Annotated in this window: 39 protein-coding genes; 20 read left to right on the top strand and 19 right to left on the bottom strand. The window is 72.4% G+C overall.

All coding sequences use genetic code 11. The features are described 5' to 3' along the window. Window positions 1–1091, top strand: a 1091-nt coding sequence (locus tag AB0912_RS21380) for an ABC transporter substrate-binding protein (RefSeq protein WP_366701991.1), incomplete at its 5' end; no start/stop codon positions are given. Here AB0912_RS21380 and AB0912_RS21375 read toward each other — a convergent pair. Continuing rightward, window positions 1067–2524 carry a LysR family transcriptional regulator gene (locus AB0912_RS21375; protein WP_366701989.1) on the bottom strand — a complete coding sequence of 486 codons (1458 nt, stop codon included), beginning with the start codon at window positions 2522–2524 and terminating at the stop codon, window positions 1067–1069. The two genes, AB0912_RS21380 and AB0912_RS21375, sit on opposite strands and share 25 nt — an antisense overlap. A gap of 307 nt (window positions 2525–2831) precedes the next feature. Then, window positions 2832–3581 (bottom strand): SDR family NAD(P)-dependent oxidoreductase, encoded by a 750-nt coding sequence (locus AB0912_RS21370; protein ID WP_366701987.1) that lies wholly within the window; start codon window positions 3579–3581, stop codon window positions 2832–2834. A gap of 415 nt (window positions 3582–3996) precedes the next feature. Here AB0912_RS21370 and AB0912_RS21365 point away from each other — a divergent pair, with 415 nt between their 5' ends. The 4 genes from AB0912_RS21365 (at window position 3997) to AB0912_RS21350 (ending at window position 8361) form a co-directional block, all read left to right on the top strand. Continuing rightward, the gene (locus tag AB0912_RS21365) at window positions 3997–5223 is read left to right on the top strand and encodes a cytochrome P450 (protein WP_366701985.1); all 1227 of its coding nucleotides are present in this window, start codon (window positions 3997–3999) and stop codon (window positions 5221–5223) included. A gap of 584 nt (window positions 5224–5807) precedes the next feature. Continuing rightward, complete coding sequence (locus tag AB0912_RS21360; RefSeq protein ID WP_366701983.1) at window positions 5808–6005, top strand: ferredoxin; 198 nt, start codon at window positions 5808–5810, stop codon at window positions 6003–6005. Window positions 6006–6016: 11 nt separating this feature from the next. Then, window positions 6017–7315 (top strand): serine hydrolase, encoded by a 1299-nt coding sequence (locus AB0912_RS21355; RefSeq protein ID WP_366701981.1) that lies wholly within the window; start codon window positions 6017–6019, stop codon window positions 7313–7315. Next, a complete protein-coding gene (locus AB0912_RS21350; RefSeq protein WP_366701979.1) occupies window positions 7312–8361 on the top strand; it encodes an EamA family transporter in 1050 nt (349 codons plus the stop codon). Before AB0912_RS21355 ends, AB0912_RS21350 begins: the two co-directional genes overlap by 4 nt. Before the next feature lie 73 nt (window positions 8362–8434). Here AB0912_RS21350 and AB0912_RS21345 read toward each other — a convergent pair whose 3' ends face one another. The 6 genes from AB0912_RS21345 to AB0912_RS21320 all read right to left on the bottom strand — a co-directional run bounded on the left by AB0912_RS21345 (window position 8435) and on the right by AB0912_RS21320 (window position 18866). After that, window positions 8435–9487 carry a GNAT family N-acetyltransferase gene (locus AB0912_RS21345; protein WP_366701977.1) on the bottom strand — a complete coding sequence of 351 codons (1053 nt, stop codon included), beginning with the start codon at window positions 9485–9487 and terminating at the stop codon, window positions 8435–8437. Continuing rightward, complete coding sequence (locus AB0912_RS21340) at window positions 9484–11304, bottom strand: ABC transporter substrate-binding protein (protein WP_366701975.1); 1821 nt, start codon at window positions 11302–11304, stop codon at window positions 9484–9486. Before AB0912_RS21340 ends, AB0912_RS21345 begins: the two co-directional genes overlap by 4 nt. Then, a complete protein-coding gene (locus tag AB0912_RS21335) occupies window positions 11301–12479 on the bottom strand; it encodes a GNAT family N-acetyltransferase (RefSeq protein ID WP_366701973.1) in 1179 nt (392 codons plus the stop codon). The genes AB0912_RS21340 and AB0912_RS21335 overlap by 4 nt, the downstream gene beginning before the upstream one ends. Then, a complete protein-coding gene (locus AB0912_RS21330; protein ID WP_366701971.1) occupies window positions 12476–13891 on the bottom strand; it encodes an ATP-grasp domain-containing protein in 1416 nt (471 codons plus the stop codon). Before AB0912_RS21330 ends, AB0912_RS21335 begins: the two co-directional genes overlap by 4 nt. 353 nt (window positions 13892–14244) lie before the next feature. Next, complete coding sequence (locus AB0912_RS21325; protein WP_366701969.1) at window positions 14245–14646, bottom strand: hypothetical protein; 402 nt, start codon at window positions 14644–14646, stop codon at window positions 14245–14247. Window positions 14647–14723: 77 nt separating this feature from the next. Then, the gene (locus tag AB0912_RS21320; RefSeq protein ID WP_366701967.1) at window positions 14724–18866 is read right to left on the bottom strand and encodes a NocE; all 4143 of its coding nucleotides are present in this window, start codon (window positions 18864–18866) and stop codon (window positions 14724–14726) included. 216 nt (window positions 18867–19082) lie between these two features. Here AB0912_RS21320 and AB0912_RS21315 point away from each other — a divergent pair, with 216 nt between their 5' ends. The 3 genes from AB0912_RS21315 (at window position 19083) to AB0912_RS21305 (ending at window position 24945) form a co-directional block, all read left to right on the top strand. After that, window positions 19083–19676: a hypothetical protein gene (locus AB0912_RS21315; RefSeq protein WP_366701965.1), complete on the top strand. Its 594-nt coding sequence runs from the start codon at window positions 19083–19085 to the stop codon at window positions 19674–19676. Window positions 19677–19768: 92 nt separating this feature from the next. Continuing rightward, entirely contained in the window at window positions 19769–20710 is a 942-nt protein-coding gene (locus AB0912_RS21310; RefSeq protein ID WP_366701963.1) for a glycosyltransferase, read from the top strand. Between the two features lie 401 nt (window positions 20711–21111). Next, entirely contained in the window at window positions 21112–24945 is a 3834-nt protein-coding gene (locus AB0912_RS21305; protein WP_366702006.1) for a BTAD domain-containing putative transcriptional regulator, read from the top strand. 71 nt (window positions 24946–25016) lie between these two features. On the opposite strand, the gene AB0912_RS21300 is transcribed toward AB0912_RS21305, so the two are convergent. Further along, on the bottom strand, window positions 25017–26720 hold the full coding sequence (locus AB0912_RS21300) for a bifunctional 3'-5' exonuclease/DNA polymerase (protein WP_366701961.1): 1704 nt from the start codon (window positions 26718–26720) through the stop codon (window positions 25017–25019). Between the two features lie 211 nt (window positions 26721–26931). Beyond that, on the bottom strand, window positions 26932–27975 hold the full coding sequence (locus AB0912_RS21295) for an NAD(P)-dependent alcohol dehydrogenase (RefSeq protein ID WP_366701959.1): 1044 nt from the start codon (window positions 27973–27975) through the stop codon (window positions 26932–26934). 86 nt (window positions 27976–28061) lie between these two features. Here AB0912_RS21295 and AB0912_RS21290 point away from each other — a divergent pair, with 86 nt between their 5' ends. After that, a complete protein-coding gene (locus tag AB0912_RS21290; protein WP_366701957.1) occupies window positions 28062–28640 on the top strand; it encodes a TetR family transcriptional regulator in 579 nt (192 codons plus the stop codon). A 150-nt stretch (window positions 28641–28790) separates the two neighbouring features. On the opposite strand, the gene AB0912_RS21285 is transcribed toward AB0912_RS21290, so the two are convergent. The 3 genes from AB0912_RS21285 to AB0912_RS21275 all read right to left on the bottom strand — a co-directional run bounded on the left by AB0912_RS21285 (window position 28791) and on the right by AB0912_RS21275 (window position 31523). Next, window positions 28791–29948 carry a DUF2786 domain-containing protein gene (locus tag AB0912_RS21285; RefSeq protein ID WP_366701955.1) on the bottom strand — a complete coding sequence of 386 codons (1158 nt, stop codon included), beginning with the start codon at window positions 29946–29948 and terminating at the stop codon, window positions 28791–28793. Window positions 29949–30117: 169 nt separating this feature from the next. Further along, the gene (locus AB0912_RS21280) at window positions 30118–30678 is read right to left on the bottom strand and encodes a DUF4232 domain-containing protein (RefSeq protein ID WP_366701953.1); all 561 of its coding nucleotides are present in this window, start codon (window positions 30676–30678) and stop codon (window positions 30118–30120) included. Between the two features lie 263 nt (window positions 30679–30941). After that, on the bottom strand, window positions 30942–31523 hold the full coding sequence (locus AB0912_RS21275) for a hypothetical protein (RefSeq protein WP_366701951.1): 582 nt from the start codon (window positions 31521–31523) through the stop codon (window positions 30942–30944). Between the two features lie 412 nt (window positions 31524–31935). Between AB0912_RS21275 and AB0912_RS21270 the strand changes: the two genes are divergently transcribed. Continuing rightward, window positions 31936–32229 carry a DUF397 domain-containing protein gene (locus AB0912_RS21270; protein ID WP_366701949.1) on the top strand — a complete coding sequence of 98 codons (294 nt, stop codon included), beginning with the start codon at window positions 31936–31938 and terminating at the stop codon, window positions 32227–32229. Between the two features lie 98 nt (window positions 32230–32327). Here the strand turns inward: AB0912_RS21270 and AB0912_RS21265 are convergent, their stop codons facing one another. After that, window positions 32328–32846, bottom strand: a complete 519-nt coding sequence (locus AB0912_RS21265) for an ATP-binding protein (RefSeq protein WP_366701947.1) — start codon at window positions 32844–32846, stop codon at window positions 32328–32330. 337 nt (window positions 32847–33183) lie between these two features. Between AB0912_RS21265 and AB0912_RS21260 the strand changes: the two genes are divergently transcribed. The 3 genes from AB0912_RS21260 (at window position 33184) to AB0912_RS21250 (ending at window position 36342) form a co-directional block, all read left to right on the top strand. Beyond that, entirely contained in the window at window positions 33184–34008 is an 825-nt protein-coding gene (locus AB0912_RS21260; protein WP_366702005.1) for a helix-turn-helix transcriptional regulator, read from the top strand. A gap of 178 nt (window positions 34009–34186) precedes the next feature. After that, on the top strand, window positions 34187–35647 hold the full coding sequence (locus tag AB0912_RS21255) for an aldehyde dehydrogenase family protein (RefSeq protein WP_366701945.1): 1461 nt from the start codon (window positions 34187–34189) through the stop codon (window positions 35645–35647). Between the two features lie 146 nt (window positions 35648–35793). Beyond that, window positions 35794–36342, top strand: a complete 549-nt coding sequence (locus AB0912_RS21250; protein WP_366701943.1) for a DinB family protein — start codon at window positions 35794–35796, stop codon at window positions 36340–36342. Window positions 36343–36382: 40 nt separating this feature from the next. Here the strand turns inward: AB0912_RS21250 and AB0912_RS21245 are convergent, their stop codons facing one another. The 3 genes from AB0912_RS21245 to AB0912_RS21235 all read right to left on the bottom strand — a co-directional run bounded on the left by AB0912_RS21245 (window position 36383) and on the right by AB0912_RS21235 (window position 39668). After that, complete coding sequence (locus tag AB0912_RS21245) at window positions 36383–37789, bottom strand: glutamate decarboxylase (protein WP_366701941.1); 1407 nt, start codon at window positions 37787–37789, stop codon at window positions 36383–36385. Window positions 37790–37933: 144 nt separating this feature from the next. After that, entirely contained in the window at window positions 37934–39208 is a 1275-nt protein-coding gene (locus tag AB0912_RS21240) for an ion channel protein (RefSeq protein ID WP_366702003.1), read from the bottom strand. A gap of 94 nt (window positions 39209–39302) precedes the next feature. Continuing rightward, complete coding sequence (locus AB0912_RS21235) at window positions 39303–39668, bottom strand: YbjQ family protein (protein WP_366701938.1); 366 nt, start codon at window positions 39666–39668, stop codon at window positions 39303–39305. Between the two features lie 140 nt (window positions 39669–39808). Between AB0912_RS21235 and AB0912_RS21230 the strand changes: the two genes are divergently transcribed. Then, window positions 39809–40975: a VTT domain-containing protein gene (locus AB0912_RS21230; RefSeq protein WP_366701936.1), complete on the top strand. Its 1167-nt coding sequence runs from the start codon at window positions 39809–39811 to the stop codon at window positions 40973–40975. A 24-nt stretch (window positions 40976–40999) separates the two neighbouring features. On the opposite strand, the gene AB0912_RS21225 is transcribed toward AB0912_RS21230, so the two are convergent. Further along, entirely contained in the window at window positions 41000–42721 is a 1722-nt protein-coding gene (locus AB0912_RS21225; protein ID WP_366701934.1) for a threonine/serine exporter family protein, read from the bottom strand. 154 nt (window positions 42722–42875) lie between these two features. After that, window positions 42876–43367 carry an inorganic diphosphatase gene (locus AB0912_RS21220; RefSeq protein WP_355780971.1) on the bottom strand — a complete coding sequence of 164 codons (492 nt, stop codon included), beginning with the start codon at window positions 43365–43367 and terminating at the stop codon, window positions 42876–42878. Between the two features lie 79 nt (window positions 43368–43446). Here AB0912_RS21220 and dacB point away from each other — a divergent pair, with 79 nt between their 5' ends. The 6 genes from dacB to folE all read left to right on the top strand — a co-directional run bounded on the left by dacB (window position 43447) and on the right by folE (window position 51299). Further along, window positions 43447–45003, top strand: coding sequence for a D-alanyl-D-alanine carboxypeptidase/D-alanyl-D-alanine-endopeptidase (gene dacB / locus AB0912_RS21215; RefSeq protein ID WP_366701932.1), 1557 nt, complete (start codon window positions 43447–43449; stop codon window positions 45001–45003). Between the two features lie 111 nt (window positions 45004–45114). Continuing rightward, a complete protein-coding gene (locus tag AB0912_RS21210; RefSeq protein WP_366701930.1) occupies window positions 45115–46263 on the top strand; it encodes a zinc-dependent metalloprotease in 1149 nt (382 codons plus the stop codon). Between the two features lie 192 nt (window positions 46264–46455). After that, on the top strand, window positions 46456–47649 hold the full coding sequence (gene tilS / locus AB0912_RS21205; protein WP_366701928.1) for a tRNA lysidine(34) synthetase TilS: 1194 nt from the start codon (window positions 46456–46458) through the stop codon (window positions 47647–47649). A gap of 113 nt (window positions 47650–47762) precedes the next feature. Further along, a complete protein-coding gene (gene hpt, locus AB0912_RS21200) occupies window positions 47763–48323 on the top strand; it encodes a hypoxanthine phosphoribosyltransferase (RefSeq protein WP_366701926.1) in 561 nt (186 codons plus the stop codon). A gap of 199 nt (window positions 48324–48522) precedes the next feature. Next, a complete protein-coding gene (ftsH, locus tag AB0912_RS21195; RefSeq protein WP_366701924.1) occupies window positions 48523–50550 on the top strand; it encodes an ATP-dependent zinc metalloprotease FtsH in 2028 nt (675 codons plus the stop codon). Between the two features lie 143 nt (window positions 50551–50693). After that, a complete protein-coding gene (gene folE / locus AB0912_RS21190) occupies window positions 50694–51299 on the top strand; it encodes a GTP cyclohydrolase I FolE (protein WP_366701922.1) in 606 nt (201 codons plus the stop codon). The last annotated feature ends 55 nt before the right edge of the window (window positions 51300–51354 follow it).

The following is a 51354-nucleotide window of genomic DNA, read 5'->3' as shown; positions in this document are numbered from 1 at the left end:
GCCGGCTCGACACCGGCGCCGAGTACCGGCTGCGGCCGGTCGCGACGGGGCCGTACCGCCTCGTCTCGTACACCCGGGGTGAACTCGCCGTGCTGGAGCGCAATCCGCACTGGGACCCGGCGACCGACCCGGTCCGCCGGCAGCGGGTGGAGCGCGTCGAGGTGCACCTCGGCAAGGACCCGCACGACGTGGACCGGATGCTGCTCGCCGGGGAGGCGCACATCGACCTCGCCGGGTTCGGGGTCCAGCCCTCGACGCAGGAGAGAATCCTGGCCGACCCGGCGCTGCGCGCGAACGCCGACAACCCGCTGACCGGGTTCACCTGGATCTACTGCCTGTCGAGCCGGATCGCGCCGTTCGACAACGTGCACGCCCGCCGTGCCGTCCAGTTCGCCACGGACAAGGCCGCGATGCAGGAGGCGTACGGCGGTTCGGTCGGCGGGGACATCGCGACGACCATCCTGCCGCCGACCCTCGACGGTCACCAGGACTTCGACCGCTACCCGGTGGGCCCGGAGGGGCGCGGCGACCTGGAAGCGGCGCGCGCCGAACTCGCCGCCGCCGGGCTGCCCGACGGTTTCCGGACGAAGATCGCGGCCCGCAAGGACCGGCTCAAGGAGTACCGGGCCGCCGAGGCGCTGGCCGCCGGGCTCGCCCGGGTCGGCATCGAGGCCGAGGTCCTGGACTTCCCCTCGGGCGACTACTTCGACATCTACGGCGGCTGCCCGGCCTATCTGCGCGAACACGGCATCGGGATCATCATGTTCGGCTGGGGCGCCGACTTCCCCGACGGTTACGGGTTCCTCCAGCAGATCGTGGACGGCCGGGCCATCAAGGAACGCGGCAACCAGAACATGGGCGAACTCGACGACCCGGAGATCAACGCCCTGCTCGACCGCGGCGCGACCTCCGCCGACCCGGCCGAGCGCGCCGAGATCTGGCACCGCATCGACCGGCTCACCATGGAGCACGCGGTCATCGTGCCCTACCTGTACCCGCGTTCGCTCCTCTACCGGCACCCGGACGCCCGCAACGTCTATGTGACGGGCGCCTTCGGGATGTACGACTACGTGGCGCTCGGCGCGAGTTGAGGCAGCGCGGACGCCGTGTCCTGCCGGTGGGCTCCCGCCGTCACCGGCAGGGCGAGGCTCCGGCAGGACTGTGCCGCCTCCTGGAACTCCGCCTCGAAGCGGCCCAGTTGGTGCAGGAAGCCCCGGGTGGAGCCGGTGAGTTCGGTGCCCCGGGCGCTGCGCAGCAACAACTGCGCGCCCAGGCCCAGTTCGAGGCGGTGGATGCGGCGGGTCAGCGCCGACTGGCTGATGGAGAGCACGGCCGCCGCCCGGTTGATGCTGCCGTGCCGGGCCACCGCCCGCAGGACGTGCAGATCGTCCACGTCGAGCTTCCGCGCCGCCCGCCCGGTGCCGGACACCGGCGGCGCCTCCCGCTCCGTACGGCCGTCCCGGGTGGTGCGGGCGGCCGCGGTGACCGTCCGTTCGCGGTGCCAGCGTGTCCACCACGGGTCGGCGAGCAGGCCGAGGTGGCACTCGGCGAACCGCCGCAGATAGCGGTCGGCGAGCAGGTCGGCCAGGTGTTCGGCGAGCGCGCCGGGGACGACCGTCGGGTCGACCAGGAGGCTGGTGGAGCGGTGCGGGCGCTCCACCAGGGACCGGTGCACCACGGACGGGGCGACGACGGCGGGGCGGGTCGGGGAGCCGAGCCCGATCGCGTCGCCGCGCCGCAGCATGCCCCGCGCGACGGAGGCGCCGGTGACGTGCAGCGCGGCGGGGGCGGGCAGCCCGGCCGCCTGGAACACCCGCGCCACCAGCACCTCCGAGTCGGGGCCGACCTCCGACACCCACGTCTCCTCCCGCAGGTCGGCGAGCGAGAGCGCGCCGCCGCCGGCCAGCCGGTGGCCGTGCGGCAGGGTGACCCACAGCGGGTCGTCCAGGACGGGGTAGGTGCGGACGGCGCGTTCCACGGACCGGCCCGGGGTGTCCTCCAGGCTCCAGGTGTGCGCCGCGTCCACGTGGTAGCCGGCCAGCCTGCGCATCACCTGCTGGGGGGTGTCGTGGTGTACGGACAGCAGGATGTCCAGCGCGGCGGCGGCGTCCTCGACCACGTCCTCCAGGAACGGTTCGGCGGAGGCGATGGCCAGCACGGCGGGCGCGTCGAGGGCCTCGGGACCGTGCCCGAAGATGTTCGTCTGGACGGCGAGGTCGACCTGCCGGAAGAACCGGCGTCCGGCGGCCAGCAGACGCGAGCCCGCCGAGGTGAGCCGCGCGGTGTGCCGGCCGCGCAGGGTCAGCGGCAGCCCCACCGCCTTGTCCAGCCGCTCCAGTTGGCGTTCCACGGCGCCGCCCCGCGACCCGGTCCTGCGGGCGGCCTCGGTGAGGTCACCGCACTGCCCGACCGCGTCCAGCAGGGACAGGTCGGGGCGCGTGAAGGGGAAACCGGCGGGAGCGGTGTCGGGGGGAGAGGTGAGTGCAGGCTTTATCGCAGGCGGTGTTTCTGACCCGGAAGACAATGTCGGTTTCCTTTGTGGTCAAGGACTGTGCCGTGTGATTGTCCGCAGTGAATCGGTGAATTCGGTTGGCGCTCAGTGGGGTTGGCCGAAGGGGGTTCTGGCCGAAGGGGGTGGCCGAATTCCGTGTATGTCGCTGCGGTGATGTTAGGCACGTCCTCTCTCCGGGCTCTCCTCGATCGGGGAGAGGGGCCGGAGACCTTCCGGAGACCGGGGCCGGTGCGGGGCCGGTGCGGGTCCGGTACGCGGCCGGTGGGGGGCCGGGTGGGTCCGGGTGGAGGGTCCGGGTGGAGGGTCCGTCGTGGGGCTTTCAGGCCTGGTCGGTCGGGCGGATGAAGATCTCGTTGACGGTGGCGTGGGCCGGCGCGGTGACGGCGTAGCGGACCGCCTCGGCGATGTCCTCCGCCTGCAACTGGCGGATTTTCGCGACCCGTTGCTCGATCGCGGCCTTGGTCGGCGCGTGCGTGATGTGCTCCCGCAGCTCCGTCTCGACCGTGCCGGGCTCGATCACCACCACCCGCACCCCGCGCTCGGTGACCTCCTGGCGCAGCCCCTCGCTGAAGCCGTTCACCGCGAACTTGCTCGCGTTGTAGCCGGCCGCGCCGCGCCCCGCGATCCGGCCGGCGATGGAGGAGATCTGCACGACCGTGCCCTGGTTCGCGAGCAGGTGGGGGAGGGCCGCGTGGGTCATGTACATCAGCCCGAGGACGTTGGTGTTGATCATGCGGGTCCAGTCGGTGGTGTCGGCGCCCTCGACGGGGCCGAGCAGCATGATCCCGGCGTTGTTCACCAGGATGTCGAGCCGGCCCAGGGTCTCCACCGTGGACCGTACGGCGTCGGCGGCGGCCCGTTCGTCGGTCACGTCCAGCTCGACGACGTGTACGGCGGCTCCCGTCGCGGCGAGTTCGTCGGCGAGGGCGGTGAGCCGGCCGACCCGGCGTGCCGCCACGGCGACGGCCGCGCCCTGTGCGGCGAGCGCTCGCGCGGTGGCCGCGCCGATTCCCGAACTCGCGCCCGTGACGAGCGCGACCTTTCCGTGCAGTGCTGATGTCGACGTCATCATTCCCCCGGGGGGTGGGTGGTGAAAGGACGGGTGGTGGAAAGTGGTGCGTGGGGAGGGGTGGCCAATAGGGGGAGTCAGGGGATACGGGGTAGGGGCGGGAATCGCGGGGTGCCGAATCGACGGGGCGCCCTGCTTGCTTCCGGCCCTTTCCAGCCCTTTCCGGCCCTTTCCGGCTCTTGTGGTCTCGTGGTCAGGGCGCAGGCGGGGTCAATTGGGCGCGGATAAACGGACGTTAGCAGCCCGGCAGGTGGCGGGTGAATGGCCGGCGGAGCCGCAGGTTATGACTGTTTCCGGCCGGTTATGCGTGCCGGGCCCGGGGCCCACCGCGTCGGTGCGCGGGCACGGCAGATTGGGGCGGCGACAGCACGTCGGCGCGACCCCGGGCAACGGCCCGCGCAGCGATAGGCGGTGGATGATGCAGAACGACGCGGCACTCCAGGACGAGACGGCGGCCCCCTCGTACCCGATGCCACGGGTCTGTCCGGTGGACCCGCCGCCGCAGCTCGCCGGACTGCGCGCCGGGCCCGCCGCGAGCAAGGTCACGCTGTGGGACGGCAGCCGGGTCTGGCTGGTCACCTCGCACGCCGGCGTGCGGGCCGTGCTGGGCGATCGCCGGTTCACCGCCGTCACCAGCGCGCCGGGCTTCCCGATGCTGACCCGCACCTCCCAACTGGTGCGCGCCGCACCGCACACGGCCTCCTTCATCCGCATGGACGAACCCGACCACTCCCGGCTCCGCTCGATGCTCACCCGGGACTTCCTGGCCCGCCGGGCGGAGGAGATGCGGCCGGTGCTGCGGGAGCTGCTCGACGGGATGCTGGCCGAGCTGGTCGCCTCCGGTGAGCGGCCCGTCGACCTCGTCACCCGGCTCACGACCCCCGTGCCCTCCAAGGTGATCACGCTGCTCTTCGGCGTGTCCGAGGGGGACTTCATCGAGAGCCGCAGCGCGATCCTCATCGACCGTGGCTACACCCCCGAGCAAGTCGCCGCGGCGCGGGACGAGTTGGACGGGTTCCTGCGTGAGCTGGTCGAGGAGCGGGTGGCCGATCCGGGTACCGACCTAGTGAGCCGGCTGGTGACCGAGCAGGTGCGGCCCGGCCGGCTGAGCGTCGAGGAACTCGTGCCGATGTGCCGGCTGCTGCTGGTCGCCGGGCACGGGACGACCGCCAGCCAGGCCGCGCTCAGTCTGCTCAGCCTCGCCACCGACCCGAACCTGGCCGGTGCGCTCGCCAAGGACGAGACGCTGCTGCCCAAGGCGGTGGACGAGCTGCTGCGCTTCCACTCCATCGTGCAGAACGGGCTGGCCCGCGCCGCCGTCGAGGACGTCCAGCTCGACGACGTGACCATCCGGGCCGGCGAGGGGGTCGTCCTGTCGCTGGCCGCCGGGAACCGGGACGAGCGGGTGTTTCCGTCCCCCGACACCCTCGACCCGCACCGCGACGCCCGCCGCCATCTCGCCTTCGGGCACGGCATCCACCAGTGCCTCGGCCAGTGGCTCGCCAAGGTCGAGATCGAGGAGATGCTCGCCGCCGTCCTGCGCTGGATGCCGGGCGTGCGCCTCGCGATCCCCTTCGAGGAACTGGACTTCCGCCACGAGGTGTCGAGCTACGGCCTCGGCGCGCTGCCGGTGACTTGGTGAGGGGGCCGGACGGGGCACCGGGCGTGAGCGACGGGGGCGGCCCGCGTAACCCCGGCGGCACCGGGGGACGCCGGGACTCAGGGGACGCCCGCGACCCCGGGAGCTTGGGTGACCCCGGTGACCGCAGGGGTCTTCGCGACTCCAGCGGTCCCGGCGCCCTCGCCGACCCCGGGCGCGCCCGCACCTCCGAGGGCACCCGCGACCCTGGCGAGGCCCGCGACCCCGGTGATGCCCGCAACCTCGGCGAGGCCCCCGGCCCCGGCGATGCCCGCGACCCCGGCGATGCCCGCGACCCCGGCAGCCCGGGTGACCCCGGCAGCCCGGGTGACCCCGGCAGCCCGGGTGACCCCGGCAGCCCGGGTGACACCGGCGGTGCGGGTGCCCCCGACAGCCCGGGTGCCCCCGGCCGCGCGAGTCCGGACCACTCGGCTACGCCCCCGTCCGGCCCGGCAGCGCCCCCATCCGGCCCGGCGGCACCCCCGTCCGGCCCGGCGGCAGCCCCAGAAGGCCCGGCGGCAGGCCCCGAGGCCGCGCAGGCGGGCCCGGAGAGCGCCGGCCCCGACGTCGGGGACCAAGGCGCCGGGATGACGGTTGCCGTCGTCCCCGACGCCTGCTGTGCCATGGGCCGGTGCGCCGCGACCGAACCCCGTCTCTTCGCGCAGGACCCCGACACCGGCACCGTCGTGCTGCTCGACCCCACCCCCGCACCCGCCCTGCGCGAGTCGGCCCGGCTCTGTGCCGAGCTGTGTCCGTGCGGCGCCATCACGGTCACCGAGAGCTGAGTGGAGCGATGATGATCCAAGCCCCTGGTTCCCCGTCCGTTGCCCCCGAGGCGGCGCTCGCGGCCGACGGCTCCCCGATGGGGGAGGCGGCGCGCTGGGCGGTCGGCCTGCTGACGGCACCGGACCTCACGGCGGACGACGTCACCCTCGACCGCTTCGTCCCCACCACCGCGCCCGGGCGCGCCCGCAGCTTCCCCGCGAGGGTGGGGGAGTGGCGCGAGAAGGGGCCGTTCACCGTCCTCGACTACCAGCCGATCGCCCACAAGGGCTGGGTCACCCTGGCCGGCCCGGGCGGCGCGCGGCACACCCTGTCGCTCACCCTGGACTCCTCCGGGCTGATCCGCATCCTCACCTTCCTGCCCGAGATCCGGATTCCCGAGATCGACGACTGGGCCGCGCTGGAGGACGCGCTGCGCGTGCCCGGCGTCGAGCACTCGGTCCTCGCCGCGCGGCTGACGCCCGACGGGATCGAGGTGCTGCACGCCTCGGACGCGGACCGCCCGATGCCGGCCGGATCGGCGTACAAGCTGTACGTGATGCGGGCCCTCGTGCGGGCGGTAGAGGACGGCGAGCTGGGCTGGGACGACGAGGTCACCGTCCGGCCCGAACTGCGCAGCCTGCCCACCGGCGACATGCAGGACCTGCCGGACGGCACGCGGGTCTCCGTGCGCGAGACGGCGTACAAGATGATCGCGATGAGCGACAACACCGGCGCCGACCTGATCGCCGACCGGCTCGGCCGGGAGGCCGTCGAGCGGGCCGTCGCCGCGTCCGGGCACCACGACCCGGCACTGCTGCGGCCCTTCCTGACCAGTCACGAGGTCTTCGAACTCGGCTGGGGCAAGCCGGAGTCGCGGGCCGCGTGGGCGGAGCGGGACGAGGCGGGGCGGCGCGAGCTGCTGCGGGCGATCGCCGGCCCGATCACGGTCCGCGGCTCCGACCTCGGCGAGACCGTCCACCGGCTCGGCCTCGACTGGCACATGAACGCCTACGACGCCGTACGCGTCCTCGACGGGCTGCGCCGGGACAGCGCGCGCGACACGACCGGGACCGTCGAGCACATCCTGACCGCCTACCCCGGCGTCGCCTTCGACCCCGAGCGCTGGAACAGGGTCTACTTCAAGGCCGGTTCCTGCCCCGGCGTCATGATGTTCTGCTGGCTCCTGGAGGACGCCGAGGGCACCGCGCACGTACTGGTGCTGCGCCAGTGCGCGGACGAGCAGAAGCCCATCGGGGACGGCCTGTTCCTGCGCGGCCTCGGCTCCCGGGTCGTCAACTCCCCGCTCCTGACGGCGAAAGCCGTCCGGTGAGCGTCCGGGACCGGCTTCTCGCCGTCCTCGTCGCCGTGCTGTGGGGGCTGAACTTCCTCGCGGTGCGGGTCGGGCTCGACCACTACCCGCCGTTCTTCCTCTCCGCGCTGCGCTTCGTCGTCCTCGCGATCCCGGTGATCGTCTTCGTGCCCCGCCCGAAGGTCCCGCTGCGCTGGCTGGTGATCTACGGACTCGGCTTCGGCGCCATGCAGTTCGGGCTGCTCTTCCTCGCCATCGACCAGGGCATGCCCTCCGGCCAGGCCTCCGTCGTGGTGCAGGCGTCGGCGCCGTTCACCATGCTGCTCGGCGCGCTGCTGCTGGGCGAACGGATCTCCCGTCGCCAGCTCGCCGGGGTCGCCGTGGCCGTCGCCGGCATGACCCTGATCGCCGTCGAACGGGCCCGCAGCGCGGCCCTGTTGCCGCTGCTGCTCACCCTGCTCGCGGCGCTCGGCTGGGCGTTCGGCAACATCGCCAGCCGGCGTGCGCGGCCCGACCATCCGCTGCGGTTCGCCCTGTGGATGTCGGTCGTGCCGCCCCTGCCGCTGCTGGCCCTCTCGGCGGTGATGGAGGGGCCCGGCACGGGCTGGCGCGACTTCGGCGCCTCGTTCTCCGCGGACGGCTGGCCCGGCCTGGTCGCCCTCGTCTACACCGCGCTGGCCGGCTCGGTGGTCGGCTCCGGCATCTGGACCACGCTCCTGAAGCGGTACGAGGCGGGCAAGGTGGCGCCGTTCTCCATGCTGGTACCGGTCGTCGCGGTCCTGGCCGCCTGGCTGGCCCTCGGCGAACAGCCGACCCTCTGGTCCGCGCTCGGCGGCGCGGCGGTCGTCACCGGCGTCCTGCTCGGCACGGGCTGGACCCCCTTCGGCCGTCGCCGCACCCCAGTCGGCCGCCCCGCCCCGGCCGGTCGCGCCGCGCCCCCGCCCCCGCCGCCGGTGGAGGGCGCCGCCGCGGTCCCGCCACAACCGGCGCGACCGTTACAACCACCGCGACCGGCGCGGCCGGCGCCCCCCACCGCCCGGAGCCGGCCCGGAGACGTCCGGCGCTGACCTGTGGCTGTGCCCGCTCACCCGGTGAGCGGGCACAGCCACAGGTGACCGAAAGCCTCCAACGACGCCCGGATCAGGGCGCGTTGGACGATCCGACCAGCCCGGTCCAGGTCGTCCAGCGGTCGGTCGGGGTGAAGCCGAGGGAGGCGTTGACCCCGATCATCGGGGTGTTGTCCTCGGCGTTCGTCGTTTCGATCAGACGGACGGCGGGCTCGTGGCGCAGCACGTACTCCAGGTTCGCGAGCTTCAGCAGCCGGCCCAGCCGGTGGCCCCGGTGGGCGCGGTGGACGACCGTCATGCCCTGGAGCGCGTACGCGGGGTTGCCGGTGGTCTTGGAGACGCTGGTGTACCCGGCGAGCCGGCCGCTCTCCTCGTGCAGCACACCGGTGTGGTACGCCTTCCGGCCGCGCCCGACCCGCATGGTCTCGAACTCCCGCGCGTAACTGGTCCCGATCTCCTGCTCCTCGCCCAGGTCTCCGCTTTCGTTCTCCGACGACTCGTCGCCCAGGGACTGTTCGAGGACGGAGACGCGTACCGCGTACTCGTCCGGCGTGATGGTTCCCCAGGTCACCAGGGTGTAGCCGGGAGGGGTGTCGGGGACTCCGGAGGCCAGCGGGTCGTGGGCGCCGAGGTCCAGCCACTGGTGCACCCCGGCCGGGGCGGCGGCCCGGCGCGCGCCGACCGCCGCGGCGAAGTCCGCCGGCGCGGGGTCCCGTCCGGGCCCGCCGGGAAGCGGCTCCACGACGGTCCCGGACAGCACGGAACGGCCGTGCCCGGCGGCGAGTTCGCCCGCCCGCCCGTACAGCGCGCGCCCGATGCCCCGGCGCCGCAGCTCCGGGTGGACGAGGAGCTGGTCGACCCGGGCGAGGTCCGCGCCGTCGGGCAGCGCGAGCCGCAGCGCGCCGACGACGCGGTCCCCCTGGCCCTCGTGGCGGACCACCCAGTCCTCCAGCTTGGTCGCGGGCGGCGGGAAGCGCAGCGAGCCCGTCATGTCGGCGGCGCAGGGCGGCGCGGCCCCCGGCACGTCCCCGGCCGCGTCCTCCAGCAGCGTCAGCCACTGCCGCACGGTGGTCTCGTCGTCGGCGGCCAGCGGGCTGAACCGCATGCCCCGGGTGCTGTCGTTCACGGTGTGGTCTCCCGGTCGGGGTCGGCACGGTCGGTGTGGTGGGTGCGGGCTGCGCGGGCGGTGCGGTCGGCGGGGTCGGCGGGGTCGGTGCTCTCGGCGAGATCGAGATCGAGATCGAGGTCGAGGTCGAGATCAATGCGGTCGGGGGCGACGCCCATCGCCTGGACGTCGTAGAGGCCGAAGGCGGGATGGACGTAGACGTTGGTGACCCACGGGTTGCGGAAGTGCAGGGTCTTGTCGTGGACCAGCGGCAGGATCACGGCGTGTTCCATCACCAGGCGTTCGATCTCCCGCCAGTGGCGGGCGCGTTCGGCCGGGTCCGTGGTGTGCAGGCTGCGGTCCACGAGGTCGTTGACGCGCGGGTCGTCGAGTTCGGAGATGTTCCAGTTGCCGCCGTTGCGGCGGATCTGCCGGCCGTCGACCAGCGGTGCGAGGAAGCCGTACTCGGTGGGGAAGTCGGCGCCCCAGTCGGTGACGACGAGCCCGAGCGCGTGCTTCCGTATCGTCTCCGGGTGCCCGGCGCCCAGGCTGAAGTAGCTGGCGACGTCCAGCTCCTTGACGGTCAGCCGGATGCCGACGCGGGCCACCGACTCCGCGACCGCGTCCGCGACGAGCCGGAACTTGCCGCGCTGGGTGCCGATCACCGCCTCGAACCCGTCCGGCAGCCCCGCCGCGGCGAGTTCGGCGCGCGCCGCGTCGAGATCGCCGCGCAGGTCGGGCCCGGTCGGATAGAGGTCGAGACGCTGGTGGGCGGGGAGCCGGGGCGGGAAGAGGGCGGTGGTCAGGTCGCCGCCCACGACCGGTCCGCCACGCGCCTGCTGGAGCAGGATCTTGTCGGCGGCGTAGTGCACGGCCCGCCGCGCGTGCACATCGCCGAACGGCGGGACGTGCGGCTGGAGCGAGACGAAGTGCAGGAAACTGGTGCGCGGGTTGTCGGTGCGCGAGCGCAGCACGCCGTCCGCCGTGACCCGGTGCTGCGCCGCGTGCTGGAGTCCCCGGCCTTCGAGGTTGATGTCGAACTCGCCCGCGATCAGCCGCCGGTCGAGTTCGTCCACGTCCACACCGATGGTCAGCTCGACCCGGTCGGGCAGCGCCGGACGGACCGGGTCGGTGGCCCGGTCCCAGAACGGGTTGCGTTCCAGGTGCAGGAAGCGGCCGGGCCGGTGCGCGGCGATCCGGTACGGGCCGCTGGAGCGCGGGTTCTCCCCGTACTCGGCGCCGAGGTCCGCGCGGCGCGGCACCGGGGCGGCGGCGGGCTGTGCCATCAGGTGGTCGAAGTCGGAGAAGGGCCGGCGCAGGTGGAAGACGATCGTGCGGTCGTCGGGCGTGCGCACCGACTCCAGGGGTTCGTCGGTGCGGTACGGGCCCGGGTAGGGCCGCGCCGGATCGTCCAGCAGCGGGATCAGATAGGTGGGCCCGCCGGGCAGCACGTCCTGCGCGAACACCCGCTGTACGGCGTTGCGTACGTCGTCGGAGGTGAGCGGCGAACCGTCGTCGTAGCGCAGGTTCGGGCGCAGCCGGTAGGTCCAGGTGCGGCCCCCGTCGGCGACCTGTCCGGGGCCCTCGGCGAGGTCGGGGACGGGCACCAGCCCGGCGGGGCCCGCGTCGGCGGGGTACGCCATGAGGGTGCGGTTGAGCATCCGCTGGAGCAGCCAGACCCAGACGTAGTAGGTGCGGGCCGGGTCGAGGGAGTCCACGTCGGCCGAGGACACCAGCCGCAGGGTGCCGCCGCGCGCGGCCGAGGGGTTGACCACCGCCCCGACGCCGGCGTTCCAGCCGGCGCCCGCGAGGGGGAGCCGTTCCGTTCCGGTACTCATCGTGTGCTCGCCTCCGTACGGCGCTCCCGGCCCCTCCTGTCCCCGGCCCGCCCGCGGGGCAGCCGGAGCAGGAAGGCGTGTTCCTCGCTCGCCAGGCAGCCCCGGGCGAGCTTGGCCTCGATGCTGCCGATCCCGGCGTGCAGGACGGCCACGCCCTCGCGGGCCGCCGCTTCGAGGACGCGGTAGTACAGGACGTCGTAGTAGAGCGGCAGCTTGCCCTGGGCGTCGTAGTCGAAGCCGGCGCGGTGGCCGAACCACTGTTCCTCGCCGCGCGCCCGCGACCGCAGCACCATCCCGAAGCCGATGATGATCCCGTCCTGGCGCGCCACCGACACCATCGCGTCCTCGCCCATGACCTCGGAGATCCAGCTCAGCAGGGACGCCGAGTGCTCGGGGCTGGCCGGGTTGCCGTACTTGCGCAGCAGGTTGCAGTCGAGTTCGCCGAGGCGCGGGGCGAGTGCCTTGGTGAGGGGTTCGAGGTGCACCTCGACCTTCGCCTCGGCCAGGGCCCGGCGCTCCAGGCGCACCCGGCGGCGCCGGTGTTTGCTCATGTTCGCCAGGAACTCGTCCCAGCCGCCGGGCGGGATGGGCAGCCAGGCGTAGTGCGCCGAGAGGTGCGAGCGGTAGCCGCGCGCGTGCAGCAGGCCGGTCAACCCGGCGTCCCGGACGTCGACATGGGGGAAGCAGACGCTGGCCGCACCGCGTTCCTCGGCGAGTTCCTCGGCGCGCTCCACCAGCGCCTCGACGTCACCGGGCCCGGCGTCGGGTCCGGCGAGGGCGCGGGTGCGGCCCAGGTGCCGGCCGCCGCACACCAGGGACGGCAGCAGGGCGGCCGGATCACCGTCGGCGACCTCCCGCAGGACCTCCCGTGCCCCGGGCGTGCCGCCGTCCTCCAGGGCGTGCGCGAGCATCGCGTCCGGGCGGGCCAGCAGCCAGGGCACGGAGTCGTCGGCCCAGGCGGCGACCAGCCCGGCGACGGGCTCGCCGCCGCGCCGCCGGACCAGGAAGTCCATCGTGGTACCGGAGTTGCGCTCCTGCACCGCGAGCCAGCGCGGGGTCTGGAAGAAGTCCTCCGGGCCGAGCAGACCGTCCCAGCCGGCGTCCGGCAGGGCGGCGGCGTCCGCGACCGGCCGGACGTCGCCGTGACCGGCCGGATACGGACCGGCGCCGGTCACAGCCCCTTCTTCCCGGCCGAGGCCGCCCGGTCCCCGGCGGCCAGGTCTTCGGTGGCCTGGTCTTCGGTGGCCTGGTCTTGGGCGGCCTGGTCTTGGGAGGCGAGGTCCCCGGTCCCGGACCCGGGCTCCTCGTCCTCGACCACGAAGTCGAGGTGCGCGGCGGCCTTGTCGGCGAGGGCCTGGGCCTCCAGGCGGTCGGGGCCGTTGCAGTAGGTGAAGCCGACGCAGGAGGAGTTGTCCATCCGCTGGAGCAGATGGTCGCCCTTCTCCACGTGCAGCAGCACCTGCACACCGGGCACCGAGGCGGCGGCCTCCACCCCGTCGACGCGCCGCAGGACACCGCGCCGGGTCGGGTAGATCATGCGGACGGCCGCGCCGCCCGAGTGCCGGACCGGCTCGATCGCCGGGACCTCGCCGATCGCCAGCAGCCAGGCGTCCAGGATGGGGCTGCGCCCGGTCACGTCGGTGACCAGCATCGTCATACAGCTCGACGGGGTGCGCGGGTTGGCCTCGATGATCCGCCAGCCCGACTCGGTGCGCCGCACCTCGGTGTGGCAGGGGCCGTGGTCGTAGCCGATGGCCTCCAGGGTGGCGATGACGGCCCCGTAGAGCTGTTCGCGCTCGTCGTCGGGCAGCGACACCGGGAAGGTGTGGCCGCACTCGATGTACGCCGGGTCGCCGAAGAGGTCTTTCGAGGTGACGCCGTAGACGTGGGTGTGCCCGTTCACGGTCATGGTCTCGACGCTGACCTCGACGCCCTCGACGTACGTCTCCAGCAGGACGTCCCCGGAGCGGGGCTGGCCGCGCAGGCTCCGCCGGATGCCGGACAGTTCCCGCCAGGCCTCGACGAGCTGGTCCATGTCGTCGACCCGGCGCACCCCGTAACTGATCGCCTCGGCGGGGGGTTTGGCGATCATCGGGAAGCCGAGCCGGCGGGCCGCCTCGGGAAGCTGCCCGGCGTCGCCGACCAGCACGTGCGGGATGTTGTACGGCACGTCGCCGAGGGCCACCCGCAGCCGGTCCTTGGTGTTGGCCTTCTCCACGGCGGCCGGGTCGGGACCGGGCAGGCCGAGCCGGCGGGCCGCCTGCGCGGCGAGCACCGTGTGGTAGTCGGAGAACGAGGTCAGCCCGTCCACGAGCGGTGCGCCGTCCTCGCCGGTCACCACGGCGAGCACGGCTTCGAGGTCGGTGGTGTCGACGTCCAAAACCCGGTCGACCGCGCCGGCCAGCGGGTGGGAGTCCCAGTCGTGCCCGTGGGTGTACCAGGACCGGTCGCCGGTCAGCAGCCACACCTCCAGACCGTGCTCGCGGGCCTGGTACAGACCGAGGACGAACGGGTGGTTCTGCATGTGCTCGACGATCGCGACGCGCTTGCCGGCGAACATCGCGTAGTCGGCCAGGGGTGTTGTCATGGGAACCGCCTCCATGGTCCCGCCCGCCGATCAGGTCGGGGGCGGCGCAGTCGACTGGCGTTGCCCACCAGTTGACCGCGCGGCCCCGCCGCTGGCCACGAATCGGGTGGTCACACGCATAGGCGGTCGGCGAGGCGCATAGGAACCCCGGACGCGCAGGCGGCACACGGCACGCCGGTCCCGTACGGAGGAGTCGCCCACCCGGGGCCCGTACGGACGAGTCGCCCACTCGGGGCCCGTACGCCCGACATCGCTCAGGCCGCCCCGTACGGACGACATCGCTCAAGCGGCCCCTTATGGACGACTCCGTGCCGCCGGAGCTGCTCAAGCGGCTTGCTTACAGGGCGAGTTGCCTACTCCGGCCGTGGCTGTGTCAGGGCCGCGAGGCCGCCGAGTACGGCGAACAGGGCCAGGAACGCGGCCGTCGCGGCGTCCCCGACCGCGTCCTCCACGACGTGCCCGCCGATGAGGAACCACCCCACCGTGCCCACCAGCAGCAGGAGATGGTTGCCGCGCTCGCCCAGCAGGCGCATCCCCGCCCACAGCAGCAGCGGCATCGACAGGACGCCGGCGGCCCCGGCGAGCAGCGATTCGAGGGAACCGGTGAGGAAGGCGTCCTCGCTCGCCTCGCGCACGCCCTGCGCCCAGGAGCGGCAGGACGTCCAGACGCCGTAGCAGACGACGGCGGACACCGCCGCGACGGCGGTGCCCTTGGCCCAGCGGGTGGTCCGTCCCGCGATGGTGCGGTTGGTCATGGTGGCAGCCTTCCATGGCACGGGGACGGGGGCCCGGGTACGCGACCCGGACCCCCGCCCCGCTGTGTCTCAAGCGGTCACAGCGAGTGCTGCAGGCTGTCGGCGTAGAGCCGGGCGCCCGCGATCTTCGGGTGGAACGACTTCATGGACGGTGCCACGTTGCCCGGCAGCCAGTCCCAGTCGCGGTTGTCGGCCTTCGAGTGACCGGACAGGACGATGCCGTTCACGTCCTCCGGGTCACCGCAGATCGCCTTGCCGGCGAACTCGTCGCGCGGGTCGGAGAACACCGCCTTGGCGTTGTAGAGGCTGTTGGCGTCGTTGACCGCGCCCTGCATCTCGGCGGCGAGCGTGTCCGCCATGCCGTTCAGCCACGGAGCCTCCTCCGTACCGATGCCGATGACACAACTCCCCTCCTTCTCCAGGAGCTTCGGGTATCCCATCAGTACGATCTTGGCGTTCGGCGCCTTCTGGTGCAGCGAGTTGAGCATGCTCGCCAGACGTGGCCTGATCTGCTCGTGCAGCCACTTGGGCGCCCACTCCTCCAGCGAACCGGTCTTCTGGCCGTTCTTCTGGCCGGTGTCCGGGTCGACCGCGTCGATGGAGTTGTTGTTGCACACGGTCAGGGCCGTGATGCACTCCTGGACGATGTCGGCGAACCGGGCGTCGTTGCCGCCGATGGACAGGGTCACCAGCGTGGTGTTCTGGTCGAGGTAACCCTGCTGGATCTGCGGGAGTTCACTGCTCTGGCCCTGGTTGAGGATGTTGAAGTGGCGGGCGCCGGAGCAGGCGATGAAGTGGTAGTCCATGTTCGCGTCGCGGTCGTCGGCCATCGCGCCGATCGACTTGCTGTAGCCGGGCAGGGTGGCCTGCCGCGACCAGGCGTACTTGGACCGGTGGCACTTGTCCTCGGTGTCGGGCTGCGTCGAGTCGTAGTAGTCGGACTCGGGGTAGTAGTCGTCGCCGCCGTTCGCCGAGGCGCCCTCGCCGGAGGAGTAGGAGTCGCCCATCGCGACGACCTGGTTGGCGGGCTTGGCGCTCATCGGCTGGAAGCCGACCGAGTCCCAGGCCACGTCCTCGCTGCCCTTGCCGTCCTGGGTGACGTTCGACAGCGAGACGGTGGGCGTGCCGGTGAAGTTGAAGACCCCGAGGGAGACCCACTGGTTCTTCATCACCCGCTGGAGCAGGGTGCGGTTGGGGCTGGTCGAGTTGGAGCCGCCGACCTTGTAGAGCGCCTGGCGGGTGTGCGCGCCGTGGTCCGGGAGATGGATCCACACGCGCATCCAGCCGCGGTCCGGCTTGTTCAGCGTCCAGGTGCCGGTGGTCTGGAGCTTGGTCGCGTCGGCCGTCCCGGACTTGTTGGTGTGCGAGAACCAGAAGTGGTTCCCGTACGCGGCGCCGATCTGGTGCAGGTCGATCCGGCCGGAGGCGGTCCCGAAGCCGAAGCCGAAGGTGCCCGCCGAGGAGACCGCCCCGCACGATCTGCCGCTGGACCCGGCCGGTACGACGCCGTTGTCCACGTCGTCCACGACATACGTGCCGGACGGCAGCCCGGAGGCGCAGTCGGGCGGGTAGGAGTTGGCGTCCGGCTGCTCGGGATAGGTGTCGTCGAACCGGTGGATCGCGTTGCCGCACTGCGCGGCCGAGGTGCAGTTCTTCCAGGTCGAGGCCTTGGTGAACCAGCACTTCAGATACAGCGGGTCCGAGGTGCTCGGGTCGCCGGGCAGCAGGCAGGGGCCGCCGCCGGTGTTGTTGGTGGCGCCGTCGCTGATCTTCGACGGGTCGCAGTTGTTGCTGCTGTCGCAGAACAGCGAGATGGGCGGCTTGGCCGCGGTGCGCGCGGCGGTGGTGGTCCACCAGGCGGCGCGGTAGCCGGGCTGGAAGTCACCGGGGGCGAACATCGCCGAGATGGGGCGGGCCGCCCAGCCGACGACCTTCTCCTCGTAGGGCCAGTCCTGCGGGTGCGCCGCGTGGCTGTAGTCGTCGCCGCCGGCCGAGTTCTCCAGGAACGGCGTGCGGTTCTCCTTCCACAGCGGGTTGGCCGGGTTGTTGGTCCAGCCGAGGCCCCACTTGCCGGCGTTGCTGCCCGCGTCCGCCTTCAGGTGGTAGCCCGTGTTGTAGGCCCACAGGGCGGCGAACCAGTTCTCGATGTACTGGGGGCTGCCGTCGTTGATGGTGATCCCGTCGGCGCGGGTCTGGTTCCACTTCTCGACCAGGATGTTCACCCCGGCCGCGATGTTCGCCGCGTAGTCGAGGGCGATGGCCTCCTGCTGCGCGGGCGTCTTCGTCGGCTGGCCCTTGCCGGGCAGCCGCATGCCGTCGGTGACCTGGGTGACGCCGTAACCGCAGTCGGACTTGCTCCAGTTGATGGACCACGGGTCGGTCTGGCTGCCGTCGGAGGTGTAGGAGACGCCGTAGAAGTTGCCGACGAGCGGGTTGGCGGTGACGCCGGGGACGGCGTACCGGGTGGCCTGCCACATGTTGGACTCCTGCGCGGTGACGCCGAGCATCACCTGCGCCGGGATGTGCCAGTTGGCCCCGCTGCCGCCGCTCAGCGCCTGGAGCGGGAACATGGTCTGCGGGGCGTAGGCGCCCATGCCGGTGTTCTTCCAGTTCGCCGCGCGGGTCGCGCCCTTGTTGAGCGCGCCGACGACCGCCTGGTCCACGGCCCACTCGATCTGCCGCGGGGTCGGCTGGAACGCCTGCTTCTTCGGGTCGTTGCGCGGCACCGAGCACGTACGGTCGGTGTCGACGGGCGCGGCCATGGGGCTCGCCTGGGCGGACTTTCCGGAGACCGCCGACTTGCCGGTGACGGAGCTTCCGGGGGCCGCCGGCTTGCCGTTGACGGAGCTTCCGGAGGCCGCCGACTTGCCCGTGACGGACTTCCTGGCCGGGGCTTTCCCGGGGGCGGACCCGGCGGGCGCGGCCAGGGCCGGGCTCATCGCGGTTCCGGCGCGCTGGGCCGCCGCGTCACCGATCCGGTTGCCCGGCGCGGCGTCCAGGACCGTGGTCTTCCCGGTGTCCAGGGCCTTCAGCGTGATCCGCGCGGCCCGCGCCGAGAAGGAGTCCTTCTGGGAGATGCGGGAGTCCTTGCCGTCCGCCCACGCGGTGGTCACCGCGGCACCGCCTCGGCTGGAGATCCGGGCGTCCTTCGCGATGCCGCCCGGGTTGCGGACGGCCGAGGGCAGCGAAGCGTCCGTCTTCGCGGTGCCGGTGACGTACACCGTGCCGGCCGGGGTGCGCGCCAGGTCGAACGCGGTGAGCGAGCCCTGACCGAGCTGGGCGGCCCGCCCCTTCGCGTCCGGCTTCGCGAGCGCGCCCGCGGTGACCCGGGAGACGGCGGCCTGGTCGTCGGCCGCGGACTTCTTCGCGCCGCCGGGCAGCCGGTCGATGAACGTGACCCCGCCGTCGGCGTCCGGCTGGAGCTGGAACGGCACGGCGTGGGTGACGGCGACGGTCTTCACGGTGCCGCCCTGGACGCGGACGACCCGGTTGCCACGGGCGCCGACGATCGCGCCGCCGACGGGGACCGCCGAGGTGACCTGGCCGGGCACCTTGGTGGTCACGGCCTTGCCGGTGGCCGCGGTGACCGAGACCAGCCGGGTCTGGTTCGTCCGGGAGGTGGCCTCGTCGGTGAACTGCGAGAACACCGCCTTCTCGGCGGTGCCGCAGCCCGGCGAGAAGTAGCCGAGGGTGGCCTGGAAGGGGAGCTTGCGCACGGCTCCGGACCGCAGGTCCACGATCGCGGTGAACGCGCCGCGGCTCATCAGGTCGGGCTTGTTGGTGAAGGTGCGCGGCGCGTACGCGACCGCCGCGTACCGGCCGGAGCCGGTCAGGCAGGCGTTGCCGATCCAGGTGTCCGTCTCGAAGCCGGGCTCGGACAGGGAGGCGGCGGTCTTCCAGGCGTAGCCGTTCTTCTCGTCGGCGATCATCACGTGGAAGCCGGTGCCGTCACCGGAGGTGGTGAACGCCCGGTCGGCCGACGCGGTGTAGTCCTTGCCGAGCAGCTTCGCCCGCTGCTCGGCGGGGACCGCGTCCGGCCGGCTGAGCGCCGGGTCCTTGCCGTCCGCCTTCAGGGACTTGGGGGCGGGGGACCAGCCGTCGGCCGCGCCGGGCGGTGCCGCGTTCGCGTAGGCCTGCGTGGTGCCGATGCCACAGGCCACCGCTATCGCGACGGCCGTGGCGACCGGGACCCGCGCCTTCCTCAGTCTGCTGCGTCTCAACGTCGTTTCCTTCATGTGGGGTGCACGCCCGGATCGGGACGTGTGACCTGTGGGGGGAGGAGCGAGCAGCGTGGCACCGGCCGCTCTTCGGCCGATCCCCTCCAACTCCCTGCGGGCCAGTGCTGGTTCACGTCCAACTGCTTCAGGCCGTTGGCCGGTTCGCGCTGAGTGCGCGTACTCAGGCGTCCCGCCGGCCCCTCTGCCACGCTGGACGGCATGTCCTCGCGCGAGCGCCGCCCGGCCGTGTCCGCCCTGACCGCCGCCGCGGCGGCCACCGTCCTGTCCGCCGCCCTGTGCCTGACCGGCTGCGGCACACACCGCCCGGCGGCGGCAGCGGGCGGCACCCCGAACCCGTCCGCCCCGGCCTCCGCCCCGGCCTCCGCTTCGGCGTCCCCGCCGCCGAGCCCGCACGCCGAGCCGGACCGCGGCGACAGTGCGCCGCACAACGCGGAGAACAACGTGGGGCGCCGGCCCGGCGAGATGACCCCGGCGGACAAGGAGGCGGCGGTCGCCGGGGCGGCGAAGGTCCGGCCCGTACTGGAGAAGCTGCGCGCCGAGGGCCGCGTCGACCCGGACGCCGTACGCCCCGCGCTCGCCGCCCTCGGTTTCCCCGCCGCCGACCTGCGCGTCCAGGAGCCGTGGTCCCGCTGGAACGTCGACCACTCGGAGAAGGTGCCGGGCACGCTCTACGGCATCCGGATCGGCGGCACCGCCTGCGTCTCCGGCATGGTGGACGCGGGCCAGGTCTGGGCCGAGGCCACGGGACCGTACCCGGAAACCGGGTGCGTGGCCCCTCCGGTGGCGCACTGAGGGCGCCGCGGACCGGGGGGCGTACGTGAGGGGGCTTTCCGGTGAACGGCTAGCATCGCGGCACAGTTGTCGGCCGGGATGGGGTGGGTGTCGTGTCACAGGCACAGGAGGAGACGCAGGAGGAGGCACAGCGCGGGGCGCAGCGGGTGCCCCGGATCGCCGTCTCCGTGGTGACCATGGGCAACCGCCCCGCCGAGGTCGACGCCCTGCTCACCTCCGTGGCCAAGCAGGACGTCGCCCCCGCCCGGATCGTGATCGTCGGCAACGGCTGCCCGCTCCCCGAGTTCGCCGAACGCCTCGGCCTGCCCGGCGAGGTGACCGCGATCGAGCTGGACGAGAACCTCGGCTGCCCCGGCGGCCGGAACGTGGGCCTCGCCCGGCTGCGCGAGTTCGGGGACGTGGACGTGGTCGTCGAACTGGACGACGACGGACTCCTGGTGGACGCCGACGTCCTGCGCACCGTGCGTGACCTGTACGCGGCCCGGCCCCGCCTCGGCATCGTCGGCTTCCGTATCGCCGACGAGCACGGCGAGACCCAGCGCCGCCATGTGCCGCGGGTCGGGGCGAAGGACCCGATGCGCGGCGGCCCGGTCACCGGCTTCCTCGGCGGCGGCCACGCGCTGTCCATGGCGATGCTCGCCGAGACGGGGGACTGGGCGGCCGAGTTCTTCTTCGCGCACGAGGAGACCGATCTCGCCTGGCGCGCCATCGACGCCGGCTGGACCGTCCTCTACGAGCCCGCCCTGCTCCTCCAGCACCCCAAGACCTCGCCGGCCCGGCACGCCATCTACTACCGGGTGACCGCCCGCAACCGGGTCTGGCTCACCCGCCGCCGGCTGCCCCTGCCGCTGATCCCGGTGCACCTGGGCGTCTGGATGGTGCTCACGCTGCTGCGGACCCGGTCGGCGGGCGGCCTGAAGGCGTGGTTCGGCGGGTTCGCCGAGGGGCTGCGGCAGTCCGGCGGCGAACGGCGCCCGATGAGCTGGCGCACGGTCTGGCGCCTGACCCGGCTGGGCCGGCCACCGGTCATCTGACGGCGCGCGCCCCCAGGGACGCCCAGAACCCGGGTCCGCAACGGCACGACGTGACACGACACGACACGACACGACACGGGGCGGGACGCGACCGTACGACAGACGGAACGCGACCGTACGACAGACGGAGGCCCCGGTCGTTCACCTCGACGACCGGGGCCTGCCACGTCCCGGATCTGGCGCGGCGGCGACACTCCCCCGAGTTACGCGTAGTACGCGCGCACCGTCGGGCCGGATCCGATGAAGTGATCACATCAGGCCACACCAACGGATCGCTAACATGGGCCCAACGTTCCCCCGAAGGAGCGATCAGTCGGTCGGCGCACGCCGTCCTCAGGGGACGGGAACGCGTCGTGGAGCGTGGCCGCGAGGGCCGGGCGGGAAGGCAGTGGGGCGGTGTGATGCGGGACGGGCTGCGGTTCGGGCTGCTGGGGCCGCCGGTGCTGTACGGCGCCGACGGTGAGGCCATCCCGATCGGCAGCGGCAAGACGCGTGCCCTGCTGACCGCGCTGCTCCTCGAACCGGGCCGGGTCGTCTCCGTCGACGCCCTGAAGGACGCGCTGTGGGGCGGCGCCCCGCCGGCCTCCGCGCAGGCCTCCCTGCACAACCACGTGACACGGCTGCGCCGGCTGCTCGACGATCCCGAACGGCTGCGTGCCGTGCCGCCGGGCTACCTCCTGCGCGTCGCCGAGGACGAACTGGACGTACGGCTCTTCGAACGGCACGCCACCGCCGCGCGCGAGGCGCACGCCGACCATGACGCGGAGCGAGCGGCAAGCGAGTCGGCCGCCGCGCTGGCGCTCTGGCGCGGCACCCCGCTGAGCGGTCTGCCGCCCGAGGCCGGCGGACACGCCCTCGTCCAGCGGCTTGAGGAGGCGCGACTGCTGGTCCTGGAGTGGGCGTACGAGGCGGAGCTGCGCCTCGCGCCGAGCGCCGGCCGGCTCGACGGGCTCGCCCCCGAACTGGCCGCCCGGACCGCCGAGCACCCGCTCCGCGAGTCCTTCCACCGGCTGCTGATGCTCGTCCTGCACCGCGCGGGCCGGCACGCCGAGGCCCTCGCCGTCCACCGCGACCTGCGGGCCCGGCTGATCGAGGAACTCGGCATCGAACCGGGCCCCGCCGTCCGCGAGGCCCACTTGGAAATCCTGCGCACACCGGACGGGATGCCGGGGGCCCTTCCGACGGGCGGGGGGTCGCGGGGCCGGGCTCGCGCGGGTGCCGGTACTGGGACGGGCGCCGGTGCCAGCGCCAGTGCCGGTGCCGGTGCCGGTGCCGGTAGTCGCCGTTCGGATGGGGTGGTGGGCGCGGGGGCGGCCGGAGCGACTGGCACGGGTGCGGGTGCGGGTGCGGCCCCCGGCGCAGTCCCGTCCGCCGGTACAACCGCCAACTCCGCTGGGGCCGTGGGCACAAGCCCGGGCACGGACGCGGACGGGAACCCCAATGCGACCGGAACCCCCAACACGACCGAAAACCCCCACGCGACCGGGAACCCCGACCCGACCGGCACCGCCAACGACTCCGGAAACCCCAACGCGACCGGAACCGGAACGGCCCAGGCGACCGCGACCGCACATCCCAACGCGCCCACGACCGCGACCGGAACCCCCACCACGACAGCAACCGGAACCCCCACCACGACAGCAACCGGAACCCCCACCGGAAACACCGCCCCCACCGGAAACGCCACCCTCACCGGAAACACCACCCCCACCCGGGAGACGCAGGCGCAGCCCCCCTCCGCCCCGCCGCCCCCCGCCCCACGCCCCGCCCCCGCCCAACTCCCCCCTCCCCCGGCTCACTTCGTGGGCCGAGTAGACCTGCGTGACCAGCTCGTCCGGGTCCTGCGCCCCCAGCAGCCCGCCGCGTTCCCGGAGCCCCCGCCCGGTCCCGGCACCACCTGGCACCCCCACTGCACGGCCCCCGCCTCGACCCGCGTCGCCGTGATCAGCGGTATGGCGGGCGTCGGCAAGAGCGCCCTCGCGCTGCACGTCGCACACGACCTGAAGGAACGTTTCCCCGACGGCCAGCTCTACGTGAACCTGCACGGCGCGACCCCCGGCATGACCCCGCTCACCGCGCCCCAGGCCCTCGCCGCGCTCCTGCGCGACCTGGGGGTGGAGCCGCGCAGGGTCCCCGAGAACGCGGACGCGGCGGCGGCCCTGCTCCGCTCGACGCTCGCGCCGACCCGCATCCTCATGGTCCTGGACGACGCGTCCCACGCCGGCCAGGTGCGCCCGCTGCTCCCGGCGGGACCGGGCTGCGCGGTGATCGTGACGAGCCGTTCCCCGCTGACCGCCCTGGACGGCGCCCATCGTTTCCCGCTCGCGCCCCTGACGGACGAGGACAGCGCGGCCCTGCTCCGCGCGGTCTCCGGCCGCCGGGACGGACTCGACGGCGGCCACCCCCTGGTCGAACTCACCGGCCGGCTGCCCCTCGCCCTCCGCGTCGTCGCGGCCCGCCTCGCCGCGCGCGGCGCCCTCACCCCGGACGTACTGGCGGGCCAACTGGCCGCCACCGAGGACCGGTTGCACCACCTGGAGTACGACGACCTGAGCGTGCGCCGGTCCCTGGCCGTCGCGCACGACGCGCTGCGCGCCTCCGACCGGGAGACCGACCGGGACGCGGCGCTCGCGCTGTGCCGGATCGGCGCGCTCGACCTGCCCGCCTACGGTGCCGCCCTGCTCGCCCGCCTCACCGGCACCGGCGAACGCCGAGCCGAGGCCGCGCTCGACCGGCTCGTGGACGTGGCCCTCCTGGAGGAGACGGCGTACGGCCGCTACGCGCCCCACGATCTCGTACGGGACTTCGCCCGGGAGATCGCGGGCGCGGCGGAGTGCGTCCTGACCGCGCGAGCCGCGCCCCCGGACACCGCCACTGACATCGGCATCGGCACCGCCACCGGCACCGCCACCGGCACGCCGACCGCGACCAGCCGCCCCACCCTCCCCGCCGGACAGGACATCCCCGGAACCGGAACCGAAACCGGGGCCGGAACCGAATCCGAATCCGAAACCGGGACCGGGACCGAATCCGGAAACGGACCCGGGGCCGGAACCGGGGCCGAGGTCAAGCCCGGCGTCAGCGCTCCGGGAGCCGTCCGGTACGACACCGGACATGACACGATCATCGCCGAGCAGGCACTGCGCTGGTACGCCGCCGTCGCCGCCCGTTCCATGGAGGCGATCCTCGAACCGGGGCTCGACCGCGAGGACCGCGGCAGGCCGACCGCGTCCCAGCCGGCCGAGCACGCGGCGGACCTGGCCGCCACGCCCGCCTTCCGCGCGGCCCGCGAGGCCTTCGCCTGGGGAGACACCGAACTGGCCAACGCGGTCGCGCTGGCCGAGCGGTACGCGCGCACCTCCCCGTACGTCCCGCTGCTGGCCCGCATGCTCAACCCGTACGTCCAACGCAGCGGCCACGTAGCCGAGTTGGAGCGGCTCCAGCGGGCCGCGCTGGACGGGGCGCGGCTGTTCGGCGACGCAGCGGCGGAGGCGTACGCGCTCGGCGATCTCGGAGGCCTGCACTTCATGACGGGCCGGGCGAGCGAGGCCCTCGCCCTGAACGACGAGGCGCTCGCGATCTGGCGCCGCCTCGGCGTGCTCTCCTGCGTGCGGCGGGGCCTGAACAACCGGGGCATGCTCCTCGAAGGCCTCGGCCGCTACGACGAGTCGAGTGAGGCCCTGTTGCAGAGCCTGCGGTTCTCCCGGGAACTGGGCGACCCGCACATGGAGGCCATCACCTACAGCCACCTGGGCAACCTCTACGAGCACAGCGACCCGCGGGCCGCCATCGACCACCACAAGCGCAGCCTCGCGATCGGCGAGGTGGTGCGGGACGTGATCATCCGGCACTCCGCGCACTGCAACATCGGCTACGCCCACCTCACCCTCGGCGAACCGGCCGCCGCCGTACCGCACTTCGAGGAGAGCCTGCGCGTCCTCGGCGGCCACGGCGACTGGCACGGCGAGTCGCAGACCCGGCTCGGTCTGGTGCGCGCGCTGCGCGGCATGGGCGAGCGGGAGCGGGCGGAGCGCGAGTGCGACCTGCTGTGCTGCCGGGCCGACCGCCGCGCCGACCACTACACCGGCGGCCTCGCCCGCCACCAGCGCGGCCTGCTGCTCCGCGACCGGGGCGAGACGGAGGCCGCGTACCGGGAGTGGGCGTCGGCCCTGGAGGCGCTGAAGGGCACGGACAGCCCGGTCGTGGGCACCCTGCGGAAACTGCTGGCCACGTGACGCCGGTCGACCGTCCGCCGATTTGGCCGTACGCCGGCCGGCCATACGCCGGTCGACCGTCCGCCGGCCGGCTACTTGGCGTCCGCGTAGCAGCTCACGACCGCCGTCGTGAACGGGAACCGCACCGGCGTCCGTCCGAAGGTGAGCTGGCCGGCGAGTTCGGCGGCGTCGCGGATGGCGGCGACCACGGTGTCGGCCTCCTCGGCGGGGCAGTGCACGATCACCTCGTCGTGCTGGAAGAACACCAGTTCGGCGGCGAGATCCTCGCAGGTCCGGCGCAGGGCGGCGAGCATCAGCAGGGCCCAGTCGGCGGCGCTGCCCTGGACGACGAAGTTGCGCGCGAACCGGCCGCGGGCGCGGGAGTCGGAGGACGCGTACCCCGGCACCCAGCCCTGGTCGCCGGGCGCACCGGCGGGGGAGCCGTCGGGATCGTCCTGCGGGATGCCCGCCTCCTCGCCTGCGTCGTCCCGGGTGCCGGCGGCGGGCGGGCAGGTCCGGCCGAGCCAGGTCCGTACGAGCCGCCCCTCCTCGCCCGCGCGGGCCGCGTCGTCCACGTAGGCCACGGCCCGGGGGAAACGGCGGCGCAGCAGCGCGAGATTCTTGAGTCCGTCGCCCGAGGTCTGGCCGTACACCGCGCCGAGCACGGCGATCTTGGCCTGGTCGCGGTCGCCGGAGAAGGCGCGGTCGGACACCGACTGGTAGAGGTCGCTCTCGCGGCCGGCGACCTCCATCAGGCCGGGGTCGCGCGAGATGGCGGCGAGGACGCGGGGTTCCATCTGGTCGGCGTCGGCGACGACCAGCCGCCACCCGGGGTCGGCGACGACCGCGCGGCGGATCACCTTGGGGATCTGGAGGGCGCCCCCGCCGTTGGTCACCCAGCGTCCGGTGACCGTGCCGCCCGGCAGGTACTCCGGGCGGAAGCGGCCGTCGCGGACCCAGTCCTGGAGCCAGGACCAGCCGTGCGCGACCCAGATCCGGTACAGCTTCTTGTACTCCAGGAGCGGCTTCACGGCGGGGTGGTCGACCGACTGGATCTCCCAGCGCCGGGTCGATCCGACCTTGATCCCGGCCCGCGCGAACGCCTTCACGACGTCGGCGGGCAGATCGGGTCTGACCCGCCTGCCGAAGGCGGCGGAGATCTCGTCGGTCAGCTCGGCGAGGCGGCGCGGCTCACCGCCGCCGGTGTAGCGCTCGCCGAGCAGTTCGTGCAGCAGGTCGCGGTGGACGTCGGCGCTCCACGGCAGGCCCGCCCGGTTCATCTCGGCGGCGACGAGCATGCCGGCGGACTCGGCGGCGGTCAGCAGCCGCATCCGCTCGGGGTGGGCGGTGGCGTCGTGGCGGCGCTGCTGGTCGGCGTAGACGGCGAGGAGGTCGGCGAGCGGGAGGTGGACCGGGCGCGGTTCGAAGAGGGAGGACTGCGAACCGGGTTCGGCGGAGCGCTGGGGCGGGTCGGGCGGTACGGGGGTGCCGCGCAGCCGGGCCAGCGCGGCGGCGGCCGACCGGGGCTCGCCGAGCCGCCCCTCGTGCCCGAGCAGCAGGGTCTCGGCGGCCTCCAGGTCGTAGCACCGGTCGACGCGCACGCCGGACGCGAGGAGCCGTGGATACACGTCCGCCGTGGAGCGCCACACCCACCGGGTGACGTCCGGGCGGCCGCGGACGGCCTCCGCGAGGTCGGGCTCCCGGCGGACCGGGCCCGCGGGCAGGCCGCTCTCGCCGAGGCGGGCGACCTCCACGCCACCGTCCTCGGCCGGCGCGAGAGCCCAACGTCCGGTCACCCCCCGAGTCTCCCAGCCCCCACTGACAACCCACCGGTCACCACGACCAGCACCTCCGGCGCGCGGCGGTGGTCTCTTGCGCTCGCCGGGTCCGGACGCCCCGTGTCTTCGGCCCCCGGCCCCGGCTCCGGCCCCGGCTCCGGCCCCGGCTTCGGCCCCGGCCTCGGCCTCGCCGGGCGCGGGGGAGGGGGGCTACTGATCGGGGAGGGGGCTACTGGTCGAGGTCGGACATGTCCAGTACGAACCGGTAGTGGACGTCGCCGGCGGCGAGGCGGTTCAGCGCGGTTTCGATCCTGCCGGAGGGAAGGGTCTCGACGTCGGCTGTGATGCCGTGTGAAGCGCAGAATTCGAGCATTTCCGCGGTCTGCCGCAGCCCTCCCGTGCCGGAGGAGGTGAGCTTCTTGCGGCCGGCCCCCAGTTCCCAGAGCTTCGGCCCGGCCAGCAGGGGGTTTCCGAGGACGCACAGGGTCCCGTCGAGGCCCAGCATGCCGATGAGCGGCGTGAGGTCGTGATCGGCCGAGATGGTGTCGAGGATGAAATCGAAGCTGCCTCGTGCGGCGGCGACTTGAGCGTCGTCGGTCGTCACGAGCAGTCCGGCCGCCCCGAGAGCCCGTGCGTCCTGGGCTTTGGCCGTGCTGCGGCTGAGGACGGTGACCTCGGCTCCGAACGCGGCGGCGAGTCTGACCGCGAGGTGGCCGAGCCCGCCGAGGCCGGCGATGGCCACGCGGCTGCCGGGGCCGACGCCCGCGGCCCGCAGAGGCTCCCAGACGCTGACCCCGGCGCACATGAGCGGTGCCGCCGCGGCCGCATCGAGTTGGTCGGGCAGGTGGAACGCGAACTTCTCGCGCAGGACGTACTCGCGGCTGTAGGCGCCCTTGGTCACGGTGCCGTCGATGCGGTCGGTACCGCCATAGGTGGTGGTCGGACGGTCGTAGCAGTAGTTCTCCTGTCCTGCCAGGCACATGGCGCACTCGCCGCACGAGTCGATGATCGTGCCGATGGCGACGCGCTCACCCACGGCGAAGCCGGTGACCTCCCGGCCGGTGGCGACGACGACGCCGGTCGCCTCGTGACCGGGCACGAGGTCCTTCTCGCCGAGCATTCCGCGGATGCGGTGCAGGTCGCTGTGGCAGACACCGCAGTAGTCGATCCGGACGGCGATGTCATCTTCGCGCAGCTCACGCCGCTCGATGGTGACGCGCGTCAGTGCGTTGCTGCTGGGGTCAAGGCTCTGCCAGCCGGCCGTGATTCTCATGAGCAGGTTCTCCTTGCCAAAACGGAATCTGCATTCACGTTAACATGCTTGCGGAATGCGGGTTCCGTTTTGAGTACACTGGCGCCGTGAGCCCACGGACCAGCCCCTCCGCATCTCGTCGTGCCCCGCGCCGCGACGCACTGCGCAACGACGCGATCGTTCTCAGCGCCGCACGCGCGGTCTTCGCCGAGCAAGGACCGCAGGCCAGCATGGAGGCCATTGCCTCCCGTGCCGGCGTCGGTGTCGGCACGATCTACCGGCGGTTCGCCGGCAAGGACGCCCTGCTCGACGCCATCGCACGGCTCTTCGTCGAGGAGCTGGACCAGGCCGCCGCAGCCGCTCTCGCGAATCCCGACCCGGCCGCCGGGCTTGAGGAGTTTCTCGGTTTCGTGGGTGTCTTCACCGCGGAGAAGCGCCGGTACGCCGCCGCCTTGACCGACCGGGTCTCCAGCGACGACACCGTGAGCGCGCAAACCGCGGACCGAGTCCGCCGGCTCACGCGGCAGGCGGTCGACTCGGGGTATCTGGCGCCGGATGTGACAGCGGACGACATCAAGGCGCTCATCGTCGCGATACGAGGAGTGGTCGCCGCCTCACCCGAAGGCGACGATGCGGCATGGCGCCGCTTCCTGCGCGTCCATCTCGCCGGGCTTCGCGCCACTTGACGGCGCGGCCCGGCCTTGAGGGAACCGGACCCCGACCCCTGAGGGAGCCGGACCCCGGACCCTTGAGGGAGCCGGACCCCGACGCGCGACGGGAGCACCCGCCTCCCGGCGCCTACCCGCGATCACGCGGTTCCCCGCTCCCTTGGGGGCTCACCCCCGGCGGGTTGGCTCGCCTCGGAGCGGAGGGTGCGGGCGGACCTGTGCCCGGTCTGCCGCGGCGGAGCCCTCGTGCCAGCCTGCCGCGTCGGTCACCCCGCGCATCCTGGTCGTCACCGTCTCGGGGAACATCTGGTCCAGGTGGTCCGCGACGGCCACGTCACGGGCCGCCAGCACCGGCAGCAACTCCCCCTCCGCGGCGGTCACCTGGCCCTTCGCGACCGACGCGAGCCGGTCGCCGATCCGGTGCGCGTACGCCGCGAGGAACGACTGCCGGAAGGTCTTCGTACGCTTCCGGCCCCCCGCCCGCTGGGCCGCCTCGGCCTTCGTCATCGCCGCCGTGGCCTGCACGAGGAGCGAGGTGTAGAGGAGTTCGACGGCCTCCAGGTCGGCCTCGAAACCCACGACGGTCGAGAAGCCGAGGGCGTCGTTCCACACGGCACGGCAGCGGTTCGCCCCGGCCACCGCGTCCAGAAGCACCGCCTTGGCCGTCTCGTACGGCGCCTCGACGCCGATCCGGCAGGCGCCCGGCCCGTCCGCCGCGTGGGTACGGGCAGCGAGCAGCGCCTCGTCGATACTGTGCCGCGCCATCAGCTCCTGCGCCTTCGCGCTGAGCGCCTCCGCCTCCTCCGGGAAGCCGGTCGCCTCCGCCTTGGCGAGCAGGGCGCGGATACGGGTGAGCATGCGGGTCTCGCTCGGGACACCGGCAGGGCCGGCCGCTCGCGCCACCCGAGGGGGCTCCAGCGGCTCGATGGAGGGCAGGCGCAGCAGCAGCCGGCACAGTTCCAGGGTGGCGGTGGCCTGGGAGAAACGGTCGGTGCGGACGTCGTGCGGGGCGGCGGCCAGCTCGTCGAGCTGCGCGGCCCAGCGCGCCCCGCGTGACGCACCTTCGCCCTCCTGCTCCCAGAGGATCAGGGACGTCACCAGTCGTACGTGGATGTCGTCCAGGTCGCGCCGAACGAGCCGTACGAGGTCCGCAGGCTGCCAGCCACGCCGCCACGCCCCCGCGACGAACTCCCGCCCACGCCGGCCGAGTTCTGCGTCGGACGCCGGATCGGCGGCGAGCAGGGAGGCGCCGGTGTCGAGGGCCGCGTCGGAGTCGGCGTAGAGAGCAACCTCAAAGGCGCGCTCGACGGTGCTGGACGTACTCATCCCCCGATCGTGCCACGCCCCAACAAAACACCAGAAGCGACCGCCCCCACCCCGCCAGGGGCGCGGGGAACTGCGCGCCCAACCCCCACCGGGCGGACAGGGAACGGACGACCAGGAGCGCCCCCCGCCCCGAGGCGGGGGCACCAAACCCCGGTGCGGCCGGACGCCGTCAGTCCCCCGCATGCTGGAACGCCGACACAGAAGCCTCCAACACCTCAGCCGACCCCTTCCCCGCCACCGCCCCGTACGACCACGGGAAGTCCCGCGTGGCCCCGCCCCCCGGGAAACCGATCGTGAGCGTCTTCGCGGCGAGCGAATTGGCGTCCCCGTCGGCCCCCCGCACGTACGTGATGGTGAAGGACGCGGTGTCCCCCTTGGCGAGCGTCAGCTCCTCGGACGGCGCGGACCCCTCGGCCCCGATCTCCGCCCCGCTCCCGCCCGCCGCAGCCTTGACGGAGACCCGGGGGACCCCCTTCAGCACGCAGCGGCCCCCCTTGTTGGTGAGGGTGACCGGAACGTTGCCGGTGTCCCCGGCGGCCGTCGCGGCGTTCGCGGGCCCGACCTGGACACCGGCGTCCCCGATCACACAGGCCGCGACGGCCGCCTTCGTGGCGGAACCGGAGCCGGCCGGGTCCCCGGACTTCCCGGAGTCGCCGGAACCGCCGCTGTCGCAGGAGGTCAGAGCGAGGGCGGCGGCGAAGACGGTGACGGCGATGGGCAGAGCGCGCATGGGTTCCCCTGGGGGTCGAAGCGATGTCCATGGATCATCACGCACACCACCCCGCCGACACCGCGCACCCCTCCCCGTTCACCCGCCCGGGACCGATATCGCCTGTTTCTGCCCACAGTTCACCCGGCCCGGGACCGAATCACCCCCAGTCCCTACTGAACGAGACCACCGGCCACTCGACGGGGAACTCCCCCTGGCGACCTGACCGCCGTCACCGCCGTCACCCCCGTCACCGCCGCCCCCCCGCCTTAGCCGCCCCGCCGTCAGGACCCCGCCCCGAGACTCGCCGTGGGCAGCCCCGTGGGCAGCTTCCCGCCCTCGCTCTTGGTGTACGTCTCCTTGCCGAGGCCCCCCTGCCAGGTCACCTGAAGTGTCCGGCCGCGTACGGAGTCCACCGTGCCGACGGCGCGGTCCTTGCTGCCGTCCGTGCAGGCCAGCCGGATCGTCCGCGTACCCGACTTGCCGGTGGCCGTACCGCTGCACATCGTGCCCCCGGTCGCGAAAAGCCCCGCCTGGGTGCCGTTGACCATCAGCACCACGGCCTTGCCGCCCGCCGTCGTCAGCCAGCTTCCCGACAGCTCCCCGCCGCCGGACGAGCCGCCCCCGGAGGCGCCTCCGGAGCCGCTTCCGGAGCTGTCACCGGACCCGCCCCCCGCCCCGCCGGCCCTCTCCGTACCGCCCGTCCCGGACGCACTCGGATTCGGGCTCGCGCTCGGCCCCGTCGGCCGGTCGTCGGAGCCGCCGTCACCCCCGCCGCCGCAGCCGGCCAGCGCGAGCGCCGCCGCCAGCCCCGCGGTCACGGCCGCGAGACGTGTCCGGCGTGACGGGAAGATCGCCGTAGTCACTGAAGCCCCCAAGGGTGCGTCGGATGCCGCGTCGCCTGAACGGCGCCAGCAAGTTACCAGGAGTACGGAAGTACCCGAGTGCCAGTATCCGAGGTCCCGCAGCCCCGCAGACGGCCCTGTCCTCCCCCTCGCCCTCACCCCTGTCCACCCCCCCCGTCACGCCCTGTCGCGCGCCCCCGTCCCCGCCCTCCCACACCGGACCATCACATGCGCAGGGGAACAGAAAAGGCGTGGCACGCGTCTCTTCCTCTACGCGGGGGACGTCAAGCGCCGGTAAAAGCTGTAACCGCAGGCCTACCCCCCGTGCACGTGCATCTGCCCATGCATCTGCACATGAACAGAGCTATGATCCGAGTCAGTTGACCACTGCATCTATGGCCACCTCAGCCACTGCACGACCGGGGAGCGACCTGTGGACCACGACGTGTTCGACCTGGATGACGTGTACAACGGTATGGCCGGTGACGTGAACGACGTCTACAACGGGATGGCAGCGACCGAACTCGACGGCGTGGCCTGGCAGAAGAGCCGGCACAGCAACTCGCAGGGTTCCTGCGTGGAGTTCGCGCGGCTGCCCGGCGGCGAGGTGGCGGTGCGCAACTCGCGCTTCCCGGAGGGGCCCGCGCTCGTCTACACCCGCGCGGAGATAGAGGCGATGCTCCTGGGCATCAAGGACGGCGAGTTCGACCACCTGATCGCCGGCTGACCCGATTGACCCCGGGACGTTCACCTCACCGAGGGTGACCGGAGCGTCCCGCGCCGTTACGCGCGTAGAACCGCGGCACCGAAAGGCGCCGCGGTTCGTCACGTACAGGGGGGAGTCGCCGGGCCCGGATGCGGGGGCAGCCGGAAGAGCGCCCAGACCACCTTGCCGCTGAGCGTCCCGGCCAGCGGGTGCCAGCCCCAGCCGTCGGCGAACGACTCGACCAGGAACAGGCCGCGCCCGGACTCCGCGGAGAAGTCGTCCGAGTCGCCGGCGACCGGGCTCTCGTGGCTGGGGTCGCGCACCGCGCACACCAGCCGTGAGGTCCATCGCATCAAGTGCAGCCGCACGGGCGGCCCTTGGTCGTCGCGCGGGGTGTCCGCCGGCAGCGCGTGCCGCAGCGCGTTGGTGACCAGCTCGGAGACGACCAGGCAGGCGTCGTCGAACCGCTCGCCGATGTCCCATTGGTCCAGCGTTCTGCGGGTGAACTGCCGCGCCTCGCGGACCGCTTCGAAGCGGGCGGGCAGGGCGCACGAGGCGGCGCTGGACACGGCTGCGGGATCGAGAGGCGGAAGTCCCTGCCGTAAGGGTTCGAGCATGGTCGATCCATTCGTCCCCATGCGAGGCACTCCCGGGTGTTCGCGGTCGTTGCGATGCAGCGGTGGCGCGGGGACCATGGTTCCGAATGCGCACAGCAGATGCAAGGGCAGATGCACGTGCACGCGCCCGGATTGAACCCTGCCTTCCCGGTTCCGGGTGATTTCTTCTGGCGTCTTATTCCCGTTGTTGACGATCCGTTGATCTGTTGGTGCGTGGCTGGTTCGGCTCCTTTCCGTTTCCGTAACCGAACGAGTACTGCTTGAAGTGTTTTAGTGGCAGACTGCGGCGTCGGGAAGACGGTTGGGGAGGCGGACGAACGTGAGCGCTGGTGAGTCGAGCGGCTCGGTGGTGCGGCGCATGCTGCTGGGTTCACATCTGCGGCGCCTGCGTGAGGCGCGCGGCATCACCCGTGAAGCGGCCGGCTACTCGATCCGCGCATCCGAATCGAAGATCAGCCGCATGGAGTTGGGACGGGTGAGCTTCAAGACGCGCGACGTCGAGGATCTGCTGACGCTCTACGGCATCACCGACGAGGCGGAGCGCACCTCCCTGGTCTCGCTCGCCAAGGAGGCCAACGTCGCGGGCTGGTGGCACAGTTACTCCGACGTCCTGCCGAGCTGGTTCCCCATCTATGTGGGACTCGAGGGCGCCGCCCATCTCATCCGGGTCTTCGAAGTGCAGTTCGTGCACGGCCTGTTGCAGACCGAGGCGTACGCGCACGCGGTCGTCCGGCGCGGGATGAAGGGCGCCTCCGCGGCCGACGTCGACCGCCGTGTGGCCCTGCGTCTGGAGCGGCAGAAGTGCCTCGTCGCCGAGAACGCGCCGGAGTTCCACATCATCCTCGACGAGGCCGCGCTGCGCCGCCCCTACGGCGACCGCGAGGTCATGCGCGGCCAGCTCCAGCACCTGATCGACGTCTCGGAGCGGCCCAACGTGCGGCTCCAGGTGATGCCGTTCAGCTTCGGCGGCCACTCCGGCGAGAGCGGCTCCTTCACCATCCTCAGCTTCCCCGAGTCCGACCTCTCGGACGTCGTCTACCTGGAGCAGCTCACCAGCGCGCTCTACCTGGACAAGCGCGAGGACGTCACCCAGTACGAGAACGCACTCAAGGAACTCCAGCAGGACAGTCCCGGCCCGTCCGAGAGCCGTGATCTGCTGCGGGGGCTCCTCCAGCTCTCCTGACCCCCTCCGCGGATTGCCTGGTCCCCTCCGTGGATCTCCTGGTCCCCTCCGCGGACCCGCCACACCACCTTCAACTCCCTTGAAACACCAGTACGATGACGGTTGATCAGACCGTGATCGGATGTCCGCTGCCCCGGGACAGGAGCCTGCCTCGGCAGCACAGGGATTGAGGGAGCACATGTCGTCCTACTTCACCGACCTGGCCCAGCAGTACATCGATGGCGAGTGGCGCCCGGGCAGCGGCTCCTGGGACATCATCGACTTCAACCCGTACGACGGCGAGAAGCTGGCCTCGATCACCATCGCCACGGTCGAGGAGGTGGACGACGCCTACCGCGCCGCCGAGCGCGCCCAGAAGGAATGGGGCGCCACCAACCCCTACGCGCGCCGCGTCGTCTTCGAGAAGGCCCTCGCCCTGATCGACGAGCGCGAGGCCGAGATCACCGAGGTGATCATCGCGGAGCTGGGCGGCACCCGCCTCAAGGCCGCGTTCGAACTGCACCTCGTCCGTGAATTCCTGCGCGAGTCGGTCCAGTTGGCGCTGCGCCCGGAGGGGAAGATCATCCCCTCGCCGGTCGACGGCAAGGAGAACCGCCTCTACCGCGTCCCGGTGGGCGTCGTCGGCGTCATCAGCCCCTTCAACTTCCCCTTCCTGCTGTCCGTCAAGTCCGTCGCCCCCGCGCTCGCGCTCGGCAACGGCGTGGTCCTCAAGCCGCACCAGAACACGCCGATCGTCGGCGGCTCCCTGGTCGCGAAGATCTTCGAGGACGCCGGGCTGCCCGCCGGCCTGCTGAACGTCGTCATCACCGACATAGCCGAGATAGGCGACGCCTTCATCGAGCACCCCATCCCCAAGGTCATCTCCTTCACCGGCTCCGACAAGGTCGGCCGGCACGTCGCCACGGTCTGCGCCGCGAACTTCAAGCGCTCCATCCTCGAACTCGGCGGCAACAGCGCCCTGGTGGTGCTGGACGACGCGGACGTCGACTACGCGGTCGACGCGGCGGTCTTCAGCCGTTACGTCCACCAGGGCCAGGTCTGCATGGCCGCGAACCGCGTCCTGGTGGACCGCTCCGTGGAGGCCGAGTTCACCGAGAAGTTCGTCGCCAAGGTGCGCACGCTGAAGGCCGGCGACCCGAGCGACCCGCGGACGGTGATCGGCCCGGTCATCAACTCCTCGCAGGCGGACGCCCTGTCGGGCACCGTCGAGCAGGCGATCGCCGAGGGCGCCACCGCCCTGGTGCACGGCACCACCACCGACAACCTGGTCGAGCCCTCCGTGCTGACCGGCCTGCCCGCCGACTCGGCGCTGCTCCGCCAGGAGGTCTTCGGCCCGGTCGTCTTCCTCGTCCCGTTCGACGGCGAGGAGGAGGCGGTCCGTCTCGTCAACGACACCCCCTACGGGCTGTCCGGCGCCGTCCACACCGGTGACATCGAGCGCGGGGTCAACTTCGCCAAGCAGATCGACACCGGCATGTTCCACGTCAACGACGGCACCGTCCACGACGAGCCCCTCGTCCCCTTCGGCGGCGAGAAGCATTCCGGCATCGGCCGCCTGAACGGCGAGACCACCGTCGACGCCTTCACCACCACCAAGTGGATCTCGGTCCAGCACGGCCGCAGCCGCTTCCCCTTCTGACGGCTCCCGACAGCCGGCCCTCCTCTCGTCTCGTCTCTCTCACCTTTCTCCTCGCCCCGGGCCCATTGCGGACAGGATCTGACCGCAATGGGCCGTAGCGTCGGTCGTGTCAGGCCAGCGAGAGAACCCGACGAGAGGGGCCGGTCATGGTCACGCACGTGCGAGCCGAGGAGCGCGGAGACGAGCGGGTGGCGCTTCTCGCCTTCATCGAGGAGCAGCGCGGCGGCATCCGCCGGGCCCTGCTCGGCCTCACCGAGGAACAGGCCGCGAGCCGGCCGAGCGCGAGTGAGCTGTCCCTGTCCGGGCTGCTCAAGCACGTAGCCGAAACCGAGCAGGGGTGGATCGCCCGGGCCCGCGGCGAGGCCCCGGCCGTGCGGCGGGACGAGTCGAACTGGCACGAGTGCTTCGTCCTGGCCGAGGGCGAGACCGTCGCCTCCCAGCTCGCCTACTGGGAGAAGGTCGCCGCCGAGACCGACGCCTTCCTGCGCTCGGTGCCGAGCCTCGACGACACCTTCGCGCTGCCCGACGCCCCCTGGTTCCCGCCCGAGGGCCGTGTCTCGATGCGCTGGCTGGCCCTCCACCTGATCCGCGAGACGGCCCGCCACGCCGGCCACGCCGACATCATCCGCGAGTCCCTCGACGGCAGGACGGCCTTCGAACTGGTCGCCGAGGAACAGGGCACCTCCCGGAGCTGATCCCCCTCCAGCGCCCCGCGCGTGACCTAAACGACGGGCGCTAGTGGTGGAACCCGGTCGCCGCCCCCTTGTCGCGGGTCAACGGCCCGGACTGCTTGCGCAGTTCGGGCAGCAGGCGTCTCAGGTCGTCCATGAAGAGGTCGGCCAGGTCGGAGGTGAAGCCGTTGCGGCACACCACCCGGAGCACCGACAGGTCCTGCCGGTTCTCGGGGAAGGTGTACGCCGGGATCAGCCAGCCGCTCTCCCGCATCCGCCGGGACACGTCGAACACGTCGTACGCGGTGACCTCGGGCGTGGTCGTGAAAGCGAACACCGGGAGCTGGTCGCCCCGGGTGATCAGCCGGAAGTCGCCCAGGCAGTCGATCCGCTCGGCCAGGCCCCGCGCCACGTCCCGGGTGGTCTGCTGCACCGTGCGATAGCCCTCGCGGCCCAGCCGCAGGAACGTGTAGTACTGCGCGGCGACCTGCGCCCCGGGGCGGGAGAAGTTGAGCGCGAAGGTCGGCATGTCGCCGCCCAGGTAGTTCACCCGGAAGACCAGCTCCTCGGGCAGGTCCTCGGGGGTCCGCCAGAGCGCCCAGCCGACGCCCGGATACACCAGGCCGTACTTGTGGCCGGAGGTGTTGATCGAGGCCACCCGCGGCAGCCGGAAGTCCCAGACCAGGTCCTCGTCGATGAACGGCGCGACCATCCCGCCGGACGCGCCGTCGACATGGACGGGGATGTCGAGGCCCGTGCGCTCCTGGAGGGCGTCCAGAGCCGCGCACAGCTCCTGGATCGGCTCGTACGACCCGTCGAAGGTGGAGCCGAGGATGCCGACGACCCCGATGGTGTTCTCGTCGCACAGCTCCGCCGCCGCCTGGGGGTCGAGATGGAACCGGTCGCCCTCCATCGGGACCTGACGGGCCTCCACCTCCCAGAAGTTGCAGAACTTGTCCCAGCAGACCTGGACGTTCACCCCCATCACCAGGTTGGGCCGGGCGGCCGGGTAGCGGTCCGCGTTGCGCCGCATCCAGCGCCGCTTGAGCGCCATGCCGGCGAGCATGCAGGCCTCGCTCGACCCGGTCGTGGAACAGCCCACGGCGGCCGAGGGGTCCGGCGCGTGCCACAGGTCGGCGAGCATCGCGACACAGCGCCGCTCCAGCTCCGCCGTCCGGGGGTACTCGTCCTTGTCGATCATGTTCTTGTCGCGGCACTCCGCCATCAGCGCCCCCGCCTGCGGCTCCATCCAGGTGGTGACGAAGGTCGCGAGGTTCAGCCGGGAGTTGCCGTCGAGCATCAGCTCGTCGTGGACGAGCTGGAGCGCCGTGGTGGGCGGCAGCGGGCCGTCCGGGAGGCGGTGCTTGGGGGGTGCCTCGACCATGCCGCTGACCGGGTTGGCCTCCCCGTAGAAGGGGTTGACGGCCAGGGGGGTCTCGTCGTGCGCGGCCTGGCCCTTGTGGAGCGGCATGGGTTCTCCCATCTTTCGGCGGGACGGAGCGTCCCCGTTCATTCCTTCATCGGACGCGGGCCCGCCGTCGGTTCACCGATCGGGCCGCCGGATCGCGGTTCACCCGATCGTGTTTCACCTGACGGTATTTCACCTGACGGCATTTCACCGGATCGCGGTCCCGTCCTCGCGCAGCTGCATCTGGGGCCGGCCGGTCACCAGCAGCCAGGCTGGCAGCGAGGCGATGCAGAGCAGGGCGATGATCGAGGGCGAGGACACCAGGACGGCGGCCGTGAACAGGCTCACCCAGCCCTGGCGCGTGATCGCCAGCAGCATGCCCAGCACCCCCGCCGCCAACCCCACGGAGAGCGGCACCGCGGGCACCACCGCGTGGGCGAAGAGGCCGAAGGCGGCGCCCACGAAGACCGCCGGGAAGATCCGGCCGCCGCGGAAGCCGCAGGTGGCCGCGACGACCAGCGCGACCAGCTTCACCCCCGTCATCAGCGCGAGCCGGCCCGTCGAGTAGTCGTCCGGATGCCGGGCCAGCTCGGCGATCTGGTCCAGGCCCTTGAACAGCGTCAGCGGGCCGCCCAGGCAGCCCAGCAGGCCGAGCAGGAGCCCGCCGACCGGCAGCGCCACCATGGGGTGCCCCAGCCGGGAGAAGACCTTGTGGCCCACGGGGAAGGCGTACACCGCCGCCATGCCGAGCAGTGCCGCCGCGGAGGCCACGGCCAGCGCGGACAGCACGTCGGACCAGCCGGGGGCGCCGAGCGGCGGCAGTTTCAGGTCGAAGCTGGCGTGGCCCACCAGGCTGGTCGTCATCGAGCCGACCGCCGCCGCCGTCAGCGGCGCGAACAGGTTGTCCCAGAGCATGCCCCTGGTCTCACGCCCGGCGAGCGCCTCGGAGATCACCAGCGCCGCCGCGACCGGCGTACCGAACAGCGCGCCGATCGTCGCCGCCTCCGCCAGGCTCAGCCACAGCTCGCCGGGCGCGGCGGGCGCGAACCGGCGGCCCGCCCAGAAGGCCAGCGCCACGTTGACCGCGATGATCGGGTTCTCGGGGCCGAGGCTCGGACCGCCGGCCAGCATCAGCACCGTCACCACCAGGAGCCCCGGCAGGACCACGGGGGGCACCGGGGAGGCCTGGAGCCCCATGGTCGCCGGATCGGGGCCCGCGTGTCCCGGCGCCTTCCACACCACCAGCCCCACCAGGACGCCCGTGGCGGTGAGCATGACGATCATCCACAGGGAGGAGTAGCGGCCGATGCCGAGCGCGTCCGGAAGGGTCGTCCACAACACGTCCTTGAGCTGCTCGGCCAGCTCGCTGACGCCCACGAAGAGAAGGCTGGCGGCCACCCCGACGACCACGGCCGGAAGGAACGTCGGCAGCAGGGTCCGCGCGGGCGTCGCCCGGGAGAGGGTCGGCCCCGGGGGAGCCATGTCGTCGGTCACGGGCTCACATTAAGCGCGCGAAACGGACATAACATCCCGAGCGGCGGCCGGAAACGGGCCCGGAACCGCGTCCGCGCGGGCGTCACTCCTTCACCAGCACCACGGCCGTCCCGTACGCGCACACCTCCGTGCCCACGTCGGCCGCCTCGCTCACGTCGAAGCGGAACATCAGCACGCCGTTCGCGCCACGCGTGCGTGCCTGCTCGACCAGGCGCTCCATGGCCTGGTTCCGGGTCTCCACCAGCGTCTTGGTGAGCCCCTTCAGCTCACCGCCGATCATCGACTTCAGACCCGCGCCGATCTGGCTGCCCAGATGACGCGAGCGCACGGTGAGTCCGAAGACCTCACCGACGACCCGCTCGACGCGGTAACCGGGTACGTCGTTCGTCGTCACGACCAGAACGTCCGACTGGGGACCCTGGCCGCCGCCGTATTCCTCGATGCCCATGGCTCACAGCTTTGTCCCCGTCACCGCACAGTGCATCCTGGAGCCACGGGTGGAACCTGGGGTGGCCGCATGGCGTTGATAGCTTTGGTCGGCCGAACAGGACCGCCGCACCTCCCTTCACCCCTCAGGAGCCCGGAACCGTGACGACGCTTGCCCTAGGTCCAAGCTGGCTGGATCCGAACACGCTCCTGGACAACTTCGGCATCTGGGGCCTGCTGCTCATCGTCTTCGCCGAGTCCGGCCTGCTCATCGGCTTCTTCCTGCCGGGCGACTCGCTGCTGTTCACCTGTGGTCTGCTGATCACGGCGGGCACCCTGGACTTCCCGCTGTGGGCGGCGATCCTGCTGATCTGCGTCGCCGCGGTCCTCGGCGACCAGGCGGGCTATCTCTTCGGCAAGAAGGTCGGCCCGTCCCTCTTCACCCGTCCGGACTCCCGCCTGTTCAAGCAGGAGAACGTGGTGAAGGCCCACGAGTTCTTCGAGAAGTACGGGCCCAAGTCCCTGGTGCTGGCCCGCTTCGTGCCCATCGTGCGCACGTTCACGCCGATCATCGCCGGCGTCAGCGGCATGCGGTACCGCTCCTTCATCACGTTCAACATCATCGGCGGTGTCCTGTGGGGCGCGGGCGTCACCCTGCTCGGCTCCTGGCTCGGCAACATCGAGTTCGTCCACAAGAACATCGAGCTGATTCTGATCCTGATCGTCCTCGTGTCGGTCGTCCCGATCGCCATCGAGTTCCTGCGCGCCCGCTCCAAGGCGAAGAAGAACCCGCCGCTGGAGCAGCCGCCGGCCCAGGACCTCCCGCCGGCCGCCCACACCCGCCCCGCCGCGCCCGTCATGGACGACGCGACCCGCCCGCTGCGCGTCCCGCCGGTCCAGGAGACCCAGGACCCGTACGGCTACCAGGGCCACGGCCAGGCGTACGGCGACAGCGGCGCCCACGGCGCCCACGACGGCTCGTATGGCCGACAGGGCCAGGGCCAGGGCCATGACCCGTACGGCTACCAGGGAAACCAGGACCAGACCCCTTACGGCAACCAGCACCCGGACCAGAGCCACGGCTACCCGCAGCAGCAGCCCCGGTGGCAGGAGCCGTACCCGCGGCAGTACGGGCAGGGACAGGGCCAGACACAGGGCCAGGGCGGCTACGACCAGGGGTACGACCAGCAGCAGTACGACCAGGGGTACGACCAGCAGCAGTACGACCAGCGGCAGTACGACCAGGGGTACCGGCAGGGCGAGGGCCACCCCCGGCAGCAGTACGGCTCGGAGCAGTACCCCTACGGCCAGGGGAACGGCCGGGACTGAGACCGGCCGCCGGGGACCGCCGGCTCAGAACCCGCGCGTCCGCTTGGCGGCCCGCCGCCCCCCGGCGGAGCCGCCCGGCAGCCGCAGGAAGAGCCGGGAGATCTCGGAACCGAGGTTCACGCCGATCGCGATGGCCATCGCGAGGGCGGCCGCCTTGGTGAGCGACACGAGCCCCTTGTCGACCTCGTTCTGCGCGATGGACAGCAGCCCGAAGTAGGTGGCCGAACCGGGCAGCAGGGGCCCGATCGCGGCCGTCGTGTACGGCAGCGCGGAGGCGAACCGGTAGCGCGAGAGCAGTTGCCCGAACAGCCCGACCAGGCCCGCCGCGACGGCCGTGGACGCCACCGGCGAGATCCCGCCCGCGTAGTGCATCGCCCCGTACACCGACCAGGCCACCCCGCCGTTGAGGGTCACCGCCAGCACGGTGGACCGCTCCTGCTGGAGCAGCACCGCGAAGGTCAGGGACAGCAGCATGGACGCGGCGATCTGGAGCACCGGCCGCTCCGAGATGTTCAGCGCCGCGTCCGGGTTGAGCTGCGCGCCCAGCTTCACGCCGAAGTAGAGGACGACCAGGACGCCGACGACGATGCCGACGAAGAAGTACATGACTTCGAGCAGCCGCGCGGACGCGGTGATGTAGAAGCCGGTCAGGCCGTCCTGCACGCCCGCGACGAGCGCCCGCCCCGGCAGCAGCGCGAACAGCCCACCGGTGATCACCGCGGAGGCCTTGACGTCGACGTGCGCGATGGTGAGCGCCACCCCTATGGCGGCGGGCGGCATGGCGGCGACGGTGAACTGGTAGAACTCCGGGAGCCCGCGCCCGGCGCACAGCCACGCGAGCCGGTCGCCGAGCATCGCGCCGAGCGCCGCCGCGACGAACACCACCGCGTCACCGCCGACGAGCACGGAGGCCGCGCCGGCCAGCAGCCCGCCGGAGGCCGTGAGGACCCATCCGGGGTACGGGTGCCGGTTGCGGCGCATCTCCGCGAGGCGCCCGTAGGCCTCCTCCAGGGAGATGTGGGTCTCCGGGTCGCTGAGGTCGTCGACGAGCCGGTACACGGCCGACAGACGGGTGTAGTCGGTGCCCCGGCGGCGGACCGTCCGGGAGGCCGTCACCGGGTCGTCCACCAGGGACGGCTGGTACGAGATCGACAGCAGGGTGAAGGTGACGGTCGGCTCGCAGCGGTCGAGGCCGTAGGAGCGGCAGACGGCGAACATCGCGGTCTCCACGTCCTCGGCGCCCTCACCGCCCGCGAGGAGCAGCTCGCCGATCCGCAGCGTCAGGTCGAGCACGCGCGGGACGGCGGGCCCCGACTCGTCCTCCTTGTGGACGGGTTCGGGCGCGGGCCGCTCGGTCACCGGCATCCGCAGCATCGTGCGCATCCGGTCCTGCCAGGGCGCGTCCTTGGTCAGACTGACCGCGGGGACGCCGTTCGCCGGGGTGAACGCGGGCGGCGCGTGCCGGGCGCTGTAGGTGGCCGGGAGGCTGAACGCCGAGCCCTCGGGCTCGGGCGCCGGCGGCTGGGCGACGTCGAGGCCCCGGGGAACGGCGAACTCGGAGGTGGTGGACGAGTCGGCCGGGGGCGGCTGGGTGACGTCGAGTCCCTTGGGGAGGGCGAACTCCGAGGTGATCGAGGAATCCTCGTCCGCGCCCGGTCCCGGCGCCGCGGCCCCGACGGGCGGACCGAAGGCGCTGCGCGCCTCGTCCGTCCGCCGCTTGCGGTCCTCCGCTTCCGGCTCCGCCACCTGCTCCCGCCTCGCCTTTCGTCCGTCTGTGGATCTTCTTCTTTCCTTCCGTACGCCCAGTATGCGTACGGATACGCGAACGGGCCGCGCGGCCCCCTGGGGGATCGCACGGCCCGTTCGGAAGGGAGCGGGCGGCCGGGGCCGCCCAGGGGGGTCAGTGACCGCCCGACTCCTTGAAGCGCTTGTACGAACGCTCGATCTCGGCCTCCGCGTCCGTGCGGCCGACCCAGTTGGCGCCCTCGACGGACTTGCCGGGCTCCAGGTCCTTGTAGACCTCGAAGAAGTGCTGGATCTCCAGGCGGTCGAACTCCGACACGTGGTGGATGTCGCGCAGGTGCTCCACACGCGGGTCGTGCGCCGGGACGCACAGCAGCTTGTCGTCGCCGCCGGCCTCGTCCGTCATCCGGAACATGCCGATGGTGCGGCACTGGATGAGGCAGCCGGGGAACGTCGGCTCGTCCAGGATGACCAGCGCGTCCAGCGGGTCGCCGTCCTCGCCGAGGGTGTTCTCGACGAAGCCGTAGTCGGCCGGGTAACTGGTCGAGGTGAAGAGTCGACGGTCCAGACGGATCCGACCGGTCTCGTGGTCCACCTCGTACTTGTTCCGTGAACCCTTCGGAATCTCGATCGTGACGTCGAACTCCACCGGTGGCTCCTCCATGATCAGCACATAGTTCTGGTGGTTAAGTGTCCCTCACGCAGGTGGGTGATCGCGAAAGGGGCTGGTGGTCGTGCCAGAGCTGAGGGCTTGGCGGACCGCGAGACCGCATCTGGTGCGGGTCGCGCGGACGGTGAAACCGCATGTGGCGCGGGTCACCCGAGCCGTGCGGCCCGGTGCCGTGCGGTTCACGACACCGCAGCTCACGGCCGTCGCCGCCACCCTGGGCCTGGCGCTGGCGGCCGGGGCGGTGACCGTGGCCGGTCCCTGGGACTCCACCGGTCAGCGTACGGCGGAGCGCGACTGGGCCGCATCGCGGGCGCCGGAGGGTGGCGCAGATCACGCGGGCGCGGCCGGCGCCGCCGCCACCGCGCCGCGGCCGGCGCCCAGCGCGGCCACCGTGCTGGCCGGTCTGAGCCGCTCCACGACCGCCGTGCCCGCCCCCGCCGAACAGGCCCTCAAGAAGGTCCTCGACCCGCTGCTCGGCAACTCCGTCCTCGGCGCCCGGCGCACCGCGGTCGTGGTGGACGTGGCGACCGGCAAGAGGCTCTACGGCAAGGGCGCGGACGACGTCCAGACCCCCGCCTCGACCACGAAGATTGCCACCGCCGTCGCCGCCCTCACCGCGCCCGGCCCCGACCACCGCATCACCACCCGCACGGTCCTGGAGCCCGACACCAAGGAGGTCGTGCTCGTCGGCGGCGGCGACCCCACCCTGACCGCGCACAAGGTCACCGACGGCTGGGCGAGCCTGCGCACCCTCGCCGACCGGACGGCCACCGCGCTGAAGTCCCGTCACATGACGCACGTGACGCTGTCGTACGACACCTCGCTCTACCGGGGCCCCGTACTTCACCCCATCGGGGTCAACGAGAACATCGCCAAGGTCACCCCCCTGATGGTCGACGAGGGCCGGCTCGACGACTCCACGAGCGGTACGGCCGCGCGCGCCGAGGACCCGGCGGCCGACGCGGCCCGCCGCTTCGCCGGCCTGCTCCACGACCGCGGCATCGGCACGACCTCGCCGGGCCTCTCCAAGGCGACCGGCCGCTCCCAGGCCCTCGCCTCGGTCTCCTCGCCGCCGCTGTCCGCGCTGGTCGAGCGCATGCTGACCAACAGCGACAACGACATCGCCGAGGCCCTGGCCCGGCAGGTCGCCCTCGCCACCGGCGCCGAGCCCAGCTTCGACGGCGACGCCGAGGCGATCCACGCCCAGTTGAAGAAGCTCAAGCTCCCGCTCACCGGCGCGCGCTTCGCGGACGGCAGCGGACTCAACCGCGCCGACAAGCTCTCCGCCGGCCTGCTCACCGGTCTGCTGGCCGCGGCCGGCGACGCGGACCACCCCGAACTCCGTACGGTCCTCACCGGCCTGCCCATCGCCGGCTTCACCGGCACGCTCAGCACCCGCTACGCCGACGCCCCCACGGCCACCGGCGTGGTCCGCGCCAAGACCGGCACCCTGACGGGCGTCAACACCCTCGCCGGGACGGTCGTCGACGCGGACGGCCGCCTGCTGGCCTTCGCCTTCCTGACGTCCGACGAGGCGACCCCGCCCGACCCGCTCGCCGCCCGCTCCGCCCTGGACCGCACGGCCACGGCCCTGGCGTCCTGCGGCTGCCGGTAGGACACGCCTCAGCCGCACCACGGGCACCACCGGTACCTCCGGCCCCCCGCCCGGCCGCATCCGGGGCCTTACCCCTCACCGCACGGGGACCCGCTCACGTACGGTTGACGCATGACGAGCATCGGTGGTGCCGCATCTACTGGGATGGTCGACTGGAACCTCGCGGTGGCGACCGCGACCCGGCTCGTGCGGCCGGGCCCCGAAGTGAGCCGTGACGAGGCCCGCGCCATCGTCGCCGAACTGCGCCGGCACGCGAAGGTCTCCGAGGAGCACGTCCGCAGCTTCACCCGGATGGGTGACGACGTCACGCACGACACCCCTGTCCTGGTCGTCGACCGCCCCGGCTGGGTGCGGGCCAACGTCGCCGGGTTCCGGGAGATCCTCAAGCCGCTGCTGGGCAAGATGCAGGAACGGCGCGGCAACACCCCGGGCGGAGCCGTCCTCGGCGCGGTCGGCGGCAAGGTCACCGGTGTCGAACTGGGCATGCTGCTCTCGTTCCTGTCCTCCCGGGTCCTCGGCCAGTACGAGACGTTCGCGCCCGCTACCCGGGACCTGCCGGCCGGCGGCCCCACCGGGTCCGGCAGCGGCGGGGGCAGGCTCCTGCTGGTCGCCCCGAACATCGTGCACGTGGAGCGCGAACTCGACGTCCAGCCGCACGACTTCCGCCTGTGGGTGTGCCTCCACGAGGAGACGCACCGCACCCAGTTCTCGGCCGTGCCCTGGCTGCGCGACCACCTGGAGGGCGAAATCCAGTCGTTCCTGGGGGAGACCGAGGTCGACCCCATGACCGTCCTGGAGCGGGTCCGCGAGGCCGCGCAGTCGCTCGCCGGCTCGCGCCCCGACACCGAGGAGGACGACGGCGGCCGTTCCCTGGTGGAAATCGTGCAGACGCCCGCCCAGCGGGAGATCCTCGGCCGGCTCACCGCCGTGATGTCCCTCCTGGAGGGCCACGCCGACTTCGTCATGGACGGCGTCGGACCCTCCGTGGTCCCGTCCGTCGCCGAGATCCGCGAGAAGTTCCAGCAGCGCCGCGCGAAGGGCGCCTCCCGCCTCGACCTGGCCCTGCGCAAGCTCCTCGGCCTCGACGCCAAGCTCCGGCAGTACCGCGACGGCGAGCGGTTCGTCCGCGCGGTCGTCGAGGAGGTCGGCATGGACGGCTTCAACCGCGTCTGGACCTCCCCGAACACCCTCCCGACCAAGGCGGAGATCGCCAAACCGGCGGACTGGGTCACCCGGGTGCACCGCAAGGCGGAGTCGTGAACCCTACGGGACGGCCGTCAACGGGATCCGGCCGACGGCAGGCGAACGCCCCTCCAATCACCCGTCCGAGGGACCGTGGAGCATGGGTAGGCGTGCAATGCTCGGGGAACGCCCCGGTTCTGTCACCATCTACACACTCTGAGTGACCGATCCCGGGCTAACCCCCCGAAAACTTCATGAAGGGAACCGGACATGGGTCCCCATCCTGCGGTCGCGGCGATACGCCTGGCGGTCCGCCGCGTACTCCACGACATCCTCACCGAGCACCCGCCCGCCCCCGACACCCCGCGCCCGCCCGCCCGCGCCGCCGCGCGCCCCTGCGGGCCCGACACCGAGCGCGTCCCCGCCCCCGGCAGCCGCCGCAGCGCGACCGTGCCGGCCGGCGCCCCGCTCGACCAGCCCCCCGCGCCCGCCGCCCGGCCACGCCAGGGCGACGACGCGGCCCCGGAGCACCCCCCGCGCCCCGCCCCGCTCGCCCCCCTCGTTCTCGTGGCCTGCTCCGGCGGCGCCGACTCCATGGCGCTCGCCTCCGCCCTCGCCTTCGAGGCCCCCAAACTCGGCATCCGCGCCGGCGGCATCACCGTCGACCACGGGCTCCAGCCCGGCTCCGGCCTGCGCGCCGACGAGGTCGTGCTGCGCCTCACCGAACTCGGCCTGGACCCCGCCGAGTCGGTCGCCGTCACCGTCGGCCGCGGCGGAGGCCCCGAGGCCGCCGCCCGCGACGCCCGGTACGCCGCCCTGGACTCCGCCGCCGAGCGCCACGGCGCCGCCGCGATCCTCCTCGGCCACACCCGCGACGACCAGGCCGAGACCGTCCTGCTCGGCCTCGCCCGCGGCTCCGGCATCCGCTCGCTGTCCGGCATGGCCGCGGTCTCGGGGGCCGGCGGCCGTTACCGGCGCCCCTTCCTGCACCTGGACCGGCAGACCGCCCGCAAGGCGTGCATGGTCCAGTCGCTGCCCGTCTGGGACGACCCGCACAACACCGACCCGGCCTACACCCGCTCCCGGCTGCGCCACGAGGGCCTGCCCGCCCTGGAGAAGGCGCTCGGCAAAGGAGTCGTGGAGGCACTCGCCCGGACGGCCCAGCTCTCCCGGGACGACGCCGACGCCCTCGACGCCTGGGCCGGCCAGGCCGAGGCCTCCGTACGCGACGCGGCCGGCCTCCTGGAGTGCGCCAAGCTCTACGCCCTCCCGCCGGCCGTACGGCGGCGCGTCCTGCGCCGGGCGGCCATCGAGGCGGGCGCCCCGGCGGGCTCGCTGTTCGCCCGTCACATCGAGGAGATCGACCGGCTGATCACCGGCTGGCGGGGCCAGGGAGCCATCAACCTCCCGGGCAAAGTCGTGGCCCAGCGACAGGGTGGCAGACTGGTGATCCGGCAAGGCTGAAAACCGGACCTTCCGCCGGGGCCGCTCACGCGGTTCCACGGGACCCCGCACCGGGTCCCGGGCGGTCCGACCGGCCGCGCGAGCCCAGTAAGTGGGACGGACGACCGAAAGTGATGCGGGTGGACGCGAAAGACATGGGCACCGACCTCAAGTCGGTGCTCATCACCAAGGAAGAGATCGACGCGAAGCTGGCCGAGCTGGCCGCGAAGATCGACGCGGAGTACGCGGGCAAGGACCTGCTGATCGTCGGCGTCCTCAAGGGCGCCGTGATGGTCATGGCGGACCTCGCGCGGGCGCTGTCCACCCCCGTCACCATGGACTGGATGGCCGTGTCCTCGTACGGCGCGGGCACCCAGTCCTCCGGTGTGGTGCGGATCCTCAAGGACCTCGACACCGACATCAAGGGCAGGCACGTCCTGATCGTCGAGGACATCATCGACTCGGGACTGACCCTGTCCTGGCTGCTGTCCAACCTGGGCTCGCGCGAGCCCGCCTCGCTGAAGGTGTGCACGCTGCTGCGCAAGCCGGACGCGGCGAAGGTCGCGATCGACGTGGAATGGGTCGGCTTCGACATCCCGAACGAGTTCGTCATCGGGTACGGCCTGGACTACGCCGAGAAGTACCGGAACCTCCCGTTCGTCGGTACGCTCGCGCCCCACGTCTACGGCGGCTGAGCACCCTCGTGCCGAGGGTGGCCGGTTCCTCGTAGGACGGACGGGAACCCCAGCGGGTTCCGCGCCGTTGGAGCATGCGTGGACGGGATTGCCGGCAGTCCCCTGCGGCTTCGGGTGACAATGCTGGGGTACCGTCCGAAGAACAGTCTTTATCAAACTCACTATGGCAGGAGGGACGGGGCGGCACCGCTCCGTATGGATGGACGTGAAGCGATACTTCCGTGGGCCGGTCATGTGGATCGTGCTGGCCGTCCTTGCCGTGGTCGTGTTGATGCAGGTCGTCGGTTCGTCCGGCGGCTACAAGACGGTGGACACCGGCCAGGTCGTCCAGGCGATCAACCAGAACAAGGTCGAGTCGGCAAAGATCACCACCGGCGACGAGCAGGTCATCAAGGTCTCGCTGAAGGACGGCGAGAAGGTTGAGGGCAGCTCCAAGATCCAGTCGAGTTACATCGGCGACCAGGGCGTGACCCTGGCCAACACACTCCAGAACAAGTACGAGAACAAGCAGATCCCGGACGGCTACACGGTGTCGCCGTCCAAGCAGAACCCGTTCCTGGGCATCCTGCTGTCTCTGCTGCCCTTCGTCCTCATCGTCGTCGTCTTCCTGTTCCTGATGAACCAGATGCAGGGCGGCGGCTCCCGGGTCATGAACTTCGGGAAGTCCAAGGCGAAGCTCATCACCAAGGACACCCCGAAGACGACGTTCGCGGACGTCGCCGGTTCGGACGAGGCCGTCGAGGAGCTCCAGGAGATCAAGGAGTTCCTCCAGGAGCCGGCCAAGTTCCAGGCCGTCGGCGCCAAGATCCCCAAGGGCGTCCTGCTCTACGGGCCTCCCGGCACCGGCAAGACCCTGCTCGCGCGTGCCGTCGCGGGCGAGGCGGGCGTTCCCTTCTACTCGATCTCGGGTTCCGACTTCGTCGAGATGTTCGTCGGTGTCGGTGCCTCCCGGGTCCGTGACCTCTTCGAGCAGGCCAAGGCGAACGCCCCGGCGATCGTCTTCGTCGACGAGATCGACGCGGTCGGCCGCCACCGCGGCGCCGGCCTCGGCGGCGGTCACGACGAGCGCGAGCAGACCCTCAACCAGCTCCTGGTCGAGATGGACGGCTTCGACGTGAAGGGCGGCGTCATCCTGATCGCCGCCACGAACCGGCCCGACATCCTCGACCCGGCCCTCCTGCGCCCCGGCCGCTTCGACCGCCAGATCGCGGTCGACCGCCCGGACATGCAGGGCCGCCTGGAGATCCTCAAGGTCCACCAGAAGGGCAAGCCGGTCGCCCCGGGCGTCGACCTGTCCGCGGTGGCCCGCCGGACCCCCGGCTTCACGGGCGCCGACCTGTCGAACGTGCTGAACGAAGCGGCGCTGCTCACCGCGCGCAGCAACCAGAAGCTCATCGACAACGACATGCTGGACGAGGCGATCGACCGTGTGGTCGCGGGCCCGCAGAAGCGGACCCGGATCATGTCGGACAAGGAGAAGAAGATCACCGCGTACCACGAGGGCGGACACGCCCTGGTCGCGGCGGCTTCCCCGAACTCCGACCCGGTCCACAAGATCACGATCCTGTCGCGCGGCCGTGCCCTCGGCTACACGATGGTCCTGCCGGACGAGGACAAGTACTCCACCACGCGCAACGAGATGCTGGACCAGCTCGCGTACATGCTGGGCGGGCGCGCGGCCGAGGAACTGGTCTTCCACGACCCGACCACCGGTGCGGCCAACGACATCGAGAAGGCCACGGCCACCGCTCGCGCGATGGTCACGCAGTACGGCATGACCGAGCGTCTGGGCGCGATCAAGTTCGGCGGCGACAACACCGAGCCCTTCCTGGGCCGGGAGATGTCGCACCCGCGTGACTACTCGGAAGAGGTCGCCGCGCTCGTCGACGAAGAGGTCAAGAAGCTCATCGAGAACGCGCACAACGAGGCCTGGGAGATCCTGGTCGAGAACCGCGACGTTCTGGACGCGCTGGTCCTCCAGCTGCTGGAGAAGGAGACGCTGAGCAAGGAGCAGATCGCCGAGATCTTCGCTCCCATCGTGAAGCGCCCGGCCCGCCCCGCGTGGACCGGCTCCTCCCGCCGTACGCCGTCCACCCGCCCGCCGGTGCTCTCCCCCAAGGAGCTGTCGCTGACGAACGGCGCGAACGGCGCGACGGCCTCCATCGCCACCGCGACGGAGTCCGTCCCGGTGACGGAGACCGGACCGGAGGACCGCACCGAGAGCTGACACCGGCTCCCGGCGCCCTCACCAGGGCCGGAATGCATGCCGCGCCCCCCAGGTTCTAGCCTTGGGGGGCGCGGCTTTTTCGCGCGCCCGCACCTTTTGGACGCGTCGACGGCACGCGCAGGAGCCCCAGGAACGAGGACCAGATGACCGACCCCGTGACGCTGCACGGCGACGCACCGATCGGTGAGTTCGACGAGAAGCGCGCCGAGAACGCCGTACGCGAGCTGCTGATAGCCGTCGGCGAGGACCCGGACCGCGAGGGGCTCCGGGAGACGCCGGGGCGGGTGGCGCGGGCGTACAAGGAGCTGCTGGCGGGGCTGCGGCAGGCTCCCGAGGACGTGCTGACGACGACCTTCGACCTGGGGCACGACGAGATGGTCCTGGTGAAGGACATCGAGATCGTCAGCTTCTGCGAGCACCACCTGCTGCCGTTCCACGGGGTGGCGCACGTCGGCTACATCCCGGCGTCCAGCGGGAAGATCACCGGCCTGTCGAAGCTGGCCCGGCTGGTCGACGTGTTCGCCCGCCGGCCGCAGGTGCAGGAGCGGCTGACCACGCAGATCGCCGACTCGCTGATGCGCATCCTGGAGGCGCGGGGCGCGATCGTCGTCATCGAGGCGGAGCACATGTGCATGTCCGTCCGCGGTATCCGCAAGCCCGGTGCCAAGACCACCACCTCGGCGGTCCGCGGCCAGCTGCGCGACTCCACGACCCGCGCCGAGGCGATGAGCCTGATCCTGTCCCGCTGACCGCTGACCGCTGACCGCTGACCGCTGACCGCTGACCGCTGACCGCTGACCGCTG

It is taken from the genome of Streptomyces sp. NPDC007084 (genome assembly GCF_040703595.1).
Lineage (GTDB): Bacteria > Actinomycetota > Actinomycetes > Streptomycetales > Streptomycetaceae > Streptomyces.
The sequence above is the reverse complement of the archived record's forward strand: the minus strand, read 5'-3'. Positions and strand labels throughout refer to the sequence as shown.

Bases quoted from the DNA above. Each gene is read 5' to 3' on its own strand.
- AB0912_RS21235 (WP_366701938.1), bottom strand. From the start codon at position 39,668: ATGGGCATCGAGGAATACGGCGGCGGCCAGGGTCCCCAGTCGGACGTT.
- AB0912_RS21305 (WP_366702006.1), top strand. From the start codon at position 21,112: ATGCGGGACGGGCTGCGGTTCGGGCTGCTGGGGCCGCCGGTGCTGTAC.
- AB0912_RS21280 (WP_366701953.1), bottom strand. From the start codon at position 30,678: ATGCGCGCTCTGCCCATCGCCGTCACCGTCTTCGCCGCCGCCCTCGCT.
- ftsH (WP_366701924.1), top strand. From the start codon at position 48,523: ATGGACGTGAAGCGATACTTCCGTGGGCCGGTCATGTGGATCGTGCTG.
- AB0912_RS21355 (WP_366701981.1), top strand. From the start codon at position 6,017: ATGATCCAAGCCCCTGGTTCCCCGTCCGTTGCCCCCGAGGCGGCGCTC.
- AB0912_RS21295 (WP_366701959.1), bottom strand. From the start codon at position 27,975: ATGAGAATCACGGCCGGCTGGCAGAGCCTTGACCCCAGCAGCAACGCA.
- AB0912_RS21360 (WP_366701983.1), top strand. From the start codon at position 5,808: ATGACGGTTGCCGTCGTCCCCGACGCCTGCTGTGCCATGGGCCGGTGC.
- AB0912_RS21370 (WP_366701987.1), bottom strand. From the start codon at position 3,581: ATGACGTCGACATCAGCACTGCACGGAAAGGTCGCGCTCGTCACGGGC.
- AB0912_RS21315 (WP_366701965.1), top strand. From the start codon at position 19,083: ATGTCCTCGCGCGAGCGCCGCCCGGCCGTGTCCGCCCTGACCGCCGCC.
- AB0912_RS21340 (WP_366701975.1), bottom strand. From the start codon at position 11,304: ATGAGTACCGGAACGGAACGGCTCCCCCTCGCGGGCGCCGGCTGGAAC.
- tilS (WP_366701928.1), top strand. From the start codon at position 46,456: ATGGGTCCCCATCCTGCGGTCGCGGCGATACGCCTGGCGGTCCGCCGC.
- AB0912_RS21255 (WP_366701945.1), top strand. From the start codon at position 34,187: ATGTCGTCCTACTTCACCGACCTGGCCCAGCAGTACATCGATGGCGAG.
- AB0912_RS21265 (WP_366701947.1), bottom strand. From the start codon at position 32,846: ATGGGGACGAATGGATCGACCATGCTCGAACCCTTACGGCAGGGACTT.
- AB0912_RS21240 (WP_366702003.1), bottom strand. From the start codon at position 39,208: ATGGCTCCCCCGGGGCCGACCCTCTCCCGGGCGACGCCCGCGCGGACC.
- AB0912_RS21210 (WP_366701930.1), top strand. From the start codon at position 45,115: ATGACGAGCATCGGTGGTGCCGCATCTACTGGGATGGTCGACTGGAAC.
- AB0912_RS21285 (WP_366701955.1), bottom strand. From the start codon at position 29,948: ATGAGTACGTCCAGCACCGTCGAGCGCGCCTTTGAGGTTGCTCTCTAC.
- AB0912_RS21245 (WP_366701941.1), bottom strand. From the start codon at position 37,789: ATGCCGCTCCACAAGGGCCAGGCCGCGCACGACGAGACCCCCCTGGCC.
- AB0912_RS21260 (WP_366702005.1), top strand. From the start codon at position 33,184: ATGCTGCTGGGTTCACATCTGCGGCGCCTGCGTGAGGCGCGCGGCATC.
- hpt (WP_366701926.1), top strand. From the start codon at position 47,763: ATGCGGGTGGACGCGAAAGACATGGGCACCGACCTCAAGTCGGTGCTC.
- AB0912_RS21325 (WP_366701969.1), bottom strand. From the start codon at position 14,646: ATGACCAACCGCACCATCGCGGGACGGACCACCCGCTGGGCCAAGGGC.
- AB0912_RS21365 (WP_366701985.1), top strand. From the start codon at position 3,997: ATGATGCAGAACGACGCGGCACTCCAGGACGAGACGGCGGCCCCCTCG.
- AB0912_RS21330 (WP_366701971.1), bottom strand. From the start codon at position 13,891: ATGACAACACCCCTGGCCGACTACGCGATGTTCGCCGGCAAGCGCGTC.
- folE (WP_366701922.1), top strand. From the start codon at position 50,694: ATGACCGACCCCGTGACGCTGCACGGCGACGCACCGATCGGTGAGTTC.
- AB0912_RS21250 (WP_366701943.1), top strand. From the start codon at position 35,794: ATGGTCACGCACGTGCGAGCCGAGGAGCGCGGAGACGAGCGGGTGGCG.